This is a genomic window from Vreelandella sp. L-25, from assembly GCF_056857535.1.
Genome location: NZ_JBSXNH010000063.1, coordinates 1 through 56,504, shown reverse-complemented (window position 1 = coordinate 56,504; position 56,504 = coordinate 1). Strand labels below are relative to the sequence as shown.

At 58.9% G+C, this 56,504-nt stretch carries 56 protein-coding genes and 1 pseudogene (1 of these 57 running past the window's edge); 20 read left to right on the top strand and 37 right to left on the bottom strand.

Going from position 1 to position 56,504, the window contains the following annotated elements; all coding sequences use genetic code 11:
* The 5 genes in view from dapC to AC13CN_RS08490 are tightly spaced (at most 57 nt apart) and all read left to right on the top strand, a layout consistent with a single transcriptional unit that may run on beyond the window.
* On the top strand, positions 1-1,165 hold the 3' portion of the coding sequence (dapC, locus tag AC13CN_RS08510) for a succinyldiaminopimelate transaminase (protein ID WP_253561251.1). Its footprint begins 32 nt before the window's first position; 1,165 of the gene's 1,197 nt are visible here — the last part of the coding sequence; its start codon lies off the left edge, out of view; the stop codon is at positions 1,163-1,165.
* 36 nt (positions 1,166-1,201) lie between these two features.
* Entirely contained in the window at positions 1,202-1,546 is a 345-nt protein-coding gene (locus AC13CN_RS08505; RefSeq protein ID WP_044629728.1) for a Spx/MgsR family RNA polymerase-binding regulatory protein, read from the top strand.
* Between the two features lie 57 nt (positions 1,547-1,603).
* Complete coding sequence (dapD, locus tag AC13CN_RS08500; protein WP_044629729.1) at positions 1,604-2,629, top strand: 2,3,4,5-tetrahydropyridine-2,6-dicarboxylate N-succinyltransferase; 1,026 nt, start codon at positions 1,604-1,606, stop codon at positions 2,627-2,629.
* A complete protein-coding gene (gene dapE / locus AC13CN_RS08495) occupies positions 2,616-3,788 on the top strand; it encodes a succinyl-diaminopimelate desuccinylase (protein ID WP_253557138.1) in 1,173 nt (390 codons plus the stop codon). The genes dapD and dapE overlap by 14 nt, the downstream gene beginning before the upstream one ends.
* Positions 3,785-4,174, top strand: a complete 390-nt coding sequence (locus AC13CN_RS08490) for a hypothetical protein (RefSeq protein WP_044629731.1) — start codon at positions 3,785-3,787, stop codon at positions 4,172-4,174. Before dapE ends, AC13CN_RS08490 begins: the two co-directional genes overlap by 4 nt.
* A 70-nt stretch (positions 4,175-4,244) precedes the next feature.
* On the opposite strand, the gene AC13CN_RS08485 is transcribed toward AC13CN_RS08490, so the two are convergent.
* Positions 4,245-4,778 carry a cold-shock protein gene (locus AC13CN_RS08485; protein ID WP_273682104.1) on the bottom strand — a complete coding sequence of 178 codons (534 nt, stop codon included), beginning with the start codon at positions 4,776-4,778 and terminating at the stop codon, positions 4,245-4,247.
* Between the two features lie 110 nt (positions 4,779-4,888).
* On the opposite strand from AC13CN_RS08485, the gene AC13CN_RS08480 reads away from it, so the two are divergent.
* A complete protein-coding gene (locus AC13CN_RS08480; protein ID WP_044629733.1) occupies positions 4,889-5,137 on the top strand; it encodes a SlyX family protein in 249 nt (82 codons plus the stop codon).
* 41 nt (positions 5,138-5,178) lie between these two features.
* Here the strand turns inward: AC13CN_RS08480 and AC13CN_RS08475 are convergent.
* From AC13CN_RS08475 to radC, 6 genes and pseudogenes are all read right to left on the bottom strand, one after another.
* Positions 5,179-5,298, bottom strand: a pseudogene (locus AC13CN_RS08475) (alanine dehydrogenase); the annotation flags it as partial.
* Positions 5,299-5,307: 9 nt separating this feature from the next.
* Positions 5,308-6,498 carry a class I SAM-dependent rRNA methyltransferase gene (locus AC13CN_RS08470; RefSeq protein WP_253557140.1) on the bottom strand — a complete coding sequence of 397 codons (1,191 nt, stop codon included), beginning with the start codon at positions 6,496-6,498 and terminating at the stop codon, positions 5,308-5,310.
* 78 nt (positions 6,499-6,576) lie between these two features.
* A complete protein-coding gene (gene mutM / locus AC13CN_RS08465; RefSeq protein WP_054640805.1) occupies positions 6,577-7,404 on the bottom strand; it encodes a bifunctional DNA-formamidopyrimidine glycosylase/DNA-(apurinic or apyrimidinic site) lyase in 828 nt (275 codons plus the stop codon).
* Between the two features lie 138 nt (positions 7,405-7,542).
* Positions 7,543-7,698 carry a 50S ribosomal protein L33 gene (gene rpmG / locus AC13CN_RS08460; RefSeq protein ID WP_009098622.1) on the bottom strand — a complete coding sequence of 52 codons (156 nt, stop codon included), beginning with the start codon at positions 7,696-7,698 and terminating at the stop codon, positions 7,543-7,545.
* A gap of 38 nt (positions 7,699-7,736) precedes the next feature.
* Complete coding sequence (gene rpmB, locus AC13CN_RS08455; protein WP_038481085.1) at positions 7,737-7,973, bottom strand: 50S ribosomal protein L28; 237 nt, start codon at positions 7,971-7,973, stop codon at positions 7,737-7,739.
* Between the two features lie 273 nt (positions 7,974-8,246).
* Positions 8,247-8,921, bottom strand: coding sequence for a RadC family protein (gene radC, locus AC13CN_RS08450; RefSeq protein WP_044629736.1), 675 nt, complete (start codon positions 8,919-8,921; stop codon positions 8,247-8,249).
* Between the two features lie 149 nt (positions 8,922-9,070).
* On the opposite strand from radC, the gene coaBC reads away from it, so the two are divergent.
* The 5 genes from coaBC to slmA all read left to right on the top strand — a co-directional run bounded on the left by coaBC (position 9,071) and on the right by slmA (position 13,870).
* Entirely contained in the window at positions 9,071-10,339 is a 1,269-nt protein-coding gene (coaBC, locus tag AC13CN_RS08445) for a bifunctional phosphopantothenoylcysteine decarboxylase/phosphopantothenate--cysteine ligase CoaBC (RefSeq protein WP_074211061.1), read from the top strand.
* Positions 10,340-10,341: 2 nt separating this feature from the next.
* Positions 10,342-10,803, top strand: a complete 462-nt coding sequence (dut, locus tag AC13CN_RS08440) for a dUTP diphosphatase (RefSeq protein WP_044629738.1) — start codon at positions 10,342-10,344, stop codon at positions 10,801-10,803.
* A gap of 47 nt (positions 10,804-10,850) precedes the next feature.
* Positions 10,851-12,239 (top strand): phosphomannomutase/phosphoglucomutase, encoded by a 1,389-nt coding sequence (locus AC13CN_RS08435; protein ID WP_089674658.1) that lies wholly within the window; start codon positions 10,851-10,853, stop codon positions 12,237-12,239.
* A gap of 101 nt (positions 12,240-12,340) precedes the next feature.
* Positions 12,341-13,240, top strand: a complete 900-nt coding sequence (gene argB, locus AC13CN_RS08430; protein WP_054644931.1) for an acetylglutamate kinase — start codon at positions 12,341-12,343, stop codon at positions 13,238-13,240.
* 21 nt (positions 13,241-13,261) lie between these two features.
* A complete protein-coding gene (slmA, locus tag AC13CN_RS08425) occupies positions 13,262-13,870 on the top strand; it encodes a nucleoid occlusion factor SlmA (RefSeq protein ID WP_054644930.1) in 609 nt (202 codons plus the stop codon).
* 93 nt (positions 13,871-13,963) lie between these two features.
* Here slmA and rpoH read toward each other — a convergent pair whose 3' ends face one another.
* The 4 genes from rpoH to ftsY form a co-directional block, all read right to left on the bottom strand.
* A complete protein-coding gene (gene rpoH / locus AC13CN_RS08420) occupies positions 13,964-14,833 on the bottom strand; it encodes an RNA polymerase sigma factor RpoH (RefSeq protein WP_062374879.1) in 870 nt (289 codons plus the stop codon).
* Positions 14,834-15,075: 242 nt separating this feature from the next.
* Entirely contained in the window at positions 15,076-16,122 is a 1,047-nt protein-coding gene (gene ftsX, locus AC13CN_RS08415; RefSeq protein WP_062374880.1) for a permease-like cell division protein FtsX, read from the bottom strand.
* Positions 16,119-16,787: a cell division ATP-binding protein FtsE gene (ftsE, locus tag AC13CN_RS08410; RefSeq protein WP_058579699.1), complete on the bottom strand. Its 669-nt coding sequence runs from the start codon at positions 16,785-16,787 to the stop codon at positions 16,119-16,121. The genes ftsX and ftsE overlap by 4 nt, the downstream gene beginning before the upstream one ends.
* Positions 16,784-18,151, bottom strand: a complete 1,368-nt coding sequence (gene ftsY / locus AC13CN_RS08405) for a signal recognition particle-docking protein FtsY (protein ID WP_289094543.1) — start codon at positions 18,149-18,151, stop codon at positions 16,784-16,786. Before ftsY ends, ftsE begins: the two co-directional genes overlap by 4 nt.
* Positions 18,152-18,277: 126 nt before the next feature.
* On the opposite strand from ftsY, the gene rsmD reads away from it, so the two are divergent.
* Together rsmD and AC13CN_RS08395 are read left to right on the top strand one after the other, a co-directional pair.
* Entirely contained in the window at positions 18,278-18,862 is a 585-nt protein-coding gene (gene rsmD, locus AC13CN_RS08400; protein ID WP_253027644.1) for a 16S rRNA (guanine(966)-N(2))-methyltransferase RsmD, read from the top strand.
* 116 nt (positions 18,863-18,978) lie between these two features.
* Complete coding sequence (locus AC13CN_RS08395; RefSeq protein WP_074211065.1) at positions 18,979-19,173, top strand: cell division protein ZapB; 195 nt, start codon at positions 18,979-18,981, stop codon at positions 19,171-19,173.
* Here AC13CN_RS08395 and rimI read toward each other — a convergent pair.
* The 8 genes from rimI to AC13CN_RS08355 all read right to left on the bottom strand — a co-directional run bounded on the left by rimI (position 19,170) and on the right by AC13CN_RS08355 (position 26,987).
* A complete protein-coding gene (rimI, locus tag AC13CN_RS08390) occupies positions 19,170-19,616 on the bottom strand; it encodes a ribosomal protein S18-alanine N-acetyltransferase (RefSeq protein ID WP_483053119.1) in 447 nt (148 codons plus the stop codon). The two genes, AC13CN_RS08395 and rimI, sit on opposite strands and share 4 nt — an antisense overlap.
* A complete protein-coding gene (locus AC13CN_RS08385) occupies positions 19,613-20,416 on the bottom strand; it encodes a hypothetical protein (protein WP_062374886.1) in 804 nt (267 codons plus the stop codon). The genes rimI and AC13CN_RS08385 overlap by 4 nt, the downstream gene beginning before the upstream one ends.
* Positions 20,413-20,721, bottom strand: coding sequence for a BolA family protein (locus tag AC13CN_RS08380; protein WP_054640807.1), 309 nt, complete (start codon positions 20,719-20,721; stop codon positions 20,413-20,415). Before AC13CN_RS08380 ends, AC13CN_RS08385 begins: the two co-directional genes overlap by 4 nt.
* A 40-nt stretch (positions 20,722-20,761) precedes the next feature.
* Positions 20,762-22,165 carry an MFS transporter gene (locus AC13CN_RS08375; RefSeq protein ID WP_058579704.1) on the bottom strand — a complete coding sequence of 468 codons (1,404 nt, stop codon included), beginning with the start codon at positions 22,163-22,165 and terminating at the stop codon, positions 20,762-20,764.
* Between the two features lie 88 nt (positions 22,166-22,253).
* Complete coding sequence (locus tag AC13CN_RS08370) at positions 22,254-22,640, bottom strand: hypothetical protein (RefSeq protein ID WP_062359457.1); 387 nt, start codon at positions 22,638-22,640, stop codon at positions 22,254-22,256.
* 89 nt (positions 22,641-22,729) lie between these two features.
* On the bottom strand, positions 22,730-24,241 hold the full coding sequence (lysS, locus tag AC13CN_RS08365; protein WP_062359464.1) for a lysine--tRNA ligase: 1,512 nt from the start codon (positions 24,239-24,241) through the stop codon (positions 22,730-22,732).
* 34 nt (positions 24,242-24,275) lie between these two features.
* Positions 24,276-25,374, bottom strand: a protein-coding gene (gene prfB, locus AC13CN_RS08360) for a peptide chain release factor 2 (RefSeq protein ID WP_128082421.1) whose coding sequence is annotated in 2 segments (ribosomal slippage) — positions 24,276-25,298 and positions 25,300-25,374 — 1,098 coding nt in all. Because the reading frame shifts where the segments join, the coding sequence is not laid out codon by codon here.
* A 260-nt stretch (positions 25,375-25,634) separates the two neighbouring features.
* Positions 25,635-26,987: an OmpP1/FadL family transporter gene (locus AC13CN_RS08355; protein WP_062374891.1), complete on the bottom strand. Its 1,353-nt coding sequence runs from the start codon at positions 26,985-26,987 to the stop codon at positions 25,635-25,637.
* 264 nt (positions 26,988-27,251) lie between these two features.
* On the opposite strand from AC13CN_RS08355, the gene AC13CN_RS08350 reads away from it, so the two are divergent.
* Both AC13CN_RS08350 and AC13CN_RS08345 read left to right on the top strand, forming a co-directional pair.
* Positions 27,252-27,701, top strand: coding sequence for a MerR family transcriptional regulator (locus tag AC13CN_RS08350; protein ID WP_390623727.1), 450 nt, complete (start codon positions 27,252-27,254; stop codon positions 27,699-27,701).
* Positions 27,674-30,187, top strand: coding sequence for a heavy metal translocating P-type ATPase (locus AC13CN_RS08345; RefSeq protein ID WP_062374893.1), 2,514 nt, complete (start codon positions 27,674-27,676; stop codon positions 30,185-30,187). The genes AC13CN_RS08350 and AC13CN_RS08345 overlap by 28 nt, the downstream gene beginning before the upstream one ends.
* 88 nt (positions 30,188-30,275) lie before the next feature.
* Here the strand turns inward: AC13CN_RS08345 and AC13CN_RS08340 are convergent, their stop codons facing one another.
* The 11 genes from AC13CN_RS08340 to ffh form a co-directional block, all read right to left on the bottom strand.
* Complete coding sequence (locus AC13CN_RS08340; protein ID WP_062359474.1) at positions 30,276-30,893, bottom strand: YitT family protein; 618 nt, start codon at positions 30,891-30,893, stop codon at positions 30,276-30,278.
* 70 nt (positions 30,894-30,963) lie between these two features.
* A complete protein-coding gene (locus AC13CN_RS08335) occupies positions 30,964-32,760 on the bottom strand; it encodes a single-stranded-DNA-specific exonuclease RecJ (RefSeq protein ID WP_062374895.1) in 1,797 nt (598 codons plus the stop codon).
* 6 nt (positions 32,761-32,766) lie between these two features.
* Positions 32,767-34,155, bottom strand: coding sequence for a threonine synthase (gene thrC / locus AC13CN_RS08330; protein WP_058579709.1), 1,389 nt, complete (start codon positions 34,153-34,155; stop codon positions 32,767-32,769).
* Between the two features lie 3 nt (positions 34,156-34,158).
* Positions 34,159-35,475, bottom strand: a complete 1,317-nt coding sequence (locus AC13CN_RS08325) for a homoserine dehydrogenase (protein WP_044629618.1) — start codon at positions 35,473-35,475, stop codon at positions 34,159-34,161.
* Between the two features lie 85 nt (positions 35,476-35,560).
* Positions 35,561-36,352 (bottom strand): DsbC family protein, encoded by a 792-nt coding sequence (locus AC13CN_RS08320; RefSeq protein ID WP_044629619.1) that lies wholly within the window; start codon positions 36,350-36,352, stop codon positions 35,561-35,563.
* The gene (gene xerD / locus AC13CN_RS08315) at positions 36,327-37,208 is read right to left on the bottom strand and encodes a site-specific tyrosine recombinase XerD (protein ID WP_062374897.1); all 882 of its coding nucleotides are present in this window, start codon (positions 37,206-37,208) and stop codon (positions 36,327-36,329) included. Before xerD ends, AC13CN_RS08320 begins: the two co-directional genes overlap by 26 nt.
* Positions 37,209-37,313: 105 nt before the next feature.
* Complete coding sequence (rplS, locus tag AC13CN_RS08310) at positions 37,314-37,670, bottom strand: 50S ribosomal protein L19 (RefSeq protein ID WP_054640811.1); 357 nt, start codon at positions 37,668-37,670, stop codon at positions 37,314-37,316.
* A 152-nt stretch (positions 37,671-37,822) separates the two neighbouring features.
* Positions 37,823-38,599: a tRNA (guanosine(37)-N1)-methyltransferase TrmD gene (gene trmD / locus AC13CN_RS08305; RefSeq protein ID WP_058579728.1), complete on the bottom strand. Its 777-nt coding sequence runs from the start codon at positions 38,597-38,599 to the stop codon at positions 37,823-37,825.
* A gap of 89 nt (positions 38,600-38,688) precedes the next feature.
* Positions 38,689-39,234, bottom strand: a complete 546-nt coding sequence (rimM, locus tag AC13CN_RS08300) for a ribosome maturation factor RimM (RefSeq protein WP_062359481.1) — start codon at positions 39,232-39,234, stop codon at positions 38,689-38,691.
* A 58-nt stretch (positions 39,235-39,292) separates the two neighbouring features.
* The gene (rpsP, locus tag AC13CN_RS08295; protein ID WP_009098555.1) at positions 39,293-39,541 is read right to left on the bottom strand and encodes a 30S ribosomal protein S16; all 249 of its coding nucleotides are present in this window, start codon (positions 39,539-39,541) and stop codon (positions 39,293-39,295) included.
* A gap of 294 nt (positions 39,542-39,835) precedes the next feature.
* A complete protein-coding gene (ffh, locus tag AC13CN_RS08290; RefSeq protein ID WP_054640812.1) occupies positions 39,836-41,248 on the bottom strand; it encodes a signal recognition particle protein in 1,413 nt (470 codons plus the stop codon).
* Positions 41,249-41,520: 272 nt separating this feature from the next.
* Between ffh and AC13CN_RS08285 the strand changes: the two genes are divergently transcribed.
* Complete coding sequence (locus tag AC13CN_RS08285; RefSeq protein WP_054644946.1) at positions 41,521-42,318, top strand: cytochrome C assembly family protein; 798 nt, start codon at positions 41,521-41,523, stop codon at positions 42,316-42,318.
* 104 nt (positions 42,319-42,422) lie between these two features.
* Entirely contained in the window at positions 42,423-43,697 is a 1,275-nt protein-coding gene (locus AC13CN_RS08280) for an HlyC/CorC family transporter (RefSeq protein WP_062359483.1), read from the top strand.
* Here the strand turns inward: AC13CN_RS08280 and AC13CN_RS08275 are convergent.
* Together AC13CN_RS08275 and AC13CN_RS08270 are read right to left on the bottom strand one after the other, a co-directional pair.
* Complete coding sequence (locus AC13CN_RS08275) at positions 43,694-44,374, bottom strand: 1-acyl-sn-glycerol-3-phosphate acyltransferase (RefSeq protein ID WP_483053118.1); 681 nt, start codon at positions 44,372-44,374, stop codon at positions 43,694-43,696. The two genes, AC13CN_RS08280 and AC13CN_RS08275, sit on opposite strands and share 4 nt — an antisense overlap.
* Positions 44,371-44,985, bottom strand: coding sequence for a TetR/AcrR family transcriptional regulator (locus tag AC13CN_RS08270; RefSeq protein WP_475317055.1), 615 nt, complete (start codon positions 44,983-44,985; stop codon positions 44,371-44,373). The genes AC13CN_RS08275 and AC13CN_RS08270 overlap by 4 nt, the downstream gene beginning before the upstream one ends.
* Positions 44,986-45,173: 188 nt before the next feature.
* On the opposite strand from AC13CN_RS08270, the gene AC13CN_RS08265 reads away from it, so the two are divergent.
* Both AC13CN_RS08265 and AC13CN_RS08260 read left to right on the top strand, forming a co-directional pair.
* Entirely contained in the window at positions 45,174-45,860 is a 687-nt protein-coding gene (locus AC13CN_RS08265) for an SOS response-associated peptidase (RefSeq protein ID WP_044629627.1), read from the top strand.
* Positions 45,860-48,700, top strand: coding sequence for an insulinase family protein (locus tag AC13CN_RS08260; RefSeq protein ID WP_172515357.1), 2,841 nt, complete (start codon positions 45,860-45,862; stop codon positions 48,698-48,700). Before AC13CN_RS08265 ends, AC13CN_RS08260 begins: the two co-directional genes overlap by 1 nt.
* A gap of 13 nt (positions 48,701-48,713) precedes the next feature.
* Here the strand turns inward: AC13CN_RS08260 and sbcB are convergent, their stop codons facing one another.
* From sbcB to minC, 4 genes are all read right to left on the bottom strand, one after another.
* Positions 48,714-50,207: an exodeoxyribonuclease I gene (gene sbcB / locus AC13CN_RS08255; protein ID WP_172515356.1), complete on the bottom strand. Its 1,494-nt coding sequence runs from the start codon at positions 50,205-50,207 to the stop codon at positions 48,714-48,716.
* Positions 50,208-50,335: 128 nt separating this feature from the next.
* Entirely contained in the window at positions 50,336-50,587 is a 252-nt protein-coding gene (gene minE / locus AC13CN_RS08250) for a cell division topological specificity factor MinE (protein ID WP_016915987.1), read from the bottom strand.
* Positions 50,584-51,402 (bottom strand): septum site-determining protein MinD, encoded by an 819-nt coding sequence (gene minD / locus AC13CN_RS08245; RefSeq protein ID WP_062359492.1) that lies wholly within the window; start codon positions 51,400-51,402, stop codon positions 50,584-50,586. Before minD ends, minE begins: the two co-directional genes overlap by 4 nt.
* Positions 51,403-51,558: 156 nt before the next feature.
* Positions 51,559-52,296 carry a septum site-determining protein MinC gene (gene minC, locus AC13CN_RS08240; protein WP_172515355.1) on the bottom strand — a complete coding sequence of 246 codons (738 nt, stop codon included), beginning with the start codon at positions 52,294-52,296 and terminating at the stop codon, positions 51,559-51,561.
* A gap of 181 nt (positions 52,297-52,477) precedes the next feature.
* Here minC and AC13CN_RS08235 point away from each other — a divergent pair, with 181 nt between their 5' ends.
* Positions 52,478-55,285 carry a DUF349 domain-containing protein gene (locus AC13CN_RS08235; RefSeq protein WP_172515354.1) on the top strand — a complete coding sequence of 936 codons (2,808 nt, stop codon included), beginning with the start codon at positions 52,478-52,480 and terminating at the stop codon, positions 55,283-55,285.
* Between the two features lie 105 nt (positions 55,286-55,390).
* Here the strand turns inward: AC13CN_RS08235 and phbB are convergent, their stop codons facing one another.
* On the bottom strand, positions 55,391-56,137 hold the full coding sequence (gene phbB, locus AC13CN_RS08230) for an acetoacetyl-CoA reductase (RefSeq protein ID WP_062359496.1): 747 nt from the start codon (positions 56,135-56,137) through the stop codon (positions 55,391-55,393).
* Positions 56,138-56,504: the final 367 nt, after the last annotated feature.

Here is a 56,504-nt window from a genome sequence, read left to right as displayed (position 1 = left end):
TCCGTTTGAAAAGCTGGCCGCCCTCAAAGCGAGCCTAACGCCCCCGGCGGGACTGGCGCATATTCCGCTGACGATTGGCGAACCCCAGCACGCCCCCTACCAAGGCGCGCTGGAGGCACTCATCGCCCACCAGTTAGAGATGGCCCGCTACCCGGCCACCAACGGCCTTCCCGCCCTACGCGACGCGATTGCGACCTGGGCCACCCAACGCTTCCAACTGGCGGGGCTGGATGCCGAGCACCAAGTACTGCCGGTGAACGGCACTCGCGAAGCCATCTTCGCCTTCGTGCAGGCGGCGCTGGACCGCACCCGCCCCGCAAAAGTGGCCGTACCCAACCCCTTCTACCAGATTTACGAAGGCGCCACGCTGCTGGCAGGCGGCGAGCCGCTCTACCTGGACTGCACCGCCGAGAACGGCTTCCGCCCCGATTTTTCAGCGGTCAGCGCCGACACCTGGCGCGATGTGCAGATCGTGTTTATCTGCTCGCCGGGCAACCCGACCGGCGCCGTCACGCCACTGGCCGAGTTCAAACAGCTCATTGCCCTGGCCGACGAGCACGACTTTATCATCGCCTCTGATGAGTGCTACTCCGAGCTTTACCTAGACGAGAACACGCCACCGCCAGGGCTTTTGCAGGCCTGCGCCGAGCTTGGCCGCGATGACTACCGCCGCTGCGTGGTCTTCCACTCGCTCTCCAAGCGCTCCAACCTACCAGGGCTGCGCTCGGGTTTCGTGGCAGGTGATGCCGACCTACTCGCCCCGTTCAAGCGCTACCGCACCTATCACGGCTGCGCCATGTCGCTGCCACTACAGCACGCCTCCATTGCCGCTTGGCAAGACGAAGTCCACGTGCGCGCCAACCGCGACGCCTACCGCGAAAAATTCAGCGCGGTGACGGATGTGCTTGCCCCGGTGATGGATTTTCCCACTCCGGAAGCGAGCTTCTACCTCTGGCCTGCGGTGCCGGGTGGCGACGATATCGCCTTTACCCAGCGGCTATTCAGCGAACAGCACGTGAGCGTACTGCCCGGCAGCTTGATGGGTCGCCCAGGGCAAAACGGCCTTAACCCCGGCGCGGGTCGGCTACGCTTAGCGTTAGTGGCGGAGCTTGAGCCGACCTTAGAAGCGGCCAAGCGCCTTCGCCAACTGGTCGAGCGCGGCTAACGCGCCGCGCCGCTTAAGACGACGAAAGGAGGCTCTATGCTAACGCTCTACATGATTCATAACTGCGACACCTGCCGTAAAGCGCGTAAAGCGCTGGACGACAAAGCGCTGATGTATAAAACCCACGACCTGCGTAAAGATGGCCTTTCTGCGGCGCTGCTTGAGCACATCTTGAATCGCGTACCGTTGGTTGAGGTGATCAACAAACGCAGCAAAACCTGGCGGGATCTTTCTGACGAAGAGAAAGATTACGATGCCAACTCGGCGCGCCAGCTGCTGCTCCAGCACCCCACGCTGCTCAAGCGGCCGCTGCTGGAACTCGACGACGGCACCATCATGATCGGCTACCGTGACGGCGACTATGACACGCTAAGCGGCTAACCCTGACTCGACTTCTCTCACTCATTTTCTCTCACTAACCTCTAAGGAATACGCGTTATGCTGAGCTTCGCGCTTGGAATCGGCACCCAAAACACCCAGGGCGACTGGCTGGAAATCTACTACCCGGCCCCGCTGCTCAACCCGGACGCGAGCCTGGTCGCCGCTGCCAAAGAGGCCCTGGATGCACCGGCGGGCAATGCCCCGGTGAGCTTCTTACCGGAAGACTGCACCCGCTTGGCCAAGGCGCTGGAAGCGGCAGGCCACTCCGAGCAGGCCGCTCTGGCCGAGTCGCTGGCCACTAGCCAGCGCCCGCTGGTGGCGATGTTCCTGGAGAGCGACCAGCCGCCGCAAACCGCCCCTGAGGTGTACCTGAAGCTGCACCTGCTGTCGCATCGCTTAGTGAAGCCTCACGGCCTGGACCTGACCGGCATGTTCGGCCTGCTGCGCAACATCGCCTGGACCAACGAAGGCGCAATCGATATCGAAGAGCTGCCCACGCGCCGTCTGAAGGCGCGCTTAGCGGGCCGCACGCTGTCCGTCGACTGCGTGGACAAATTCCCCAAAATGACCGACTACGTGGTGCCCACCGGCATCCGCATCGGCGACACCGCGCGCGTGCGCCTGGGCGCTTACCTGGGTGAAGGCACCACGGTCATGCATGAAGGGTTTGTTAACTTCAACGCAGGCACCGAAGGCCCCGGCATGATCGAAGGGCGCATTTCCGCAGGCGTTATGGTCGGCAAAGGCTCTGATCTGGGCGGCGGCTGCTCCACCATGGGCACACTCTCGGGTGGCGGCAACATCATCATCAAAGTGGGCGAAGGCTGCCTAATTGGCGCCAATGCCGGTATCGGTATTCCGCTGGGCGACCGTTGCACCGTGGAAGCCGGCCTCTACATCACCGCAGGCTCTAAAGTGACGCTGCTGGATGACCAAGGCCAGGAAGTGAACACCGTTGCCGCCCGCGAGCTGGCGGGCCAAGACGACCTGCTGCTGCGCCGTAACTCACAAAATGGCCGCATCGAGTGCCTGACCAATAAAAGCGCCATAGCGCTGAACGAGGCGCTGCATGCCCATAACTGAGCCTGCCTCACTGTCGCCTACGCTGAAGCTGGCCTTTGAGCTGCTTCGCCGGGCGTCGGTGACCCCCGACGATGAAGGCTGCCAGGACCTGATGATCGAGCGCTTAACGGCGCTCGGTTTCCATATCGAGCAGCTACCGTTTGGCGATGTGAAGAATTTTTGGGCGGTTCGTGGTCACCACGGCCCGGTGCTGGCGTTTGCGGGGCACACCGACGTGGTGCCCAGCGGGCCACACACTAACTGGGAATTTCCGCCTTTCGAGCCCTGCATCGACGACCAAGGCATGCTCTGCGGGCGCGGCGCGGCTGATATGAAGGGCAGCCTTGCCGCCATGCTCACCGCGGTGGAACGCTTTGTAGCGCGCTACCCTGACCATGATGGCCGCATTGCGTTTTTGATTACCTCCGATGAGGAAGGCCCGGCCATCGACGGCACCCGTGCGGTGGTAGAACATCTTCGCGAGCGCAATGACCGCCTGGATTACTGCATCGTTGGCGAGCCCTCCTCTACTGCTCGCCTAGGCGATGTGATCAAAAACGGTCGTCGTGGCTCTTTGGGCGGTGTGCTGCATATTAAGGGCATTCAAGGCCATGTGGCCTACCCTCACTTAGCGCGCAACCCGATCCACCAAGCGATGCCCGCCCTGGATGCGCTCGTCAACGAGCACTGGGATGCTGGCAACGACTTCTTCCCTGCAACCAGCTTTCAGATATCTAATCTGCGTGCCGGTACAGGGGCCACCAATGTGATTCCTGGCGAGGTAGAGGTGGTGTTCAACTTCCGCTACTCCACGGAAGTCACCCATGACGAGCTGCGCTCACGCACCGAGGCAATTCTGGATCAGCACGGTCTTGAGTATCACATCGACTGGACGCTGAATGGCGAACCGTTCCTGACGGCCGAAGGTGAGCTAGTGGAGGCGGCGATTCGTGGCGTGGAAGCCGTGACTGGCGAACGCCCAGCGCTTTCTACCAGCGGCGGCACCTCGGATGGCCGTTTTATTGCCACTCTGGGCGCGCAGGTGGTAGAGCTTGGCCCGCTGAACGACACCATTCACAAGGTGAACGAGCGCGTGCGCGCTAGCGATTTGGATGCGCTGAGCCGCATCTACGAAGCAACCCTTCAAGCGCTACTGACCACCGACGAGGTAAGCGTATGATGGAGCGGTTTCCGGATATCGAAGTGTATCTGGCGCGGGTTACGCTGGATGACATTAACGCCTGGCTGGCTGACGTGCTGAGTGCACCGCCCCTTAGCCCAGCAGGAAAAGGCAAGTGGAAAACCCGTGGCCAGTATCAGGGCGATAGCGTACCGGTGCTGCTGGTGGATAACGCCGCGGATGGTTTTGCCAGCCTCTGGTTCGATAGCGGACACACTCCGTGGCACACCGACCAGGAGTGCGCCCAGCACGCCGCTGAAGCACTGCAGGTGGAAGTACGCTGTTCGCTGGGGGGCTGGCACCCTGGCGACGACCCAGACCGCTTTTGGCAGGTGCTGCCCGGCGGCCAGGAAAAAGCCATCGAATGGCCGGACTCAGGCCGTTAAATGCAAAAACCCCCGTAAGCGCGGGGGTTTTCTCTTTCAGCACTAATTTATCACTACAGCGCCTGGGCGCTTACTCAATAATGCTGACGTCATCGGCCTGCAGGCCGCGATCATTTTTAATCACGTGATAGCGAACAATCTGGCCTTCGGCCAGCATACGCGGGCCACGGCCACGAATGGCACGGAAGTGAACAAACACATCTTCTCCGTTATCGCGAGTAATAAAGCCGTAGCCTTTGTTGGTGTTAAACCACTTTACTTCCCCCTCTTCACGGCCATCGTTGGGGTCGATGATATCTTCCTCTTCATCATCTTCCACCGTAGGAGCAGGTGCTTGGGGCTGGCGCGGCGCAGGCTTAACCCGAGCCACATCTGCCTTCACAACCATTGGTGGCGCCAGGGCAGCTGCCGCTAACGTGCCGATAAACAACATAATAAAGCAGCCAAAGGCTACCGCGGCATATACGCTAAAAGCAGCTTCGGCTAACCACTGCTCAGCCAGAGGTGCATTGGTTAAATGAACAATCCCTGCCAGAAGAAGCGGCGTGGGGGCGGCGAGTAAGACACTGATAAAGAAACAGCGAAAAACAACTTTTGGGTTCATAGATAGAAAAAGCTCTCTTGTTGTATGGGTAACAGACGAAGGACAATACTCGAACTACCAGGCCCATTCCTAACAGTACCGAGCATACTACACAAGGTGACGATGTTATCATGACAAACGAATTATCGCCTGCTGAGCTCGCTCAACGTCTTGAATCGTTGGAGAGTCGGCTGGCCTATCAGGAGCACTGGCTGGACACTCTGGATCAAGCGGTCGCCCAGCAGGAGCGCCGCTTGGAAAAACTGGAGCAGCTAAGCGCCTTGATGCGCGAACGGCTACGCGAGCAGCATCAGGCGCTCCAGGCGGGCGACTCCCAAGGCAGTTTTCGTCCAGAAGACGATATCCCACCCCACTATTAAGCCACGACTCGCGGCTTCTTGCCCGCCCAAAAGCAGTGGGATTACCTCACCATGCTGGCCGGGGCAACGCTTTCTAGCCCAAATGCATCAGCAACGGCACGATAGGTCACCTTGCCGTTGTGAACGTTAAGGCCGGGCAGGAAGTGCGCATCATCGGCTAATGGCCGTGCTTAGTCGCGGAACACGCGCACGCCTAGCGCCTTCAAGTACGACGTCTCCGGTATGGCCGGGTGTACCGGGTGATCAGGTCCTTGGTGGCCCTGGAAGATCACCTGACCTTGGCGGTCCTGGTGGCGCACTGCACCGCGCACCACATCGACCAAACGATCAGGGGCAAGGTGCATGGAGCAAGATGCCGACAGCAGCAGGCCATCTCGGCCCAGCAAACGCATCGCTTCACGGTTAAGACGCGAGTAGGCGCGCTCACCGTTAGGGATATCCTTACGCTTTTTAATAAACGCAGGCGGATCGAGAATCACCACATCGAACTGCTCGCCATCTGCCTTTAGCGCCGCCAGGGCTTCAAAAGCATCGCCTTCACCAATCGCCACCTGCTCTTGAACGCCATTCAGCTCGGCGTTGCGCGCCACTTGCTCCAGCGCAGCGCCGGACGCATCCACGCAGAGCACTTCTGATGCACCGCTGGCCGCCGCCTGAACGCCCCAGCCACCCACGTAGCTGAATACGTCCAGCACGCGCTTACCGGCCACTTGGCTGTTGAGCCAAGCACGGTTCACACGGTGATCATAGAACCAGCCGGTTTTCTGGCCGTTTAGCACCGGCACTGCAAAGGTGACACCATTTTCGACCAGCAGCACTTCGTCAGGCAGCGTACCTTTGACGACTTCCACGTGGGCTTCCAGGCCCTCCTGGCGGCGGCCACCGGTGTCGTTACGGAAGACGATAGCACTCGGCTTAACCACTTTCTCCAGGGCGTCAACGATATCTTCCGCCAGTGCCTGCATACCGGCGGTGTTGAGCTGCACTACCAGCACATCGCCGAAACGATCAATCACCAAGCCAGGCAACAGGTCGCCCTCGCCATGAATCAGGCGATAAAACGGCTGATCAAACAGGCGCTGGCGCAGCGCTAGGGCCTGATTAAAGCGATGCACGAACAGCGAGCGGTCCAGGCGCATTTCAGGGTCGCGAGACATGATGCGGCCGCAGATCAGCGAGTGCGGGTTCACGTAGGCAACGCCCAGGGTTTTACCGTTGGACGCCTCTACCAGCGCAGGCTCGCCCGCCGCAAAGTTTTTCAGCGGCGTCTCTTTGATATCGACTTCGTTGGAGTAGATCCACAGATGGCCAGCTTTTAAGCGGCGATCGGCGTTTTTATTCAAGCGCAGGCGTTGGGTCACAACAATCTCCAAAAGAGCAAGCTTATAGTGCACTTAGGCACTGTAAGCATAAAAACAATTAACCGCCCAAGGCGGCGATTAACGCTGGCAGCCGGGGCAAAACACACTGGCACGTTGACCCAGGGTAATGCGCTTCAGCTCGCTGCCACAGCGCAGGCAAGGCTGCCCGTGGCGTCCGTAAACATTCAGCCGCTGGGCGAAGTAACCAGGCTCGCCTTGGCCGCTGACAAAATCGCGCAGCGTGGTGCCACCTTGGGTAATGGCCGCCGCCAACACCTCTTTGACGGCCGCCGCTAGCGCGTCGTAGCGCGCTTGGGAAATTCGCCCCGCCGCACGGCGCGGGTCGATGCCTGCCATAAACAGCGCTTCGGCGGCATAAATATTGCCCGCACCCACCACCACACGGTTGTCCATCAAAAAGGGCTTTACTGCCACCCGCTTATTACGCGACAGACGGTAGAGCCACTGGCCGTTGAAGGCATCGCTAAGCGGTTCAGGGCCAAGGTGAGCAAGGCGGGTATCGCGGCTGCCGTCGCCCTGCTGCCAGTCGACAAACCCAAACCGACGCGGGTCATGGTAGCGCAGCACGTAGCCGCTAGCGGTCACCACATCCACATGGTCGTGCTTTTTCGGCAAATCCCCCAGGCGGGCAATACGCAGGCTGCCCGACATGCCTAAGTGCCACAGCAGCGTGGCACTGCCATCAGCGGTGGCTAGCGGAATCTGCAGGTATTTAGCTCGTCGGGCCAACTCGCCCACTCGTGCGCCGATTAAGCGTTCGGCCAAGTCGTCCGGCACTGGTACCCGCAGGCGCGGCTGGCGCACCCGCACTTCGGTAATTTCTTGCCCCTCTATATAGGGGGCGATGCCACGTCGCGTGGTTTCAACTTCAGGCAGTTCGGGCATGATGAAAGCCTATGATGACAGCACAGTGACAGCGATTAACGGCCAAGGCGCTAACGACAGACATGCAAAAACCCGGCTTTAGGCCGGGTTTTTCAACAGGCGCTCGCCTGCGGTGAAAGCCGATCATCGTAATCGCGATTACTTGATCTTGGCTTCCTTGTAGATAACGTGCTTACGGACCACCGGGTCGTATTTCTTGAATTCGAACTTATCCGGGGTGTTCCGCTTGTTCTTATCAGTGGTGTAGAAGTGGCCTGTACCGGCACTAGACACCAGCTTGATCTTATCGCGCATGGTTTAACTCTCCCAAAAGTGCTTAGCAAAAAGCTGGCTTAGATAGCGTCGCCGCGTTTGCGGATATCGGCCAGAACCGTCTCGATACCTTTCTTGTCGATGATGCGCATGCCTTTAGAGGAAACGCGCAGCTTGACGAAGCGGTTTTCAGACTCAACCCAAAAACGATGGGTGTGCAGGTTCGGCAAGAAACGACGACGTGTCTTACGCTGGGAGTGAGAAACGTTATTACCAGTTACCGGACGCTTGCCGGTAACCTGACATACTTTGGACATGAGAGCCTCCAACCGCTTGGCGAGTTGTTCAAAACTGTCGGGCAAACCGGAGCAGGGAGGGAGTCGACGCAGTTAACCGCCTAGCTGTACCCAAATCCGTTATTCAACCCAAGTTCAAAGGTGGCACTTTATACCAGAGCACCTAGCTACCAGCAAGCGAAACCGCCCAAAAAGCCCAAAAAAGCGCTTTTTTGGACAATTTACTTAGAAAAAGGGCAAAGACCGAAGGGTCGAGCACACGTCTTCTGCTGCTGATGCTGCTGAAAATTACCGCTATAGCCAGCCACGCTCGGCAAATGACACCACTTCTCCGTCCCCCACCACAAAATGATCGAGTACCCGCACGTCAAAGAGTGCAAGAGCATCTTTTAAGCGTTCAGTGATACGTCGATCAGCATCGCTGGGCTCAGCCACACCCGATGGGTGATTGTGGGCCAGGATGACAGCACCAGCGTGTAACTCAAGCGCACGCTTGGCAACTTCGCGGGGGTAAACGGATGCGCTGTCTAGGGTACCGCGAAACAGGGATTCATAGCGAATAATTCGATGCTGTGTATCCAAAAAAAGTACGGCGAACTCTTCATGCCCCAAGTGACGCAGCTGTGAGCTCAAATAGTGGCGCACCAACGCAGGCGACGTTAGGGCATTGCCACGAGCCAGTTGGCTGGCCAAATGCCGTCGAGAGAGCTCTAGGGTGGCCTGCAACTGGGCAAATTTAGCACTTCCCAGACCACGGGCGGAGCAGAACTGGGTTTGGTCCGCCTCAAGCAACTGCCTTAACCCCCCAAAGTTCGCCAGCAAATCCCGCGCCAAGTCTACCGCCGAGCGCCCCTGCACGCCTACTCGCAGAAAAATCGCTAACAGCTCGGCATCCGAAAGCGCCTGCGCGCCCATATTCAACAGCTTTTCCCGTGGCCGCTCACCTTCGGGCCAATGATTAATCCCCATCCACGCCTCCCTAATGGTTCTTTTAACGCACTGCCATGACCACCAGCCTCACTATACCTCGCATTATGGCGAATCTGCCGAGCATGCCAAAATAATCAGCCAAATGGTATGGTAAGCCCCTTGTTGATCGTCACACTGGACTGCCCACCATGGCCCCACTTTCGCACTCCCCCTTATCGTCGCTAGCGGGTAAGCGCCTGCTGCTGGGCGTTAGCGCTGGCATCGCGGCCTACAAAAGCGCCCTTATCGTGCGGCTGCTAAAACAGGCTGGCTGCGAGGTTCGTGTAGTGATGACCGAGGGAGCCCAGGCGTTTATAACGCCACTCACGCTTCAGGCACTTTCGGGCGAGCCGGTGCGTACCTCGCTACTCGACCCTGAAGCGGAAGCTGGCATGGGGCATATCGAGCTGGCCCGCTGGGCGGATGCCATCGTCATCGCCCCGGCCACCGCCGACTTGATCGCGCGGCTGGTCCATGGCATGGCGGATGACTTACTGACCACTCTATGCCTTGCTTCTGAAGCACCGCGCCTCATCGCCCCTGCGATGAATCAGGCCATGTGGCGCCACCCAACCACTCAGCGCAATGTGAAACAGCTGGCCACCGATGGCTGGCAGCTGATTGGCCCGGCGGCGGGCGATCAGGCCTGCGGCGACGTCGGCCCAGGGCGCATGAGCGAGCCTGATGAAATTCTGGAGGCCGTGAGCCGCCATTTTGCACCGCCCATTACCCCTTCGGCCAGCGCCCCCCATGTCGTGATTACCGCTGGCCCCACGCGGGAGGCACTAGACCCTGTCCGCTACCTGTCGAATCACAGCTCGGGGAAGATGGGCTATGCCCTGGCGGCCGAGGCGGCCGCGCAAGGCGCACGAGTAACGCTAATCAGCGGCCCGGTGAATTTGCCTACTCCCCAAGGAGTCGAGCGGCTCAACGTCGAAACCGCCGTACAAATGCATACAGCAGCGCTTGAGCTAGCGCCCCAGGCGGCGCTGTTTATCGGCTGCGCAGCGGTGGCCGACTACCGCGCCGCCAACGCGGCCGAGCACAAGCTGAAAAAAACCGACGACCAGGACACCCTAACGCTCACGCTGGTGAAAAATCCCGACATCATTGCCGATGTGGCGGCGCTACCGGACGGCCAGCGCCCCTTTGTCGTGGGCTTTGCCGCCGAGACCCAAGACATCGAGCGTTACGCCCAGGATAAGCTCGCCCGCAAAGGGCTCGATATGATCGTCGCCAACGATGTTTCCCAACAGGGGCTGGGATTTGGCAGCGACGACAACGCGGCGCTCCTGCTATGGCGAACATCCGACGGTAGTGACCGACTCGTTGCACCGCCACAGCCTAAAACGCAGCTGGCCGCGCTGATCGTTCGGCACGCCCTCACCCACCTCTCTTTGACCTCTTCTGGAGCCTAACCATGAGCAGTTCCCGCCCTCGCCTGCAGTGCAATGTGTTGGATGAGCGCCTGCACGACTATCTCCCCACCTATGCCACGACAGGCTCTGCGGGCATGGACTTACGCGCCCTGCTGGATGAGCCGCTCACCCTTGCCCCCGGCGAATGTCAGCTCGTCCGCACCGGCCTTGCCATCTATATTGAAGATCCGGGTTTAGCGGGAATGATTCTGCCGCGCTCTGGCCTAGGCCATAAACACGGCATCGTGCTGGGTAACCTAGTTGGGCTCATCGACTCCGACTACCAGGGCGAGCTAATGATCTCGGTATGGAATCGCGGCCAGGACAGCTTCACGATTGCGCCCTTCGAGCGGCTCGCCCAGTACGTTCTGGTCCCCGTGGTGCAAGCTGAACTCGATATCGTCGATAGCTTTAACGACTCTACTCGCGGCAGCGGCGGTTTCGGCAGCACCGGCCGCCAGTAACCCCGTTCGCCAGCCCACTCCCTTTCAGCGTTTTTCAAGGATCGATGATGACCGTACCCGCTTCGATATTTCGTGCTTACGATATTCGCGGCATCGTGGATGACACGTTAAGCGAAGCCACCACCGAGCTGATTGGCCGCGCCGTCGGCTCTGAAGCCGCCGTTCGTGGCGAGCAGACGGTGATTGTGGCGCGAGATGGCCGCACCTCTGGGCCGCGCCTGCAAGCAGCGCTCATTCGCGGCCTTCAGGCCGCCGGGCGGGACGTTATCGATATCGGCATGGTGCCCACGCCGGTGCTCTACTTCGCCACCCACACGCTGCCGGAGAGCCGTTCAGGGGTGATGCTCACCGGCAGCCACAACCCACCGGACTACAATGGCTTTAAAATCGTCCTGGCGGGCGACACCTTATCGGGCGACGCGATTACTGCGCTCTTTGGGCGTATCCAGGCGGGCAATTTCACCCAGGGCCAGGGCAGCGTGAGCAGCCAAGATCTGCGCGCCAGCTACCTGGAACGCATCTTGAGTGATGTGAAGGTAACACGCCCGCTCAGCGCCGTGGTGGATTGCGGCAACGGTGTGGCCGGAGAGCTTGGCCCGCAGCTTATTCAGCGGCTTGGGGTCACCACCACACCACTGTTTGACGAGATCGATGGCCGCTTCCCCAACCATCACCCCGACCCCGGCAAGCCGGAAAACCTGCAGGATCTGATCCATCACGTCCAGCAGAGCGGTGCCGACATCGGCCTTGCCTTCGACGGCGACGGTGACCGCCTGGGCGTCGTCACGCCCCGTGGGCGTATGATTTACCCTGACCACCTGTTGATGCACTTTGCCACCGATATGCTGTCGCGCAACCCTGGTGCCAAGGTGGTCTTCGATATCAAGTGCACCGGCAACTTGGCCAAGGTGGTTAGCGAGGCTGGGGGTGAACCCGAGATGTGGCGCACCGGCCACTCACTGATCAAAGCGCGTATGAAAGAGACCGACGCGCTGCTGGGCGGCGAAATGAGCGGACATATCTTCTTTAAAGAGCGCTGGTACGGCTTTGATGACGGCCTCTACTCAGCCGCACGGCTGCTGGAGATTCTTGCCCAATTCCCCGGCGACGCGGACACTTTCTTTGACCAATTCCCCCAAGATGTCAGTACGCCAGAAATTAACGTCAGCGTTGCCGATGAAGAAAAATTTGCCATTATCGAGACACTTGCCAGAGAGGGCGACTTCGGCGAAGGTATCAAAACCACGCTGGATGGCATTCGCGTTGATTACACCGACGGCTGGGGATTATGTCGCGCCTCTAATACGACGCCCGCCCTGGTACTGCGTTTCGAGGGAAAAGATAGCGCAGCGCTCGCTCGAATCCGCGAGCGCTTTGAAAAAGCGCTACATGGCATCGCGCCTACACTGACCATACCGGCCACCACAACGACATGATCGCGCCCTTAGAACGCGCGACGTGTTAAAAAATGCTGTCATCCAGGCGCGTAAGCGCCTAGCAACGCAACAGACATTAAAAAGAGCAAAGGGACAACGTCATGAGTTCAGCTAGCCGCGACCCCCAGGTCGTTGTGGAGGTGCTGTCAGAAGCGCTTCCCTATATTCAGCAATTTTCCGGTAAAACTGTCGTCGTGAAATATGGCGGCAATGCCATGACCGAAGACACGCTGATCGACTCATTTGCTCGCAACATCGTGCTGATGAAGGAAGTTGGCATTAATCCGGTGGTGGTTCACGGCGGCGGCCCGCAAATTGGCAGCCTGCTGGAGAAGCTCAATATCGAATCCCGCTTCGTGAATGGCATGCGAGTCACTGACTCGCAAACCATGGATGTCGTGGAGATGGTACTGGGCGGCTTGGTGAACAAGAGCATCGTCAACCTGATCAATCAAAGCGGCGGCAAGGCGATTGGCCTGACTGGCAAAGATGGCGCCCAGATTCGCGCCCGGCAGCTGAAGGTGGAGCACCAGAGCCCGGAGATGACCGCGCCGGAAATCATCGATATCGGCCATGTCGGCGAAGTGGAATCGATCTCCACTGACCTGATCGAGATGCTGGCCGCCCGGGACTTTATTCCGGTCATCGCTCCCATCGGCGTGGATGACAAAGGTAACAGCTACAACATCAATGCCGATCTGGTAGCAGGCAAGCTGGCCGAAGCGCTGAACGCCGAGAAGCTGATGCTGCTGACCAACGTGGCGGGCTTGATGAACAGCGAAGGTAAGGTATTGACCGGGCTCACGACCGTTCAGGTAGACGGCTTGATTGCCGACGGCACCATCTATGGCGGGATGCTCCCCAAGATCCGCTGTGCACTGGACGCGGTGAAAGGTGGTGTGAACAGCGCCCACATCATCGATGGTCGCGTGCCCCATGCCGTACTGCTGGAAATCTTTACCAACGCCGGGGTAGGCACCCTGATCACTGACGCAGGCTAATCGCGACGGAGGGCAAGAGTCATGAGTGACGATCGCAAACCTCGCCGCCGCGAGCAAATTCTGCAGGCGTTAGCCATCATGCTGGAAGAGGACAGCGGCAAGCGGATCACCACGGCCGCACTGGCGCGCCAAGTGGGCGTTTCCGAAGCGGCGCTGTATCGCCACTTCCCCAGCAAGGCGCGCATGTTTGAGGGACTGATCGACTTCATCGAAGAGAGCATTTTCGCACGCATTACCCGCATTCTGGATGACATCCCCGACGCCACGACCCGCTGCGGGACAATTCTCTCGCTCCTGCTCGGATTTGCCGAGAAGAACCCCGGGCTTGCCAGGGTGCTAGGGGGCGATGTGCTCACCGGTGAAACCGCACGGCTGCGCCAGCGGGTACACCAGCTCTTCGAGCGCCTGGAAACCCAACTCAAGCAGGTGCTGCGGGAAGCCGAGCTGCGCGAAGGGTGGCGCACCAGCATCACCGCCTCAGCAGCGGCCAACCTGCTCATCGCCCAGGCCGAAGGGCGTATTTCGCAATACGTCCGCAGCGACTTCAAGCGGCTGCCTACCGAGTATTGGGAGGATCAGTGGACGCTACTCTCGGGCCAGCTATTTAGAAACGCTTCCCAACCCGCATAATGAGGCGCGTGCTCTCAGCACATGCACAAAGCAAATGAAAACGCCCCGCCGTAACGATACCGGCGGGGCGTTTTCCTGCGTGAGGCGTGAGTGTTACGCAGCGATGGCCGCGTCGCCCATTTTTTGGCGCAGCTTCTTCATGGCGTTCTTCTCAAGCTGGCGGATACGCTCGGCACTAACGCCGTATACATCGGCCAAGTCGTGCAGCGTGGCTTTATCATCGGTGAGCCAACGACGCTGCAGAATGTCCCGGGAGCGCTCATCCAGCTCTTTCAGCGCCAGCTGCAAGCGGCGAGTGGAGTCCTCTTCAAAGTCGCTATCCTCTAGCTGGGCCGCCGGATCGGCGGAGGCATCGTCAAGGAAGTAGGCAGGCGCTTGGTAAGCACTCTCCTCATCGTCGCTGGGCGAGGCATCATAACCTGCATCAAACGCCGAGAGGCGACCTTCCATATCGCGCACGACTTCGGGCTTCACATCAAGGTCTTTAGCGATGGCATCGACTTCATCGTTGTTCAGCCATGCCAAACGCTTTTTCGCGCTACGCAGGTTGAAGAACAGCTTGCGCTGAGCTTTGGTGGTAGCGATTTTAACGATGCGCCAGTTACGCAGCACAAACTCGTGAATCTCTGCCTTGATCCAATGCACGGCAAACGATACCAAGCGTACCCCTTGATTGGGATCGAAGCGCTTGACGGCTTTCATCAAACCGACGTTGCCTTCCTGAATCAAGTCCGCTTGCGGCAGACCGTAACCGGAGTAGCTGCGAGCAATATGCACCACGAAACGAAGGTGCGATAGCACCAGTCGACGTGCCGCCTCAAGATCGCCCTCATCGTAAAGGCGGAACGCCAGCTCGCGCTCCTCTTCGACGCTCAGCACCGCGATGCCATTCACCGCTTGAATGTAGCCACCCAGGTCATTGCCTGGTGAAAACTGTCCCACCGGTAGAAGACTAGTGCTCATATGCAGATGGCCTCCCTTAAAACCTATCGTGGTTGACGTGCTGGCGTCGCGTGAATGTGCGCAGCCAAACGTCTTGCGTTAACCTTAAGACCTTAGGCGAACCCAGAGGTTCAAACGATCGACGCACAGTTGGCATCGATCACGCCACGGGGGTAGAAATTCCCGTGACTGCCCGCATGGACAATATCGCGAAGTCTATGTACTGCCTATAACGTGAAGATGACAACGCGACAGACGCATGCTCAGCGCGGGCGTATGCTGGAAAGATGGCGCGTGACGGCAAGCCAAGCGCCCAGCCAGCCAAGTAGTATACTGCAGGATAGCAGAATTGTAGAGCCTGTCACATCTAGCTGCGGCAAGGTGAAGCTGGCACCGTAGCTGGCCGCCAGCGCCGCTACCGGCAGTGAGAGCCAGTGATTACCCAAGGCCAATAGACCCAGCGCCAAAAGCCCGCCGCCAGCGCCATACCAGGCTCCACTGTACAAGAACGGGCGACGTACGAAGGCGTGCGTTGCGCCGATCAGCATGACCACTTCGATTTCACGGCGTCGACTCTCCACCGCCAAGCGAATGGTATTACCGACGACCAGCAGTACACCGAAACCAAACAGCACCCCCAGCGCCAGCGCCACGCGGCGTCCCAACGCCGCCAGATGGCGCAGCCGCTCGACCCAGGCCAAATCGACGCGTACTTCATCGATGCCAGTTACCCCCTCGAGCCGCTCGGCCAGTTCAGCCATCGCAGCGGGCTCTACATCTTGAGGGGAAATGACGATACTCGTGGGGAGCGGATTATCGTCAAGCCCTGCCAGGGTATCGTCGATGCCCAACGACTGCTGGAAATCCGCCATGCCCTGCTCTGGGCTGATCATACGCGTCTGCGCCACGCCGCCGTCAGCACTCACCGCCTCTTCGATCCGAGCCGCCTGCGCTGCATCAATCCCCATATCGAGATAAACGGTGAGCGACGCGCTTTCATCCAGCTCGGCATCCAGCAGCTTGGCGCTGTCCAACGTCAGCCATAGAGCAGCGGGAAGTACCAAGGCAATGGCAATGGCCAGCATGGTCAGCAGGTTTCCCAACGGGTAGCGCACCAGTCGAAAAAGGCTATCCAGCGCCATGGCCCGGTGGTGACGCCCCCAGGCACGCAGGCGACTGCTAAAACGTGTTTGCTGAGCGCGCGCCCCACTGCGAGGGGCTGTTTCCGAGGCAGGTGCGGCGGGCTTGGGTGTTTGGCGCTTACCCCGAGGGGCGGCGCCGCTTTGGCGAGCATTGGCTGAGCGCTTCATGCAGCCCCCTCATCGGCGACTAAACGACCGTCCTGCAGACGCAGAATCCGATGACGCAAGCGCGCAATCAGCGCCAAATCGTGGCTAGCGATCATGACCGTAGTGCCGATGCGGTTGAAGTCCTCGAACAGCCCCATGATATCGGCAGAGAGCTGTGGGTCTAGGTTACCGGTGGGCTCATCGGCAAGCAGCAGCGCGGGCTTATTAACCACGGCGCGGGCGATGCCCACCCGCTGCTGCTCACCGCCGGAAAGCTCGATGGGCAGGGCTTTTTCGCGGTGCAACAGGCCGACTTTATCCAGTGCTGCCCGCACCCGCCTCGCCGCCTCTCGGGGCTCTACACCCTGAATTTCTAGCGGCAGCGAAACGTTATGGAACACGCTGCGATCAAATAGCAGCTGGTGGTCCTGAAATACTACGCCAATCTGGCGACGATAAAACGGCACCTGGCTGGCGTGGAGCTGAGCAATGTCATGCCCGGCTACCACTACTCGCCCACGGCTGGGCTTTTCTAGGCGCATAATCAGCCGCAGTAGCGAGCTTTTTCCCGCCCCAGAGTGGCCAGTCAGAAACACCATTTCGCCTCTCGCCACGCGAAAGTTCAGGTGCGCCAGCGCGTCAAAGCGCCCTCCATAGCGCTTCCCCACATGCTCAAAAGCAATCATGCGCGACCATCATCCCCTTGGCGGTCAAACAGCGCGTTGACGAAGTCGTTAGCGTTGAAGGGGCGCAAGTCGTCCAGGCCCTCACCCACCCCGATAAAGCGAATCGGCGTTTCTAGCTGTTTCGCCAGGGCAAAGATAATCCCGCCTTTGGCGGTGCCATCCAGCTTGGTTAAAGTAATGCCGCTAATCGGCACCGCCTCATTAAAAGTGGTGGCCTGGGAAATTGCGTTCTGCCCCGTGCCTGCATCCAGCACGAGCATGACCTCATGGGGCGCCGTGTCATCGAGCTTCTGCATCACACGGTGCACCTTTTTCAGCTCTTCCATCAGGTGGCTCTTGTTGTGCAGCCGCCCGGCGGTATCGGCGATCAGCACATCTACGCCGCGAGACTTGGCGGCCGCCACTGCGTCGTAAATCACCGAGGCGCTGTCAGCCCCGGTGTGCTGAGCAATCACCGGTACACTGTTGCGTTCGCCCCACACTTTAAGCTGTTCCACCGCCGCCGCACGGAAGGTATCCCCGGCTGCCAGCATGACGCTCTTGCCTTCGCGCTGGAAACGCTGGGTGAGCTTGCCGATGGTGGTGGTTTTACCCACGCCGTTGACCCCCACCACCAGAATAACGAAGGGGCCGTCGCTCTCTTTCTCGAAGCTGAGCGGCGCAGACACGGGTGCCAGCAGCGCGGCCAGCTCCTCCTGTAGGCCGCGATAGAGCGCTTCGGGATTATTCAGCTCTTTGCGGGAAACCCGTGCCTCAAGGCGCTCGATGATTTCGCTCGTCGCTTCGATGCCCACATCGGCCATGAGCAGCTGAGTTTCCAGATCCTCCAGCAGCTCGTCATCGATATGCTTTTTGCCAAGGAACAGGTCGGCCAAGCCGTCAGTAAGATTAGCGCGGGTTTTCCCCAGGCCAGATTTGATGCGCGCAAACCAGCCTTTCTTCTCGCCTTTTTCGGATACCGGCTTCTCTTGAAGCGCAGGCTTCGCGGCTGGCTCTGGCTCTGGCTCTGGCTCTGGCTCTGGCTCTGGCTCTGGCTCTGGCTCTGGCTCTGGCTCTGGCTCTGGCACAGTGTCCATGATTGGCGCGGGGGTGACTTCCTCGTCAACGCCCGTTGGCTGAACGTCCTCTTTGCTCACCGGCTCAGGCGACTGCTCCTGAGCGAGCACCTCAGTGGGTTCGTTTTCGCGCTCCGGCGCGGGCTTGGGCGGCTCTTCTGCCAGCGATTCGGAAGGTGCTGATACATCAGCAGCAGGCTCCTTATCAGGCGCGCCTTCGGGCTCGTCTAGCAGCGCTGGCTGCTCTTGGGCGTCTTGAGGCTCCTGCTGGGAGTCGTGCTTTTTCTTACGTTTGAAAAAACCGAACATAGGTGTCATCCGACTAAATAGGTGAACATTGCGATTATCCTACCACCGCAGACCAAGACTTTGGATAAGTAGCCCGCTACAATCCGCGTTATGAAACGACAACGCTCCTCTCGCTCATCATCTCGCATGTCGACTCCCCGCCGCGGAACTGCCAAACCGCCGGGGAAACTGCGCATTATCGGCGGCGATTTTCGCCGCCGCATGCTGCCTGTGCTCGACCATCCGGGCCTGCGCCCTACGCCGGATCGCGTACGTGAAACGCTGTTTAACTGGCTGGGCCAAGCGCTGCATGGCAAGCAGGTGCTGGACCTATTTGCCGGTACCGGCGCGCTTGGCATCGAGTCGCTCTCTCGGGGGGCTGCGCAGGTCACCTTTGTCGAGCGCGATACACACGTTGCCGCGCTGATTCGCGACAATCTTGCCACCCTCGGTGCAACGCAGGGGCAGGTAGTGACTGCTGATGCCCAGGCGTTTCTTGAAAAGCCTAGCCAACCTGCTGATCTGGTGTTTCTCGACCCGCCGTTCTACCAAGGGTTAGCCGCGTCTTGCTGTGCCGCGCTGGAAGCGGGCGGATGGCTGGCAAGCGATGCGATGATCTACCTGGAAACCGAACAGAGCCTAACGCCAGCGGTACCGGCTAACTGGCATTTACACCGTGAAACTCAGGCAGGTGAGAGTATTGCCAGGCTCTATCAACGCGTGCCCTCGTAAAGCGCTTGCCGCCAACTGACAGCAGCGTTACGCTCGCTCGATTGAGTCACACATTGATGGCCCATTTTATTTCATGACGATAGGCAACCGCCTGTCGTCCGTTACTGGAGGTAGGCATGAGCCTTGAGCTTTTTAATCAGTTAGAACAGAAAATCACCGACACTGTTGAGGCGTTGGAGATGATGAAGCTGGAAAACGAAGAGCTGCGTAACGAAAATGCGCAGTTAAAACAAGAGCGCGAAGAGTGGGAGCGCCGTTTGCAGGGTGTGCTCAGCAAGTTCGACGGTATGGATGACAGCAGCGCGTCTTAAGCCAACGGCCGCGACATTAATAGTGCATCCTCACGCCCGGTCGTGCCCTTTACGGCCGGGTAGTAGCCCTTTCGACAACCATCTTCGCCAAACCCCGCCTGCTGATACAGCGCAATCGCCCGCTGATTTCCAGCACGCACTTCCAACAGCAGCCGCTCAGCTTGCCACTGCTTCGCCACCGCGACCACTTTGTTAAGCAGCCGCTGGCCTATGCCTTGCCCTTGGCAATCGGGTAGTACACCAATCGCCTGTAGCTCAGCGTCAAACGGCAACTTCGCCACCAACGCATAACCCATTAGCACGTCGTCCTGCCAATAGCCCACTACCCAGGCCTGCTCATCAGCCAGCGCTTCATCTAACTGCTGGGGGCTTGCCCCGCTGTGCGCGGCGGCTTCTAAGGTATGTAGCGGCACTCGATGCGCAGCGTTTAACCGGCAGATCACTCGGCACTCCACTGCTGCCCTAAGGCCACCAAACGCGGCCATAGCGCGCGTTTAGCACTGGCCTGCTGAGTGAGCACGGCCAGCGACGGGCCTTGCCACACAGGAAGTGCGAGCGTTTGGCTCTGCCCGTCGGTAAGCGCCATGACTCGAGCAAGGTCAGTAGCCGTCTCCTCTGCGCCCCACCAGAGCACTTGCTCTAACTGCCAGCCTTGTCGGCTCGCGGCCCCAGCAACAAACGCTGCCACACCCTCCTGAGCTTCCTCAAGCGGCTCTTCCGGCGCAAAGGCTGTGGCCATGGGCGGCCATTTGAAGTGGGTCACTGTTGGCAGTTCGCCGCGTAACACACCAGCCGCCCGCAGCATATTGGCAAGCAACTGCTGTTCAACCGGAGACATTTCCCCTTCACATACGCTAAGCCAGCGTCCTCCCACACAAGCACAGGAGAGACTAAAGCTCAGCGGCTTGGCGGGTTGCGCAGGCGGCACTCTGGGTTCTGGTACCGGGCTCGCCTCCGGGGTGGGTGCCGCGGCAGGCGAATGACCTAAGAGCGCCTTGACCGCCGAGGGCGATGCCACTGGGGAAGTGTTGCCTTGCTCGGCAGCGGCAGGCTGGCTACGTGTTCGCGGTGCTGGTGCATCATCCAGCAGCGCATGCAACCGCTCCCGTGGTGGTGTTTTGGTCGGTGTTTCTTCCCACTCGCAGGCTTCCGTCGGGCGGGCGTTGGGCAGCTGGTAGCGGCATGCCCAAGCGGTAATACCCATAGCATCCAGGTAGTGCCGACGAACAACCTCCGGGGTCACTGGCCGCCGCCACGGCAGTTGGGGGAGTTCGGGCGCTCGCTGCCCCGTGCCTGCCACTCTTTGGGTGTGTAGAGGTGCAGCGCCAGGGCGTGCACCGGGCCAGAGAGCTCATCCGCCAACAGGGCATAAATTTGTTGGTGGCGCTTGACCGGCATCATGCCATCGAAGCTATCGCTTACCAGCGTCACTTTAAAGTGAGTTTCAGAGTTGGCCGGCACGTTATGCATATGGCTTTCGTTTTCGACCTGCAGCACGTCAGGGGTTAAGGCCGCCAACTTCTGCTCAATTTGTGTCTGTATCGCCATGGGACTCTCCTTCAGTCAGCAACTGGCTTATTGTACGCCCTTACTTTCCAACAGACGATGCCCGCCGCTCATCCAGCGCCCGCTGGGCGAGCGATACCCGCGACAGGCTCGCCAGCAGTGCCAGCACGGTAGTGCCCGCACCTAGCCAGAGCGTGACCTGAATTGGCGAGCCCAGTGCCAGCGCCGCTCCTACCAGTGCGACACCAAACGACTGCCCCACCGTGCGTGTGGTGCTCATCACCCCTGAAACGTTGGCACTGCGCTCCGGCGGTAGGCTGCCCATCATTTCGCGGTTATTCGGCGGCTGGAAAAGTCCAAACCCAATACCACACAGCGCCGTGCGCCACAGGCTGCCCGCCACGCCGGTGCTCTCATCCACCAGCGCCAGCGCGACTAGGCCAATAATCAGTAGCATCAGCCCGGTACTAGATAGCAGGCTGGGATTAACTCGATCCGCCAACCGCCCCGCCAACGGCCCCACTAGCATGATCGCCAGGGGCCACGGCGTGAATAGCCAAGCGGTTTCTAGTGGCGAAAAGCCCATCTGCTCCTGGTAGAAAAACGATAGCGCCACAAAAGTGAGTCCCTGGCCGATAAAAGCCAGGCCAGATGCCGAGACCGCCAGCGTAAAGCGCTTCTCGGCAAACACACTCAGCGGCAGCAGCGGGTAAGGCGCGCGGCGCTGGCGATGAATAAACAGCGCGCAGGCCCCTACCGCTAACAGTGCCCAGCCGCCGCTTTGCCAGAGTGGTGCAGCGTGACCAACGGCGTCCATAGCGACAAAGAAGCTCGCCAGCATCAACATCGAGTAGAGTGCCCCCAGCGTATCAAAACTACCCTGGCGAGGCGTATCCCGCGGCAACGCCCGGCTGGCTAGCCAGAGCGAGCACACCCCGAGGGGCACGTTGAGCGCAAACAACCACGGCCAATCCACAAACGAGAGAATAACCCCGCTGAGCGTGGGGCCTGCGGCATAACCACCCGCTACCACTAGAGCACTTAGACCGAGCGCGCTGCCTAACAAGCGGGATGGAAAAATAGCCCGATAGAGGGACGGCCCAATAGAAAGGGTCGCAGCTGCCCCAAGGCCTTGGAAGGCGCGAAACACTAGCAATGTTTCTAAATTACGCGACAGTGCCGCCCCTAGTGCTGCTACCACAAACGTCCCAAGGCCAAACAAGTAGAGCCGCCTGCGAGTAATGAGCTCGCTGATGCCCGCAAATACCAGTAAGAACGCAGCACACACGACCTGGAACAGGTTAGTAATCCATACTGCCCTGGAGGCCGGCACATTCAGATCGGCAGCAATGGTGGGCAGGGCCAGGTTGATCATGGTGGTATCGACCACCGCCATCAACGTACCGGTGACCAGCGCCAGCACGGCGAGCAGGCGCTCAGGCCCCGGCAGCCCATCATCGCCAGGGCGAGTTTCAAGCAGTCGCATGGTAATGAATTCCTAAACAGACCCCTTACAAACGGCGAAACCGGCCGAAGCCGGTTTCACTGTGCGCTTACGCTAAAATAGTAGCACGCTAATCTTGTTCGTTGTCGAGCAGCAGCGCGTCGTCAACATCCGAGATTTCCAGGGCGGTTTCGTCGTCCAGGTCAATGGCTAAGTAGCTGTGCTCAACGCGCAGGAAGTCCTGAAACAGCGACCAATCTAATTTTTCTGGCCACTGGCGCTCATCCTCTTCCCAGGCGCGTAGCTCGGTCTCCAGGATTTCTACGTGACGCTCGCGGACAAACGTCTCTAACGCCTCAGGGGTATCCATCTCGGGGATCAGGTATACCGTACTTTCACGTTCGACGTCGTCCAGGGTCAGGTCGTCGTCTCCCATGGTGGGTTCGAGCGCATTGATCCAGTCCACGAAGGTCTGGGTCGGCCTGACGCTCAGGGCAGAGCGATTTAGCAGTTTCATGGGATTCTCCTCGCCGTCGAAACGTTGACCATTATGGGCGCTAAATCGCGCCCTTACCAACTTTTCGTCCGCTACCGCCTGATTGAGCGTTAATCCACCTCGGGGCGCATGGCCGGGAATAGCAGCACATCCCGAATGGAGGGGCTGTCGGTGAACAGCATCACCAAGCGGTCAATGCCAATGCCCTCGCCCGCCGTGGGCGGCAGGCCGTACTCCAGCGCGCGCACGTAGTCGGCGTCATAGTACATGGCTTCCAGATCACCGGCGTCTTTCTCGGCGGCCTGTTCACGGAAACGCTCTGCCTGGTCTTCGGCGTCGTTCAGCTCCGAGAAGCCATTGGCGATCTCGCGTCCACCGACGAAGAACTCAAAGCGGTCGGTCACGAAGGGGTTGGCATCGTTACGACGCGCCAGCGGGCTAACTTCTGCCGGGTATTCAGTGATGAACGTGGGCTGGTCCAGTTTGTGTTCCGCCACTTCTTCAAAGATCTCGGTTTGAACTTTACCCAGGCCCCAGCTCTCTTTGACCTTGATGCCCAGTTTTTCCGCCGCAGCGCGGGCAGCATCTAGGGTATCTAGGTCGGCATCGGTGATGCCGTCGCCGTGATCCAGAATCGCTTGGCGCAGGGTGAGACGCTTGAAGGGCTGACCAAAATCGTAGCTGGCCCCCTGGTAAGTAATCGTGGTGGTGCCCAGCACTTCCTGAGCCGCCGTGCGCAGCATGGCTTCGGTCATGTCCAGCAGGTCGCGGTAATCCGCGTAGGCCCAGTAGAACTCCATCATGGTGAACTCAGGGTTGTGCCGAGTGGACAGCCCTTCGTTACGGAAATTGCGGTTGATCTCGAACACTTTCTCGAAACCACCCACCACCAGACGCTTCAGGTAAAGCTCCGGCGCAATACGCAGGTACATATCGATATCCAGCGCATTGTGGTGAGTAATAAACGGACGCGCCGCCGCGCCGCCGGGGATCGGCTGCAGCATCGGCGTTTCCACTTCCATGAAGCCACGGGCTTCGAAGAAACGGCGCATGGAGCTGATCACCGCCGCGCGGGTCTCGAACACCTTACGCGACTGCGGGTTCATGATCAGATCGACGTAGCGCTGGCGGTAGCGCGCTTCTTGATCGGTCAGGCCGTGGAACTTATCCGGCAGCGGGCGCAAGCTCTTGGTCAGCAGCTGCGCCTCGACCATCATCACGTACAAGTCGCCTTTACCCGACTTATGCACCGGGCCACGGGCGGCGACGATATCGCCGATATCCCAGCCTTTGATGTCTTCCAGCACGTCTTCCGGCAGCCCCTTTTTATCCACGTAGAGCTGGATCTGGCCCGCCACGTCCTGAATCACGATGAAAGGACCGCGTTTGCGCATCACGCGACCGGCCACCGACGCCTGATGATCCAGCGCTTCCAGCTCGGCTTTGTCTTTCTCGCCCAGCAGGTTGTGCAGCTCAACGGTGAGGCTGTCGCGGCGGAAATCGTTCGGGAAAGCGCTCTTGCCCTGCTCGGCCGCTCGCTCACGGCGGGCCGCCAGCTTGGCACGGCGCTCGGCGATCAGGTGATTTTCGTTATCGAGAGAAGACGCGTCTTGGTTAGCCATCGGGCACCCTATTTCTGTTCAAACGCTAAAAAGATTACAAACCCTGCTTCAGGCTGGCGACGATAAACTGATCTAAATCCCCGTCGAGCACCTTGTCGCAGTTGCTGGACTGAACGCCGGTACGCAGGTCTTTAATGCGCTGATCATCCAGTACGTAAGAGCGAATTTGGCTGCCCCAACCGATATCGGCTTTGGAGTCTTCCGCTTCCTGCTTGGCCGCATTGCGCTTTTGCATCTCAAACTCCCACAGCTTCGCCTTCAACTGCTTCATGGCGAAATCGCGGTTGGCGTGCTGGCTGCGCTGATTCTGGCATGCCACCACAATTCCGGTGGGTTCGTGGGTAATCCGTACCGCGGAGTCGGTGGTGTTGACGTGCTGACCACCCGCACCGCTGGAACGATAGGTATCGACACGCAGATCCGATGGATTGATCTCGACCTCGAAGCTGTCGTCGATTTCTGGCGACACAAAGACGGAGGCAAACGAGGTGTGGCGACGGCCGCCAGAGTCAAACGGGCTCTTGCGCACCAGACGATGGACGCCGGTTTCGGTACGCAGCCAGCCAAAGGCATGGTCACCCTGAATATGCAGCGACGCCGACTTGATGCCCGCGACTTCCCCGGCAGAGATTTCGATGATCTCGGTCTTGAAGCCGTGGCTTTCGGCCCAACGCAGGTACATGCGCAGCAGAATGTTGGCCCAATCCTGAGCTTCGGTGCCCCCGGAGCCCGATTGAATATCCAGGTAGGCGTTGTTCTCGTCCATTTCTCCCGAGAACATGCGGCGAAACTCGAGCTTCTCCAGAGCGTCCTGTAAGCCGTCGAGCTCTTTGCGTACTTCCTCGACGGTGCCCTCGTCCTCTTCCATCTCGGCGAGTTCCAACAGGTCGCGGCTATCCGCTAGCCCCTGATCCAGCTCATCGATGGTCGCCACAATGGCTTCCAGGGAGGCACGCTCTTTGCCCAGCTTTTGAGCGTAGTCTGGATCGTTCCAGACGTTGGGGTCTTCGAGTTCGCGGGATACTTCTTCTAGCCGATCTTTACGCTCGGCATAGTCAAAGATACCCCCTAAGAACGTCTGTCCGCTCAGACAGGTCCTTGATCTGGTTATGAATCGGGTTGGTTTCCAGCATGGATCGCCCTAGCCTTGGTCAGTAAATAGCGGGGTCTCATGCGCGCTAAAACGCGGCTTAAAAGAGACAGGCGCCGCTGAGGTGACTCACCGCTTGGCGTTTAACACCTTCGCGAGCCAGCCCAGCGGCGGAATTCTGGCACGCATTGTAGCGAAACCCAGCGCATACCGCACCCACCCAGCCCTTCGTTGCTCACGTAAAAAACCCGGCCGAAGCCGGGTCAGTAGGTCGAAAACCGATCAGTAAGCGCGAGCAGCCGATCAGAACCGATAGGTCAGCTGAGCACCAAAGCCATGAGCTTGGTTTTTGTAGTCGGCAGAGTAAGTGGCACCGCCGACGGGCACACCACCGGTTTGAGCACTGGCAAGCAAGTCTTGACGATCTTGCTCAACAAAGGTGCTGCGCTCGGTGAGATAGGAGTAGGCGAAGTCCAGCGTCAGATCGGGGGTCGGGCTCCAGCCAGCACCGACAGAGAAGATACGACGCTCATCAGAGGGAATACGTACGCTGCGGTCTTGGTCGTTGGTAGGCGTGAAATCTAACGTTACGCCAGCGCGCAGCGCTAACGTCGGCGTTAACTGATACTCACCACCAGAGGCAAAGGCCCAGGCATTTGAGTAGTTTTGCTGCTCGTTGGTAATTTCGTTACCTTGGCTACCAATGATTGAGATCTCTTCAAACTGGCTCCAACGCACCCATGATGCGCCGAACATCAGCTTCAGGCGGTCGGTCATTTGTTGAGTTAGCGAGAAGTTAACCGTTTCAGGCGTGGTCAAATCCAAGCTAGCGGTATCGGCACGCACTACATTGCCGAGCGGATCTGTGGCCTGGAAGGTGCCTTCCAATTCGTAATCAACCGCTGAACGATAGGTTAGACCAAGGGTCGTTTCTGGCACCGGCTGATAAATGACGCCTAGGTTATACCCCCAACCGTCGTCGTCACCTTCGACCCGTGAGTCCACATCACCCGCCGCGTTAAATGCTGCGCTGGACGGCAGTTGACGACGCAGCTCACCTTCCACTTGATTGTAAGTAATACCAATACCCGCCGACCACTGCTCATTAAAGCGGTAAGACACTGTTGGCTGCGCACTCACCACACGTAACTCGGTGTAATCACCAAAATAACGGCCCTGGAACGTATCCTCGTACTCGGTTTTAGAACCGAACGGTGCGTAAACGCCAAACCCAAACGCCAGTTGTTCATTGACTGGGTGAGCATAGAACGCAAAGGGCACCAGCGTACCCGGCACCATATCGCCATCGTTCGTTCCAGGAATCGCACCGATAGGCACCTGAGTACCGACGGGGGCACCGCCTTGAGCAACACCGGCATCTAATGTGCGGTTCGCCGAGACATTACTAATATCCGTATCGACGCTTAGGAAAGTACCACCCGCTGTAATCTGGGCGCGGTCGAGGAACGACATACCCGCCGGGTTACCGAACACGATGGTGGCGTCGTTGACGTTTGAGCTACGTCCCGCATGGCCGTACCCCTGCCCACTGACGCTCTGCTCGTTGATTTGATATCCGCCTGCGTTGGCTTGGCTAGCAAAAGCAACTGCTGCTACCGCGGCCACTAGGGTTAGTTTTTTGAAGTTATTATGCATTGTGGGCCTCTCTCCCGATGATCCGGCGGACTGTGCCATCCACCCGCGTTGTTCCTACACCTCAGTTTTCGCCCAATGTAGGGTTTGGTTCAAGGGCAAACGAGCGTTTTATTTTGTTTTTTACTTATACATTAGTCGCACGACCGTTTTAAATCAGTGTTTTAGTCATTTTGACTGATGCTGACGCGCACGCTTGACCTATGGGTTACCCATAGGTTTTACACTATTTTAAATAACATTAGATGGCGGCCTGGGAGAAAAACAGTGCTGAACGACTTAAAAGTGAGCGAACTTGCCAAACGTGGCAACGTGACTGCTGAGACCGTTCGCCACTACACGCGCGAAGGACTGCTCTCGCCCACACGCCACCCTGATAATGGCTATCAACTTTTTTCAGCCACCGACCTTGAGCGGCTGCACTTTATTCAGCGGGCGCGAAAGCTGGGCTTTAGCGTGGCGGAAATCCGCGACATTCTGGCCCATGCCGACCAAGGCGACTCCCCCTGCCCGCTAGTGCGCGATCTGCTTGCCCACCGGCTGCCGCAAATACGCGCGCGGATTGCCGAGCTAGAGGCACTTGCCGAGCGTATGGAGCAGGCACTGGAGAGCTGGCGCGACATGCCCGACGGCACCCCCGACGGCCATAGCCTGTGCCGCTTAATCGAAAGTTTTCCTGAGGAGGCCCCATGCAGCACGACACCGAGCAAACCGTGATGCTGATACGCACCGTGCCGGGTATGAACTGCCAGGGCTGCGTTAAGCGCATGCGTGAGGCGATTCAAGCCCAGGACCCGGCCGCCCAAGTGGAAGGGTTTCCTGCAGAAAAGCGTCTGGAAGTGACCAGCTCCCTTGACGATCAAGCGCTGGATAGTGCGCTCAACGAAGCGGGCTACCCACCCAGCGACGACGCGAGTGACGCACCACACCCCGACGCACCTGAACCCGCTGAATCGCAGAGCGCTCCCGTGGATGCGCCCCAACTGCGCCTGCTGATTAGCGGTATGACCTGTGCGGGCTGCGTGAAAAGCGTTGAGAAGGCGCTGGCCAACACGCCTGGAGTGAACAGCGCCTCGGTGAATTTCGGCACGCACACTGCCCAAGTTACAGGCAGTGCAACGCCTGATGCGCTAATGGCCTCCGTTGCTGAGGCAGGCTATCGCGCCGAACCGATTGTGGATATACGTGAAGCCGAGCGCACTCGCGAGGCGCAAGAGGCCGTTACCTACCGCCAGCGCCTCAAGGGCAGCGTGCTGTCGCTCTCCCTCGCCATTCCACTGATGCTGAGCATGTTCGTCTATCACCCACACCCCATGGGCGCCGGCCGCTTGTATTGGCTGGTGATTGGCCTGCTGACGCTGGCTATTTTGGCCTTTCCTGGGCGGCACTTTTTCACCAACGCCTGGAAACAACTCAAGCACCACCAAGCCAACATGGACACCCTGGTGGCCATGGGTACCGGCACCGCCTGGCTCTACTCCATGATGGTGGTGCTCTTTGCCCCCTGGTTGCCTGAGGTGGCTCACGGCATCTATTTTGAAGCCTCTGCCATGGTGATCGGCCTGATTTTGTTGGGCAATGCACTGGAGCTCAAAGCCCGCGGTCGCACCAGCAGCGCCCTTAAACGGCTGCTCGACCTGCAGGAGAAAACCGCCCGGGTGATACGCGACGGCGTTGAACAAGAAATCGCGGTGGACGATGTAGCGCTGGATGACCATATTCGCGTGCGCCCCGGTGAGCGGCTGCCGGTGGATGGCGTAGTGCTCGACGGCCAGAGCTATATCGATGAATCCATGCTTACCGGCGAACCGGTGCCCGTGCATAAAACAGCGGACGATGACGTAAGCGCGGGCACGGTGAACGGTAACGGTAGCTTGGTGTACCGCGCCACGCGCATCGGCCGCGATACCCGTTTGGGGCGCATTACCGAGCAGGTGGCCAGCGCACAAAACTCCCGCCCGCCGATTGGTGAGCTGGCCGATAAAATATCAGGCGTATTTGTACCCACCGTGATGATTATTGCGGTGCTAACGGCCCTTGCCTGGTACAACCTCGGACCCGCTCCGGTGGCTATTCATATGCTGGTTACTGCTACTACCGTGCTAATTATCGCCTGCCCCTGCGCGCTGGGCTTGGCCACCCCGATCTCTACCATGATTGGCGTGGGCAAAGCCGCCGAGCATGGCGTGCTGGTGCGTAGCGGCGAAGCGCTGCAAACCGCGAGCCGCCTGACCACACTGGTCGTCGATAAAACGGGAACACTGACCGAAGGCAAACCTCGTGTGACCGAGGCAACGGTGCTGCACGATGATAGCGCCCAAGTGCTGGCCTGGGTGGCCGCCCTAGAGAGCCGCTCGGAGCACCCCCTTGCCAAAGCGCTGACGGCCTACGCCGAAGAGCACGACGCCCGTCCTGATACGCTGGCTAGCTTTGATAGCGTGACCGGCGGCGGTGTTAAAGGCACCAGCCAAGCCAATGACACGCTGCTGCTAGGCAATGCGCGCTTATTGGAAGCGTCTGGCGTCGACCTTTCCCCAGCAGACGAGAGCATTCGCCAGTTGGAAGCCAAGGCGCGCTCGCTGGTTTATTTAGCGGTGAATGGCAAGCTGGCCGCCCTCTTCGGCGTTAGCGACCCGCTGCGCAAAGATGCCGCTGCCGCCGTGAAGCGCTTGCAGAACGATGGGTTAATCGTTGTGATGCTGACTGGCGATAACGAGCATACCGCCGCTGCGGTGGCCCGCGAGGTAGGCATTAGCGAGTTCAAGGCAGGCATGACGCCTGACGACAAGCATGCAGAAATTGAGCGCCGCCAAGCGGCGGGCGAAGTGGTCGGCATGGTGGGCGACGGTATTAACGACGCCCCCGCGCTGGCCCGCGCCAACGTGGGTTTTGCCATTGGCCAGGGTACCGATATCGCCATGGAGAGCGCCGGTATTACGCTGATGCGCGGCTCACTACACGGCGTGGCCACGGCGATTGAACTGAGCCGTGCCACGCTCTCTAACATCAAGCAGAACCTGATCGGCGCGTTTGGCTATAACGTGCTGTGCATCCCGATTGCCGCTGGCGTGCTCTACCCCGTAACCGGCATGTTGCTGTCACCGATCATTGCCGGCGTGGCCATGTCGCTCTCCTCCATCACCGTGGTCAGCAACGCCAACCGCCTACGGTTATGGAAGCCCACCCAGCAGGAGGCCGTATGAGTTTACTGATCAACCTTGCGGGTATTGCCATCATTGGCTTGATCGTCTGGTGGTTTTGGCTTAACTAGCTGATTTTACGTCATCACGGCTAGCTAACCCCGATATAACGCCCTGGCTTGTGGTTCAGGGCGATAATCAAGTTGAGCATCAGCGCCCCCAACACCGAGTAGCCTACACGGTCTAGCGGTAGCTGGGTGAGTGCCACCAGCAGGATCACGGCGTCGATGCCGAGCTGCACATAGCCTGCCCGCAGGCCATGTTTATCCTGCAGGTAGAGGGCAAGAATGTTGATACCGCCGAGGCTGGTGCGGTGGCGAAACAGCATCAGCATGCCAATCCCCATCAATGCGCCGCCCATCAGTGCCGCGTAGAGCGACGGCACGTTGGCAAATTCGACCCACCCCTGAGTAAGCTCGGAGAACAGCGAGACCAAGCCAATGGCGACAAAGGTGCGCAGCGTAAAGCTCCACCCCATGCGTTTGATCGCCAGATAGTAAAACGGCAGGTTGATGGCAAAAAACCACACGCCAAATCCCCACCCGGTCAGGTAATTGAGCAGTAGCGCCATCCCTGCGGTACTGCCGGTGAGCAGCACCGCGTGGGTGTAAAACGTCACCCCTAGCGCCACAAACAGCGTGCCCAACAGCATCGCCATGATGTCTTCGTAGGGCTTGTGAGGGTCTTTAGGCAGGTCTTCCATGCGCATGAGTGCGTCCTTTTTAGGATTATTAGAGCGGCCGCTTAAGCGGCCAAGGACGCGAGGATAGCGGAGAGTATTAAACGGGGCTAGCGTGCTCCACCATGAGCTGCAATGACTCGCGACCGCGCCAGCGGTTGCGATTGAGCTTGTAAGCGCAGTGCAGCGTATCGCCCACGCTAAACGAGGGCAACTCCCCCGGTGTGAGCGCGCGAAACCAAATCGCTTTGCTGGTGACGGCCCCCATGGAGAGCTCCATCATCAGGTGCGAACCTTCTGCACCCACCGGGCGCAGCGCTTCCACAATAAAGCGCCCTTCAAATAACGGCGGGTCGAACTCCCGCCCGTAGGGGCCTAACGTCTCGATTTCCACCAGCGTCGCCAGCGAGAGTTGGGCGGTCGAGAGCTCGCCATCGGTCCACAGACGCGGGTAGAGCGGTGTATCGCCCAGCTGCTCACCGACCGCCTGCAAAAACGCGGCTTTGAAGGTGTCGAGCTGCTCCCGTGGCACGCCCACGCCTGCAGCGCCACTGTGGCCCCCAAAGCGCGGCAGCGCCTCTGGGGCAAGCTCAAAGGTGCGCTGTAGTGCGTCCCGTAAATGCAGCCCGTCAATAGAGCGGCCGGAGCCGGTAAGCATATTGGGTGCCGCCGCCCGCGTAAGCACCACGGCTGGGCGTCCGTAGGCCTGCACCAGCCTTGAAGCGACGATGCCCTGCACGCCGGGGTGGCCATCTTCCAGCAGCACCACGACGGCAGGCTCGTTGGCTTCCAAAGCAGGTGCGGCGAGCGCCCACGCCTCCTCGGCCATGTCCGCCTCAATCGCCTTGCGGGACTGGTTATCCTGGTCCAGCACCTCAAGCTGCCGGTTCGCGACGCCGTCGCTCTCGGCCAGCATGAAGTGCAGCGCCGCGTAGGGGTCGTCCAATCGCGAGCGAGCGTTGATTCTCGGCCCCATCTGAAACGCCAGTGTTTCGGCATTGAAGGGCACGCTGTCGGCCCCTAAGCGCGCGGCCATGGCTCGCCAGCAGGCGGCGTCCATGCGGTTGATTAGCGTCAGGCCATGGCTGACCACCGCTCGATTGGCGGGGCTTCCGCCTAGCGAGACGCAGTCCGCCACGGTGCCTAACGCCACGTAGGAGAGCCACGGTGAGAGCTTCGGCGTGGCCTCAGGCAATACGCCCCACTCTACCAGTACGCCGCGGGCGAGCGACATCAGCAGCCACGCCACCATGCAGCCCGCAATGGTTTTATCCGGGTAGTGGCAGTCGCTGCGGGTCGGGTTCACGCAGGCATACGCCGAGGGCGGTGGGCCTTCCAGGGGCAGCGCATGGTGGTCGCTGACCACCACATCGATACCGGCTGCTTTCAGCCGCGCAATGCGCGGCTCGTCAGAACTGCCGCAGTCGGCGGTAATCACCAGCGTGGGCAGCGGTTTTAAGCTCAGCGTTCGCTCCACCAGCGGCAGGCTGATGCCGTAGCCGTCGTGAATGCGGTGACCAATTAAGCTGTGTAGCTTGTGCTCGGGCACGCCAAATAGCTCGACCAGCGTACGCCGAATGACCACGTGAGAGGTGATGCCGTCCACATCGTAGTCGGTCAGAATGCCTATGGACTCGCCCTCGGCGACCGCCTGGGCAATCCGCTCCGCCGCTCGGCGACCATCGGCAAGTTTTTCAGGATGCACGAGATAGCGCAGGCTGGGCGACACCAGCGGCGCAAGCTCCCCGGTATAGCCGGGCAGCCGCGACGCCAAAAGCCTTGCCTGAAGCTCGCTCAGCCCTTCGGATTGCGCACGCAAATAAACAGCCTCGTCCAGGGGACGAGGCTCTAGGCGGGGCTGGTTACTCTGCTGAGAAAGGGGTGACACTTGGGTCATATCACCTCAGCGACGGTTGTCAGCGACGAACTGCTGGACCGCGCTCAATTCTGCGGGCAACACCGTATAGCGCTCTTCGCGCTCCAGCAGGTCGTCCATGTGGGTCGGCAGCGGTACGCCCTGGAAGCCCGCTTTCACCACTGCCTCGGCGAACTTCGCCGGGTGGGCGGTGGCCAGGGTGATCATCGGCGTGGAGGTGTCTACACGTGCCCGCTCGGCCGCTCGGTAGCCGGTCGCCGTATGCGGATCGAGAATCTCACCGGTACGATGATGCGCTTCCCGAATCACTTCCAGAATCGTCTCGTCATCGACGCTGTAGCTGGCGAACTTCTCGCGCAGCTTGGCCAGCGGCGCATCGGCAAGCGCAGTAGGCTCTTGCTGGAAGCGTTCCAGCAGAGCTGCCACGGCGGCACCATCACGGTCGTAGGCATCGAACAGCAGGCGCTCGAAATTGGACGACACGACGATATCCATAGAGGGTGCCAGCGTGGCTGCGAGCTCTTTCTTGGAGAAGTCGTTAGCCGCCAACGTGCGGTGCAGGATGTCGTTGGCATTGGTGGCAATGATGAACTGCTTCACCGGCAGGCCCATCTTGTAGGCCATGTAGCCCGCAAAGACGTTGCCGAAGTTAGCCGAGGGCACGCAGAAGCTCACTTCCCGCTGGGGCGCACCCAAGGCCACGCCTGCGGCCACGTAGTAGACGATCTGGGCCATGATGCGCGCCCAGTTGATCGAATTCACTGCCACAAGCCGCGTGCCGTTCAAGAAGCCTTGATTGGCAAAGCTGGCCTTGACCATCGCCTGGGCATCGTCGAAGTTGCCTTCAATGGCGATGTTAAAGACGTTGTCGGCGAGCACCGAGGTCATCTGGCGACGCTGCACTTCGGAGACGCGGTTGTGGGGGTGCAGTATGAAAATATCGAGGTTGTCGCAGTGGCGGCAGCCTTCGATGGCCGCAGAGCCTGTGTCACCAGAGGTGGCGCCCATGATCACCGCGCGTTCACCACGCTTTTTCAGGAAGTGATCCAGCAGTCGCCCCAACAGTTGCAGCGCCACGTCTTTAAACGCCAGCGTCGGGCCGTGGAACTGCTCTAACAGGAAGTGGCTGGCATCCAGCTGCTTTAACGGCACCACCGCGTCGTGGTTGAACGTGGCGTACGCCTCGGTCACCAAACGGCGGAAGGTCTCGTCGTCGATCTCACCATTGACGAACGGTTTCATCACCCGAAAGGCGATCTCGGCGTAGGAGAGCCCGGCCATGTCGGCCAGCTCTTCTTTGGAGAACTCAGGCAGCGTTTCCGGGACGTAGAGGCCGCCGTCGCTGGCCATACCGGTAAGCACCACCTCTTCGAAAGAGAGCGCGGGGGCTTGCCCACGCGTGCTGATATAGCGCATCGGTTACTCTCCTTCGTCCAGGCTTTCTACGCGAATACGCGTGACGGGGCCTGCAATATCCGCCATGGCTTCGATCTCGCGGATCGCTTCGTTCATCTGCTTCTCTTTGGTGCGATGCGTCAGCAGAATGATCGGTACCAGCTCGCCTTCGGTGGCCTCTTTCTGAATCAGCGCTTCAATGGAGATGCCCTGCTCGGCCAGAATGGTCGCTACACGGGCCAGCACACCGGGGCGGTCTACCGCCAGCAGGCGCAGGTAGTAAGCCGTGGTGATCTCTTCCATCGGCATAATCGGCAGCTGGCTCACGTCTTCGTCGATGCCGCTAAACGCCAGGTAAGGCACGCGGTAGTGGTGGTCGGTGGCGATGTCGCGGGCCACGTCCAGCAGATCCGCCACCACGGCAGACGCCGTTGGCTCAGCACCCGCACCCGCGCCGTAATACAGCGTGGGGCCAACCGCGTCGCCCATGACCGCAATGGCGTTTTTCACACCATGCACATTGGCCAGCAGGCGCTCTTTGGGAATCAACGTGGGGTGAACACGCAGCTCAAGGCCTTGATCGGTACGCTTGGAGATCCCCAGATGCTTGATGACGTAACCGAGGTTGTCGGCCTGCTCCACGTCTTCGGCAGTAATGCGGGAGATCCCTTCGGTGAAAGCTTTTTCAAACTGCAACGGCACGCCGTAGGCAATCGAGGCCAGGATGGTCAGCTTGTGGGCGGCATCGATGCCTTCCACATCGAACGTCGGGTCGGCTTCGGCATAGCCAAGCGCCTGGGCCTCGGCCAATACGTCTTCAAAGGCACGGCCTTCGTCGCGCATGTGAGTCAGAATGAAGTTACCGGTGCCGTTGATAATGCCCGCGACCCACTCGATACGGTTAGCACCCAGGCCTTCACGCAGCGATTTGATGACGGGAATCCCCCCCGCGACGGCGGCTTCAAAGGCAACGATCACGCCCTTTTCATGGGCCGCACGGAAAATCTCGTTACCGTGAACGGCGATCAGCGCCTTGTTGGCGGTGACCACGTGCTTGCCGTTGGCAATCGCGGTGAGCACCAGCTCGCGGGCAATATCGTATCCGCCAATCAGCTCGACCAGCACATCTACGTTGGGGTTGTTCGCCACCTCGAAGACATCGGATGTCGCGTTAATGCCGGTAATATCGCAGTCGGGATGAATACTGCGGTGGGCAACCTGCTCAATCACAATCGGGCGGCCTGCGCGGCGGCTAATATCATCCGCGTTGCGCGTTAATACGTTGAAGGTGCCGCCACCCACAGTGCCTAACCCACAAATGCCTACTCTTACCGGTTTCAAAATACTTCCCCTTTCGTGTTGGGCACCCGCGGGTGCCGCTTCTTAAATCAGTGTCTCAGCGTGTCCGTTCGTCACTTATGTGACGTTATTCATCTTCCAAGCCTAACATGGCAACGAGCCGCTCGGGGGGTACAAATCCAGGCACCATTTGCCCATCGGGCAGGATAATAGCTGGCGTGCCTTGCACCCCTAGCGCTTGCCCCAAGGCGTACTGATCTGCCACCGGGTTATCGCAGCTGGCTTCTGCGGCAATCGTCTGGCCCTCTTTAGCCTGATTCATCGCTTCACTGCGGTTATCAGAGCACCAGACTTGCTGGAGGGTGTTAGCGGCGCCACTGCCCATACCAGCTCGTGGAAAAGCGAGATAGTGTACCGCAATCCCACGTTCGTTGAGCTCGGGCACGGTCTCATGGAGGCGCTCGCAATAGGGGCAGGTGGGGTCGGTAAACACCACCACCGTGGCCTTGGGCTCCTCGACGCCCCTAAACACGACGCGCTCGCTCTCGGGAATCGCTGCCAGCGCCGCTGCTCGCTCTTGGTTGCGGGACTGCTCGGTCAGATTCACTAGTCCATTATCCGCATTTTGGTAGAGGTCCCCTACCAAAAAGTGGCTACCGTCGGCATTGGAGTAAAACGACTCACCGCTCTCCAGACGAACATGATAGATCCCTTCCATCGGCGTGGCGCTCACCTGCTCTACCGGCATCGGCTGGCCGTTCACCTGTAAATTTTCAGCCAAGCGCTCGGCAACATCATCGGCGTAGGCAAAAGCAGGCAGTAAACTGCCCGCCAGCACCAGCCAGGGGGCACAGGATTTCGCAGCTGAGGGCATACGTTGGCGCATTCTTTGATTAACCTCGTGGATGGTGGTCAGCATGCAGTTGCTCCAGGCGCGCCTGGGCAACGTGAGTATAAATTTGTGTGGTGGATAGGTCGCTATGACCTAACAGCAGCTGTACGACCCGTAAATTAGCCCCATGATTCAATAAATGAGTCGCGAATGCGTGGCGCAACGTGTGAGGCGACAGCGGCCGCGATATTCCTGCCGTGATGGCGTGGGCTTTAATACGGTGCCAAAATGTCTGCCGCGTCATTGAGTTATCGCCTCGCCCGGGGAACAGCGCTGGGCGCGTTGGGTCCTGCATCAACGCTGGCCGCGCCGTTTTTAAGTACTGCGCTAGCCACTCGGCGGCCTCCTCCCCCATGGGCACTAGGCGGTCTTTATCCCCTTTGCCGCGCACGCGCACCACCCCCTGGCGCAAGTTGACTGCATCGCCGGTCAGGCCAACAAGCTCAGACACCCGCAGCCCACAGGCGTAAAGCAGCTCCAGCATGGTGCGATCACGCACACCCAGCGGCGTGCCCACATCCGGGGCCAGCAGCAGGCGCTCGACCTCGTCTTCTTCCAACGTATCGGGCAGGCTGGGGCGCACTTTGGGGAGCGACACGTTGGCCAGCGGGTCGCTGTCGATATGACCATACAGTCGTGCCCAGCGATAAAAACTGCGCAGTGACGAAAGCATTCTGGCATTGCTGCGCAGTTGATAGCCCTGCTCGCGGCGCTGCTCCATCCAAGCGCCAAACCGCGCGGGGGACGCCGTGAGCAACGTTTCATCATCGCGTTCAAGCTGCTGCTGCCAAGCGGCTAAATCGCGACGATAGGCCGCTAGCGTATGGTCGCTGGCTCCCTGCTCTAACCACAGAGCATCCAGATAAGCATCAATCACGCTCATAGGCTAACGGTCTCCCTGCAAGGCGACAAACAAAAACCCCGCCCCGCAAAGCGGTGACGGGGTTTTCCGTATCCGAGCGCCGTGCGCCCGTGAAAAAAGTGGCGATTAAGCCAGTTTTTCCTTGATACGCGCCGACTTACCGCTGCGCTCACGCAGGTAGTACAGTTTGGCTTGACGAACGTCACCACGACGCTTGACTTCGATAGAGTCAACCAGCGGGCTGTAGGTCTGGAAGGTACGCTCAACGCCAACACCGTGGGAGATTTTGCGTACGGTGAAAGCGGAGTTCAGGCCGCGGTTACGCTTACCGATGACCACACCTTCAAACGCCTGCAGACGCTCACGAGTACCTTCTTTTACTTTAACCTGAACGACGATGGTGTCGCCCGGTGCAAAAGCAGGAATCTCTTTGCTCATTTGCTCGGCTTCGATCGCCTGGATCACCTTGTTCTTGCTGCTCATCTTCATACTCCTAAATAACGTAATGGCTTGCCACGCAGTCGTGGAAGGGGCAAACCGTGATCCCGGCGCTCGAAGCGAGCTACGCGGGAGTCGTTATGGGTGACGCAGGTACGTAAGCTTACTACTGTATCCGTCCTGCACCGCCGCTCTGCCTACTCCGCTTTACCCAACGTAGCGGACAGAGCGTGTTCCTCGATAAACTCGTCTAGCAGCACTTGCTGCTCGGCGTTAAGGGTTCGCCCTGCTAACAGATCAGGACGACGCTGCCAGGTACGCCCCAGCGACTGCTTTAACCGCCAGCGCTTGATGGCTGCATGATTTCCGCTTAGCAGCACCTCAGGCACTTGGCGCCCGTCGATGACTTCAGGACGGGTATAGTGCGGGCAGTCTAACAAGCCGTCATTAAACGAGTCTTCGATAGCGGAATCCTGGTGGCCCAGCACGCCGGGTACCAACCTTGCCGCTGCGTCGATCAGCACCATCGCGGGCAGCTCACCGCCACTCAGCACATAGTCGCCAATCGACCATTCTTCATCGATGTCACTCTCCACCACGCGCTCATCAATGCCTTCATAGCGCCCGGCAACCACTACAAGAGGGCCTGCCGAGGCGAGCACTTGAACGCCCTGCTGATCTAACCGGCGCCCTTGGGGCGATAGGTAGATCACCGTCGGCGTGAGACCGGTTGCCTGCTCGGCACGTTGGCGAGCATCAAAGATAGCCGCCCGGAGGGTGTCTACCTTCATTAGCATACCGGGGCCGCCGCCATAGGGGCGATCGTCCACGCTGCGGTGGCGGTCGGTGGCATAATCCCGCGGATTCCAAAACTCTAGGGCAATGCGCTGTTTCTCTACCGCCCGACCGATCACGCCCTGCTGGGTAATCGCATCGAACATCTCAGGAAACAGCGATACCACACCAATCCACATCGCTGGTGCGTCTGTTTGGCTGCCTGCAGACTCCTCTGCTGCCACCGTTGCATCCGTCGCCGTAAGTTCGTTCAAAGCGTCTTGGCTCATCAAAACTCAGGGTCCCAGTCAACCACCATACGGCCGTCTTCCAGGCTGATCTCAACGATCACATCATCGGGCAGGAAGGGTAACAGCCGCTCGCGCTTATCGATTGCGTCGTTATCACCGCGTACCACCATGACATCGTTCGCGCCGGTTTCAAACAGGTAGCTGACCTGCCCTAACCGCTCGCCTGACTGAGTGAAGACAGTAAGGCCCTCAAGCTCATGCCAGTAATACTCATCGTCGGAAAGCTCGGGCAGTGACTCTTTCGGCATCAGGATATCCGCTTGCGCCAGCGCTTCGGCTGCCGTTCGGTCATCCACACCTTTTAACTGCACCACCAACCCTTTACCTTGCCGACTCCCCTGAACCACGGTCATACGCGTGAGGGTTTCCCCTTGGCGCACCCACCACTCAGGGTACTCTAGAATGCTGTCCATGGGGTTGGTATAGGAGTACACCTTCAGCCAACCTTTAATCCCGTGAGGGCTAGTTAGCTTACCAAGCACCACATGTGTGTCGTCAGTATGGCTAGTGTTAAAACGCGTCATTGACGACCACTCCAGCTACAACAGCATCTATTGCTATGACTTGCGACGGGCAACAGGCTTAGGCCTGCTTGCGCGCTTCTTTAACCAGCTCAGCAACACGACCAGACAGCTGGGCGCCTTGGCTCTGCCAGTGAGTAACGCGATCCAGATCAACACGCAGACGCTCTTCTTGACCACGGGCAACCGGATTGAAGAAGCCGATACGCTCGATGAAACGGCCATCACGGGCGTTGCGAGAATCGGTAACAGTCAGGTGATAAAAGGGACGCTTTTTGGCGCCACCACGTGCCAAACGAATGGTAACCATACGATAACTATCCTTCGGTTGAGGTTACGAGAGTGGGGCATAGCGCAAACCGCTATCAGAACACTCGTCATACTGTTTTCTTGGCGCACCACCTGCTTATATAAGCCAAGGCGACACACCATCAGGACCTTCACTGGCAAGTATTGGCGCCGTGCTAACGCACATTTTGCCAACACCCACGCATGAAGAGGCCGCATTCTACGCAAATGCGCTCGGCTTGGAAAGCCTGACAGCCAGAAAACTCACAGGTCGTCAACCTTACCAAGCGCATCAGAACGCGACGACAGGTACCATTTAGCGCCAGGGTAAGCCGCCAGGACCACCCATGCCGCCCATACCACCGGGGCCACCCGGGCCGCCGCCGCCACCCATCATGCCCGACATACCGCGCATCATTTTCTGCATGCCACCTTTCTTGCCCGCTTTCTTCATCATCTTCTGCATCTGCTTGTGCTGCTTTAGCAGGCGGTTCAAGTCAGGCACCTGCAGGCCCGCCCCCGCTGCTATGCGGCGTTTGCGCGAACCGTTAATGATGTCGGGCTTGCGGCGCTCTTTGGGCGTCATGGAGTTGATCAGCGCTTCTAGCTTGCCTAGCTCCTTCTCAGGGCCGGGGCCTTGCGCCAGTTCGGCCATTTGGCCCATGCCCGGCAGTTTGCCGAGCAGGCCGCCCATGCCGCCCATTTTCTTGAGCTGCTGAAGCTGGTCACGGAAGTCCTCAAGATCAAAGCCATCGCCCTTCTTCACCTTACTGGCAAGCTTGGCGGCCTTGTCTTTATCCACCGTGCGCTCGGCTTCTTCGATCAGCGACAGCATGTCGCCCATACCAAGAATTCGAGACGCGACCCGGTCGGGGTGGAAAGGCTCTAGCGCATCGACCTTTTCACCAACCCCCATAAACTTGATCGGCTTACCCGTGACATGACGGACAGACAGTGCAGCACCACCCCTTGCATCACCATCAGCCTTGGTCAGGATCACACCGGTCAAGGGCAGCGCTTCATTGAACGCCTTGGCGGTATTTACCGCATCCTGGCCAGTCATGGCATCGACAACAAACAGCGTTTCTTGGGGAGAAACCGCCTTATGCAGTGCCTGAATTTCCGCCATCATCGCTTCATCGATGGCAAGGCGGCCTGCAGTATCGACTAGCACTACGTCGTGGAACTGAATTTTAGCGTGCTTGATGGCCGCGTTGGCGATGTCGACCGGCTTCTGATCAGAGCGGGAGGGAAAGAAGTCGACCTGAACCTCTTTCGCCAGGGTTTCAAGCTGGTCGATGGCCGCCGGACGGTAGACGTCTGCCGAGACCACCAGCACTTTTTTCTTTTCGCGCTCGCGCAGGTAGCGGGCCAGCTTGGCGACGGAGGTGGTTTTACCCGCCCCCTGCAAACCGGCCATCAGCACGACAGCGGGAGAGCCTTTTAGGCCAAGGCCTTCATTGGCCTCGCCCATAATCGCTTCCAGCTCTTGCTGGACGATTTTGACGAACTGCTGGCCCGGCGAGAGGCTTTTCGACACCTCTTGGCCGACCGCACGCTCGCGCACCCGCTCAATAAAGGCTTTAACTACCGGTAGCGCTACGTCTGCCTCAAGCAGCGCTTTGCGTACTTCACGTAGGGTATCTTTGATATTGTCGTCGGTTAGCCGTGCTTGGCCTTTGATCGACTTCAGCGTCTGGGAAAGACGCTCGCTCAGATTCTGAAACATGGGGCCTCTGCCTCCGTCGCTGTCGCCGGGCGTATTCACCGGACGAATGTGGCCGAGATTATACGCGCTCGCGGCCTGAGTCTCCATGGGCGTCAGCGTTGGCGCTCGATGGCTGTGCGACGCCGCCTTGATTGGTTATAGTAGGCGGGCCGATCTAGATGACCGGAAAATACATTGAGGCGTCCTGACTGGGAGGTATTGCCACTCGGATACAGGCGCTGTTCTGACCCTGTTCTTCTCAACAACGCGCTGCAAGGCGCATGGATAGCATCATGCAGGCGCTCCCGTTCGCCACGATCGCTTTTATACTCTATGTCGCCGCTGCCATTTGGCAGGGCATGACGCTGTTTCGCCGGGTGCCTCCCCGCCAGGGCATGGTACGTCTGCTAGGCGCGCTGGGCCTACTGTTGCATATTCCCGTGGTCGTGCAGTTGGTGGGGGAATCACCGGGGCTGCTGCCCGGCTTTACCACCAGTGCCACGTTATTGATGGCGGTGGCGGTGAATGTGGTGCTGGTGGCCAGCCTATTCAAGCCAGTGCTTAATGCGGGCATCGCGCTGTTTCCACTTGCTGGCATTGCCCTGGTTGTGGCCACTTGGCTGCCTAGCCAGGGCAGCCATAGCGGCTTAACACCGGGTATTTTGCTGCATGCCGTGAGCTCTGCTCTGGCGTTTGCCGTGCTCGCCATTGCCGCCGTGCAAGCGGTGCTGGTGGGATTGCAAAACCAGGCGCTGCGTCACCACCATATTCGCGGAATCGTCCAGTCGCTGCCACCGCTGACCACCATGGAGCGGGTGCTGTTTGAACTGGTCTGGGCAGGCATTGTGCTGCTGACACTCTCAATTATCAGCGGCTTAATCTTCCTCGATAACCTGTTTGCTCAGCACTTGGTTCATAAAACTGTTCTCTCACTGGGCGCCTGGATCATTTTCACCACGCTACTGGTGGGCCGCTACCGTTTTGGCTGGCGCGGCATGCGTGCCGTGCGCTGGACCCTCGGTGGCTGTGCCCTTCTGCTGCTGGCCTACTTTGGTAGTAAATTCGTGCTGGAAATTCTGCTTAACCGCTAAGTCTGCGGGCTTAGTGGTGATCTCGCGTCAGTAAACGCACGCTTGACACGCCACTGCCATGCTTCTACAAATCGAGCTTAATACGCCATAAAGGAACTTTCGACTTGAGCGACGACTTCCCTCTGGGGTTACTGTTCGGCCTGCTAGCCTTACTCATCCTGCTGTCTGCCTTCTTCTCTAGTTCTGAAACGGGCATGATGTCGATCAACCGCTATCGACTTAGCCACCAAGCCAACAGCGGCGACCGTAGCGCCAAGCGCGTGATGCGCTTGCTCACCCGCCCTGATCGACTCATTGGCGTTATTCTGATTGGCAATAACTTCGTCAATAACTTGGCAGCCTCCATTGCCACGATTATTGCCATCCACTTTTTTGGCGATGTGTCCGGCCCGGCTATTTCCACCGCGTTGCTCACCATCACTATTCTGATTTTCGCGGAAGTTACACCCAAAACCTACGCGGCCATCAAGCCTGAGCGCATTGCTTACCCCACCTCCTACGCCCTGGAGCCGCTGCTAAAGCTACTCTACCCCTTGGTATGGCTGGTCAATGTGATGTCGAACGGTCTGCTAAGGCTGATTGGCGTGAAAAGCGTGGATAGTGGCGGCGATAGCCTAACTCGTGACGAGCTGCGCACTGTGGTGCATGAAGCGGGCACCCTGATCCCTTACCGCCACCGGGCCATGCTGCTGTCGATTCTGGATCTTGAAAACGTGACGGTGAACGACATCATGGTGCCCCGCCACGAAGTGTTGGGCATCGACCTGGACGACTCGCTGGAAGATATTCTGACCCAGATCCGCACCAGCCAGCACACACGCCTGCCGGTCTATAAGGGCGATATCAACAACATTATTGGCATGCTGCACCTGCGCAACGCGGCGCGCTTTTTATCCCGCAGCGAAGTCACTAAAGCGGCGATTGTTCAAGAGGCACGCGAGCCCTACTTCATTCCCGAATCCACACCGCTGCATACCCAGCTGCTGAATTTTCAAAAGCAGAAGCGGCGGATCGGCATCGTGGTGGATGAGTACGGCGATGTAGAGGGGCTGGTGACACTTGAGGATATTCTCGAAGAGATCGTCGGCGAGTTCACCACCGACGTTTCTGAAGATGACGAGATTCACCAGCAGGATGATGGTAGCCATGTCATTGAAGGCACGGCTAACATTCGTGAGATCAATAAGATGCTGGGGTGGCAGTTGCCCACCGATGGCCCGAAGACGCTAAACGGACTCATCCTTGAGCACTTGGAGGCCTTCCCAGAAGGCCCAGCCTGCCTGCAGATCGGCAACACGCGGATGGAGATTCTGGAAATCCGCGATAACCTGATTACCTCGGCGCGCTGCTGGCAAAAGCTGCGCTTGCCCCGCCGCTAATCCTGCTGTCGCGGCTGGCAACGGGCGATCTCGCTATCGCCCGCAGCCTTCAATGCCCTAACCCGCTGCTCCAAGAAGCGCCTTAACGCCACACCCTCGACTTCATGCACTAAAATGGGCGGGCCAAAGTGCAGGCTCACTGGCGCTCTAAACCGCGAAGGCCACTTCTTTAGTGCTTTGCCGCCGTAGTGGGAGGTCCACGACCCCCAGAGCCCCGCCAAGCCTGCCGGAATTACTGGCACGTTGTCTCGGGCGAGAATGGTTTCGAGCCCACGGCGAAAGGTATGAATGTCGCCATCTGGGGTTAAGCGCCCTTCCGGAAACACCATCACGATATCGCCCTCACGCAGCGCCTTGCTCACTTCATCCAGGGTGCGCCGCAGCGCTCCCGGGCTATGGCGTTCCGATTCGATCGGAATCGCTCCGACCAGTTGAAACCACCACTTCAGCCAGCGGGATTCGAAGATGGGCTGATCCATCACAAACCGTAGCGACCTAGGGCTTCCACCGCCCAGCACCAACGCGTCCATAAAGCTAACGTGGTTACAGACGACCAACGCAGCGCCCCGTTTGGGTACGTGCCCTTGGCCATGCACCGACAGCCGGTAGCAAACGCGCATGGCCACGTAGATCACGCGGCGCAGCAAGCAGCGGGTGGTTTTGATTCCCCATGTCACGTCACCGCCTCCCGGTGTCGCAACCCGGCCAGCACGGTGCTCATGAGTTGATCCAATAGTTCATCGACTTTGAGTTGCTGCCCTTGCCAGTAGCCTAGCCGCTCGTTCAAGCCAAGCTGCACCAAGCCGTGAACGCTGCCCCACAAGGTACGGCCAAGGCAGCGTGCTTCCAGGTCATCCAGCGCAGGTTGATACTGCTTTAACGATGTCTCCACCTGGGTAAACAGGGCTTCAATCAGGTCGCTCTGGCGCTGGTCCAACTCCCCTTCCTGGGCGAGCGGGTAGTCAAACAGCAGCTGCCAACGGTAGCAGTCTTGCTCCGCAAACCGCCAATAGGCGTGTGCCAGGGAACGCAGCCACGGCTCCGGGGCATCCTCAGCCAGGCTGGTAATGGTATGCTGCAAACGCGCGAGGGTTTCGACGTTGACATGCTGCAATAAATTATTAAAGCTGCCGTATAGTTTTAGCAGCGTACTGGGCGCACAGCCCACCTCTCTGGCCAGGGCACGTAGTGATAAACCATGGACTGGCTGCTTAGCCAACCACTCATCACAAGCGTGCATGACCTGCGCATGGAGGGCATCGGGCGCATGCTGTCTAGGACGGGCCATGGCGATCTCTTCAGGTCAACGGCAAACAGGGAAGAAGCCTCATCGCGCTTTAGCGTGAGCAAGGTATACGATAGGATACCTTACATCGAACACTGTTTTCGACACTAAAACGCGACATTTAACGTATTGCTACTCCCCCTCGCCACTTTGTACCAGCGCCGCAGGCATCGCGCATTAAGGAGATCGGCATGACGGGACGCCTACACGTACAGCGCCTATCGCTCGCCCGCCTTGCGCCAGACCTGAAGAGCACCGAGCCACTCATTGAGTCGCCCAATCTAGCCCCGCGTCAACCTGTGTCGGCCTTCCGCCTTGAGCAGGGGCGCTTAACACATACGCCACTGTTTTGGGGGCTGACGCCGCCGTGGCTCAAAGTGCTCGACCACGCCCCCCACTGCGCGCGAGCGGAAACACTGAGCAAGCGGGCCATGTTTCACGAGGCCTTTAGCGCCCGGCGCTGCGTAATTCCGGTCAGCGGCTTTTACGTCTGGAAGCCCCAGGCCCGCAGCAAACAGCCGTTTCTGGTCACCCAGGTGAATCGCGCGCCGCTGCTGCTAGGCGCGCTATGGTGCCGTTATCACACCACGTTAACTACGTTTGCCGACTCAACAGCGCTGATCAGTGTGCCCGCCAACGCTTGCTTATCGTCGCTCACCGACCGTCTACCGGTGATCATTCCACCGGAAGCGCTGACGCAATGGTTAGACCCCAGCACTGATTTATCGTCGCTAACACCACTATTGATACCGGCACCGCTGGAACTGTTGGGCGCTTTTCCGGTATCAAAGCATGTTAATAACCCTGCCTACCAGTCACCCTCTTGCGCGCACCCCACAGGGCCGATGCTGCGCTGGACCGTGTCACAGGAGCCGTAATGTTGCGACCTACTTACGCTATTCCGCCCCGCCTCAAGGCGCGGCGTGCCGTTCTCGGCCTGACCATCAGCCTGCTCTGGATAGCCGCCCCCAGCGCATGGGCGGAAGAGAGCCCGGTGGCAGATGTGACCATCCCCAAGGTGAGCCCGTTTGATGACCGCGACTACCGCGTTTTAACGCTCGAAAACGGCCTGCAGGCGCTATTAGTGAGCGACCCGGAGGCTGATAAAGCCGCCGCCTCCATGAACGTGCGGGTCGGCAGCGCCCAGGACCCAGACGACCTGCAGGGGCTGGCGCACTTTTTGGAACATATGCTGTTCTTGGGCACCGAACCCTACCCGCAATCGGATGCCTACCAGCAATATATTTCCGACAACGCAGGCTCTCATAACGCCTTCACGGCCCAGCAGGACACCAACTACTTTTTCGATATTGAGCCTTCAGCACTGCCCGGCGCACTAGACCGCTTTAGCGAGTTTTTCCTCTCTCCGCTGTTTAATGCTGACCACTTGGAGAGCGAGCGCAATATCGTTCACTCCGAGTACATGGCGCGTATTCGCGATGAATCACGCCGCGAGAACGATGTGCTAAACCAGTTACTCAACCCTGACAATCCCACTACAGGGTTTGCGGTGGGCAGCCGAGACACGCTAGCCGACCCAGAAGGCGAGGCAACGCTGCGCGAGCGAGTGATCGACTTCTACCACCGCTACTACGATGCCAACGTGATGAACTTGGCGGTGGTAGCTCCCCAACCGCTGGACGAGCTGGAAGCCCTAGTGGTGGAGCGGTTTGCCGATATTCCCGATCATGATTTGAGCGCCCCCACCATTGATGCACCGCTGATCGACCCCGACACGCTGCCGCGCTACGTAGAGCGACAATCGCTGCAGGATCGTCGCCAACTGCGTTTCTATTTCCCGATTCCCGACCCTACCGACGAGTATCGCACCAAGCCAACTCAGCTCATTGCGCATTTACTGGGCGATGAGGGTGACGGTAGCCTGCTGGCCGTGCTGCGTGAGGCGGGCCTAGCCGACGGGCTCTCAGCGGGTGTGGGCCGCGGTGATGGCAATGAAGCACTATTTACCGTCTCCATTAGCCTGACGCCCGCAGGTGCCGAACGCCTTGACGACATCGAAGCCACGCTGTTTGCCGCGATCGAGCAGATTCGCGCCGACGGGCTGGCCGAGTGGCGCTACGACGAGCAGAAAAGCCTTAGCGAGCAGGCATTTCGCTTTCAGCAGCACGGCGCCCCCCAGCAAGAGGCCACCCGCCTAGCCATGAGCCTTTCGCGCTACCCGGTCGAGGACGTGCAGTACGCCGCGTACCGGATGGACGGCATGGACAGTGAACGCCAGCAGCGCTACTTGGACGCACTGACTCAGGACAACATGCTACGTTTTTACTCTGCACCGGATGTCGAAAGCGACACCGTATCGCCGTGGTTTAACACCCAGTGGAAAGAGCAGCCGCCGACCGCCATCGGCCAGGCGCTGAGCGGCTTAGCCTTGCCAGAACCTAACCCCTTTATTGCCAGCGACCTCACCCTTCAGGGGGGCCAGGATGAGCAGCCTACTGCCTTGATTGAGACGCCTACGTTTACCGCTTGGCACATGCAGGACAGCCGTTTTAATACGCCCAGCGTCGAGTGGCGGGTGAGCTTGCAGCACCCCAGCGCCAGCTACTCGGCGGAAGAAGCGGTACTCACGCGCTTGCTGGCAGGCTGGCTGAACGACAGCCTTAATGAGTCGCTCTACCCCGCTTGGATCGCTGGGCAGTCATTTAGTGCTTACGCCCACGCGCGCGGTATGACGCTGTCGTTTTCCGGCTGGCGCGATGGCCAAACTCCGCTGATCGAGCAAGCCCTTGAACAGCTTCAGCAGGCGGATATCTCTACCGGTGCGTTTGAGCGGGTGCGCTATCAGCTACAGCGGGAGTGGCGTAACGCCCCTCAAGCATCGCTCACCGGCCAGGCAAGCCGCGCACTAGGTGAAGCACTACTGACGCCGCAGTGGTCCACTGCTGAACTACTGGAAGCGAGCCAGCGGCTAGAGAAGCGCCATTTGGAGAATTTCCGTCGGCGCTTCTTGGATGATTTGTACATCGACGCCATGGCGGTGGGCAACCTGAACGCCGAGCAGGCGCAGGAACAGGCTAACCTGATTCGCGGTGCGCTTACGCCACGTTTGACACGCGACGACATTCCTCCGCTGACACCGCTAGAAGTCAGTAGTGAGTCGGAAATACTGCATCCTCACAGCACTCGCGAAGAGTCGCTGGTGCTACGCTATCTGCAGGGGCGCGATACCAGCGTTGAGGAGCAGGCGCGCTTGAGCGTGCTAGCCCAGTGGCTAGACACGCCGTTCTACCAGCAGTTACGCACTGAAGAGCAACTAGGTTATATCGTCAATGCGGGCTATTCACCGATGCTGGAAGCCCCGGGCATTAGTCTGATCGTACAGTCGCCGGATGTGGATAGCAGCACCATTGCCGAGCGCATGGATGCTTTTATGGAAGCCGCAGAAGCGCGTCTTAACACACTAAGCAATGGCGAACTGGCTGCCCACCGTCAAGCGGTTCACGACCGCCTGAACCAACGGGACACTAGCCTGCCAAGCATGACCAACCGCTATTGGCAGGCCACCGCGCTCGATGAGGTGCGCTTTGACCGCCGCGAGCAGTTAGCAGCCCTTGCTTTGGACGTAAGCGTTGAGGAGCTCCAATCGCTATGGCCAGAACTTCTATCACGCCAGCTGGATATTCGCTTCAATCCCGGCGACTCGCCCAGCGACATCGCGACCTACCGTGAAGCGCGCACGCCGTTCGACGCGCGCTAACCCCACCGCCAGCTCAGGCATCAAATGCCTGGGCTGGCATCATGGCCTCAACAAACATCACCAACTCTTCGAGTATCTGGCGCTCTCGGTCTGTTAGCGCTTGCTGATTATAACGCTCGATTTCCCGGGCAAATGCTTTAAGCGTAAAACCCGATAGCGCGGGATCGTTCATGCGCATCCAGCGAAACGCCTCCCACTGCTCGCGCTCTTCACCCTCCAGGGTGTCGGGGTAGCTGCGGGCGCGAAAGCGAAACAGCATCTCTTCCAGGCGTGGGTCTTGAAAGGCGAAGCGCTGCCCCACTAAGTCCCAGGGGTCCATGGCCAGCACTCGCTCCATCTGCTGACGGTCAGCGGCAGAGAAAAAACTGCCGGAGTAGAGCATTAAGTCAGGGTCTTGAGGCGACTCTTCGTAGCCGCCACTGAACACCTCGGCCACCTTCTGCGCTAAACCGCTAGCCTCACGTAGGGTTTTCCAGTGCCCTCGGCAGGCGGCAATATCGATGCCTAGACGCGCGACAATCGCGCCGTACTCACCTTTCTGCTCGCCCTCAACATCTTTCAACACCTTGGCTGGAAAGATTACCGGGCAGCGGTTGATATGAATGACTTTGAGCGGAATGCGCGCCTCCCCTTCAGAGAGATCCTGCTGGCTGACGAACACCCGCTCACGAATCTGCTCGGCGCTGAGCGCCAGTAAATCGCCGGGGTCGACGCTTAAATCGTAAACGATCACCCCGTTGGGGTTCGTGGGGTGCTCCGCCAGCGGCATCACCAGCGCGCTACAGCCTCGGCTGGCAGGATAGCGGCGGGAAATATGCAGCAGCGGCTTGGCACTGGGCAGGTCCAGCTGCTTGGCCACCGCGCGCTTGCCGCGCAGGCCAAGCAGGTAATCGAACAGTTTAGGGTTACGCGCTTTCAACAGCCGCGCCAGCGCGATGGTGGCGCGCACATCTGACACCGCGTCGTGGGCGCCCTCATGGGCAATGCCATTCGCAGCGGTGAGGTGCTCCAGTTTAAAGCTGGGAGCGCCATCTTCCCGCAGCGGCCACTCAATACCCTCTGGGCGCAGCGCATAGAACGCCCGCACCACGTCGATTAAATCCCATCGGGAGTTGCCGTTTTGCCACTCGCGGGCATAGGGATCAAGCAGGTTGCGATAAAACAGATGGCGGGAGACTTCATCATCAAAACGCAGGCTGTTGTAGCCTGCCACGCAGGTGCCGGGCTCGCTCATGGCGCTCTGCACCTGACGGGCGAACTCGGCTTCGGGAAGCCCACGACGCTGCGCTTTTTGAGGCGTGATGCCGGTAATCAGGCAAGCGGAGGGGTGCGGCAAATAATCATCGGCGGGCTTACAGTACAGCTCGATAGGGTCGCCGATTTCGTTGAGGTCGGCATCGGTGCGTAATGCAGCAAACTGAGCGGGCCGATCGCGACGCGGATCGGCACCAAAGGTCTCATAATCGTGCCAGAGAAAACTGGCAGGGGCGGCATTCGGTGGCGCCATGGATGCAAACTCCCTTGAGCGTGACAGCCCACCCATGCGCCGAGGCATCATTCGCTGGATGGGAACAAAAGCCCAAGCCTAGCACACCCGCGACGCTTCCCGCCGCCCCTCTAAGCGCTCCTTAACGTTTAGCTTTTAGGCAGCGTGACGTTAAGCTCAAGCACCGAACAGTTATCTTCGCTATCCAGCGAAATTTGAATGGCGTCGTCATCCACATGCACATAACGACGGATCACTTCGAGCAGTTCGCGCTCAAGCAGCGGCATGTAGTCAGGCTGACCACGTTGGCTACGCTGATGCGCCACGATGATTTGTAATCGTTCTTTGGCCACCGAGGCGGATTTCTTGCGCTCACGCTTCAAGAACTCCAACAGTTTCATCGACGACTACCCCCAAACATCCTGCTCAGTAGACTTTTACGCTGCATTTCATGGAAGCGCAGCGGCATCTCCTCACCTAGCAGGCGCGAAACGGTATCAGTGTAGGCTTGGCCCGCGTCACTTGAAGCATCGTGAGTGACCGGAACACCCTGGTTAGACGCACGCAACACCGCTTCTGATTCGGGGATCAGGCCGAGCAGATCAATTGCCAGAATCTCACGGATATCGTCCAGGGTCAGCATATCGCCTGACGTCACGCGGGCTGGGTTATAGCGGGTAATCAGCAGGTGCTCTTTCACCGGATCTAAGCTCTGCTCAGCACGCTGGGTTTTCGAGCCTAGCAGCCCCAGAATACGATCAGAGTCACGCACGGAAGAGACTTCCGGGTTAGTCACGACAATCGCCTCGTCGGCGTAGTACATAGCCAGCTGCGCGCCACGCTCAATCCCCGCGGGCGAATCGCATAAAATATAGTCAAAATCACCTTTAAGCTGTTCAAGAACTTTCTCGACGCCCTCTTGGGTTAAGGCGTCTTTATCCCGGGTTTGCGAGGCGGGGAGAATAAACAGATTTTCGACACGTTTATCACGGATCAGCGCCTGGTTTAGCCCGGCCTCTCCTTGAATCACATTGACGAGGTCGTACACCACCCGGCGTTCGCAGCCCATAATCAAATCTAGGTTGCGCAGGCCTACGTCGAAATCAATGACGACCGTCTTTTTGCCACGTAGCGCAAGCCCCGTCGAAATCGCTGCGGCGCTAGTGGTTTTACCGACCCCCCCTTTACCTGAGGTCACAACAATAATTTTGGCCAAGAGTCACTTCCTTCTTGAAGTCGTTCATTGCGAGCACGATTACGTTGCGCTACGCGCATAACGGGAACATCAATGTCATCAAAACAGCACACTGTAACGGATAGCGGCCGTGGCGTCGCTAGGCATGAAGCATTAACCGCCTCTCAGCCAAGCGGCTTACCCCAACGGCTTAATTTCCAGCTGCTCTTTTATGAAATGGACTTCTGCAGCGCGCCCTAAAAGCTGCGAGTCGATATCTTCCAGCCGCTTATAGTTACCCGCTACAGATAAAAGCTCTGCTTCCAGTTCGCGGCAGTAAATGCCCGCCTGGGTATTGCCATGAATACCCGCCAGCGCGCGCCCGCGCAGGGCACCATAAACATGAATACTGCCAGCGGCGAGCACTTCAGCACCGGCATTAACCGCACCGATTACAATCAGGTCGCTACCTGCAGCGCTGACCTGCTGGCCGGAACGCACTGTCCCCCGGTAAAGCCGAGTGGTTACGGAAACGGCAGTAGCGGGTTTAATGTCATCACCTTCTGGCTCGTTCAACGGAGCGACAGTTTCCAACGCTCGTGCGCGCCCCTCTTCAACTGGCGCGAACCAGCCGAGCCCCAGCGCCCATGCCGATTGGCGAATCGGCTCAGCACCACCACGTACGGCCACGGGTAACAGCTTGTGGTCGCGGCATACGGCGCAAATCCGCTCTAACGCAAGGTGGGGCTCATCGAGTTTTTCCACGCTAAGCACAACGGGTGTATGCTGAAAGAAAGCGGGAGATTGCGACAGTTTGCCAGCAAGCTGCCGCCGGATACGCTCCGGGTCAGCGCTCGTTAACTCCATGACGGTCATCGGCAGCATGCCGCCCTTGAAGGTAAAGGCTACGTCGGCGCTGTTGGCGTTGAGGCTCATGGCCGAACTCCATGTCATGTTCAGGTAAGATAAGGGTAGCGCAATCTCGCGCTTTGCGTTGTGAATCGCTGGAAAACCCACAGCGCTACGACAAAGCTAAGCGACAGCGACGAGGACTGCAACCGCCTGCTCATCGATGTCTTATTTTTTTCACGTTACGCACCTCTTAGCAGGATGATCCATGCACGGACTGTTACGACGCCTGTTCGCTCCTCGGTGGCAACACCCCGATCCCGAGGTGCGCCGCAAGGCACTCCATCAGCTTGACCCTCAGCAAACAGAGCAGCGGAAGGCCCTACACACTCTCGCCAACGATAGCGACAGCACTATTCAGTTAGCGGCGCTGCTCGCGCTTGACGATCTCAATGGCCTGCTTGTCGCCTATGAGCAGCACAGCCAGGACGAAGCATGGTTCAACGCCGTTTGCCAGCGGCTCACCGGGGCTGAGGGCCATGTAGACTTGCAGCAACGCCAAGCTCACGTGGAGAGCCTGACCGATCAACGACTGCTGAATACGATTGCCATGCAGGGCGATAACCTAGGGCTACGTCTCACCGCACTAAAGCAGCTGACGAGTGAAGAAGACTGGGTGCAGCAGGCGTGCCATAACAGCGTCGCGGCGGTACGTCATCAAGCAGCAGAGCGGGTCAACGACGAAGAGAACCTAAAGAGGCTGCTGAAAGAGGCGCGCCGTGACCGCCAGGTGGTTCGCTTCGCTAAAGAGAAGCTCACCCAGCTGCGTAACGATGCTGAATGGCTTGCAGAACAGCAGGCCCAACGGGAGCACCTGCTCACCCAGTTAGAGCAGCATGCCCGCGCCCCCTGGGAACCGCTTTACGGTGGCCGCTTCCGCCATTTAGAAAGAGAGTGGCAACACCTCAGTCATCCGCCCAGCGTTAGCCAGGAGCAGCGCTTTCATCAAGCGGTGCTGAGCTGCCGCAAAACGCTCCACGACCATGAAACTCAAGAGCAGGCCCACCAGCAAAGCCTTGCCCGCCGCGCTGAAGCAGAAAACACCCGCGATCAGCTGCTAGAAGGGCTAGAAGAGACGCTAGAGGGGCTCACCCACGCCAACGAGCTGACCGCTCAGGACATTGACAGCCTACGCGCTCAGCGCCAGCTCTTGGGCCAGCGCTGGCAGTCGCTCTCGGACCTTCACCCGCCGAATGAGGCCACCCAGCAGCGCTACAGCCAAGCGCTCAAGCAGTATGAGCAGAGCATGGAAGCCTGGCAGCGTTGGCAAACAGTGAGCCTTGCAGTAGAGCAAGCCTTGGCCAACAGCGATCACGACGGGCTAGCAGAGCACGTCGCCCAGTGCCGCTGGCCAGCGACGCTGACGGCCCCATCGTTGCTCGCTCAGGCGCAAAAGCAGCTTGCCACACAACATGCTCCGCCCCAGCAGCCAGACCTCTCCCTTAATGCGCTTAGCGCTGAGCTGGATAACTTTGAACACCTGTTAGAGCGTGGAGCATTTAAAAGTGCCAGCCGTTTACATCAGCGTTTAAAGCCCGCCATTGAAGCGCTGACAAGCGGCGATGCCAAACCGCTAAAAAGCCGCTTAAAGCACCTGGGTGCGCGGCTTGCCGAACTGCGCGACTGGCGCGGCTTTGTAGCAGGCCCTAAACGTGAGCAGCTCTGCGCCAGCATTGAGGCATTGGCAGACGATCCGCATATGGCGGAGTCTGCGCTTGACCGGCACCACCGCCAACTGGTGAAAGAGTGGAAAGCACTCGGCGATGCGGCGGCCAACAGAGAGCAATCGGCCCGCTTTCGGGCGGCCTCTGACCGGATCCATGAGCGCCTAGCGCCCTGGCGTGCACAGCTTGACCAGGAACGAGAGGCCAACCTGCACGGCCGCGAAGCGCTGTGCGAGCAGCTGGAAACACTGCTTGCTCAACCCGCTGAAGATGCCGACCCCGATATGCTGCGGGAGATTCGTGATAAAGCGCGCCACCAATGGCGCCACTACTCTCCGGTGCCCCGGGAGCGCTCCGAGGCTATTGGCCGCCGTTTTGGGGCAATCCGTCACCGCCTGCAGGCGCTCATTGACCAGCGTGCTGAGCAGATCGCCGCACAAAAGCGTGAGCTGATTGAGCAAGTGCAAGCACTGCAAAACGATAGTGAACAGCCACTGGCAACGCGCATTACGCGCACCAAGCAGCTACAGCAGCAATGGCGCTCGTTAGGCCGCGCGCCCAAAGGGGAGGAGCAAGCACTATGGAAGACCTTCCGCAGCGCCTGCGACCAGCTGTTTGCTCAGCGCGACGCGCATAAGCACGAACAAGCCAACCGCCAGCAGCAAACGCTTGACCAACTGCAGGCCATTATTGATGAAATGGATGGCTGGCAACCTACCCAGGCAGATGAATCGGAGCGGCTAGATACCTACCTTGCCAGTATCAGCCAGCTAGAGCCTATGCCCCGCAATCGCCGTAGCGAAGGGATGCAGCGCCGCCTCAGTGGCATTGTGCGAGCCAAACGAGAGCGTTTAAGCCGCCTAGAAATTGTTGGCCAGGTGCAGCAGTGGCATGCGTTACTACCGCTAGTGAATGCGCACTTACATGCTGACCAGCAAGCGCTCAATGGTGAGGGCGCACAGGCCGTGGAGGCTACCAGCGAGATATCCATTGAGCTAACAGAGGCCTTCAACGAAGCACACCAGCAGCGCAATCACGCTCGCCTCTCTACCCCACTGCCACTTTCAAGTGAGCAACAGAGTGCGTTAGAAGAGCAGTTGGCACGCCTAAGAGTCCATCTTTCATTGCTCGCCTTAGGCAGCGTCAAACAGCGTGATGAACCACTGCGACTCGCCATTCAAGTTGAGCGCTTAAACAGCGGCATTCATACTGAGCGCAGTAAAGCGGATGAGCTGGACGAGGTACTGGTGGCGCTGTTGGCGCTAGGGCCAATGCCCCACAACTTATGGCTGCAAGAAGTCAATGAGCTGGATAACCTACTGAGCCGTTTGGCCCGCCCGCCCCAGCCATAACTCGCTTACACATAGCGCTAGCACACAAAGCAAACGGGAGGCGCATCGCCCCCCGTTTTTTGCTTTCTTTCTTGTGAAAAGATCGCTGGTGCTTAATGGTAGGGCTTAGCCCATAAACTGGCCGCCGTTAATATCAATGTTGGCACCTGTGATAAAGCCGGACTCTTTGTCGGCCAGGAACGTCACCAAACGACCAATCTCTTCTGGGGTGCCGTAGCGTTTTACCGGAATCGTCTCACGAATCGCTTCACGAACCTGCTCCGGAATTTTCATAATCATGTCGGTGGCGATATAGCCGGGGGAGACGGTATTCACGGTAATACCCTTCGTGGCCGTTTCCTGCGCCAACGACATGGTTAACCCGTGCATTCCCGCTTTGGCCGCTGCGTAGTTCACCTGACCAAACTGGCCTTTACGACCGTTGATGGATGAGATGTTAATAATGCGCCCATAGCCATTCTCCAGCATTCCCTCAATGACGCTACGGCAAGTATTGAAGACGCTATTAAGGTTAGTATCAATCACTTGATACCACTGCTCATAGGACATCTTTTTCATGGTGCCATCGCGGGTAATGCCTGCGCAGTTGACCAGCACGCTGATCGGCCCATGTTTTTCATGGATTTCGCGGGCACCTTCGAGACAGGCGTTATGGTCGGACAAATCAACACCCGATAATGCGATATTGTTATAGCCGTCGGCTTGCTGGGTTTCCAGCCAGATTTTGGCTTTGTCGGGGTTATGGTACCCCGCCACCACCAGATAACCCGCATCTGCCAACGAACGACAAATTGCCGTTCCGATTCCACCAGTTCCACCAGTTACCCAGGCGACGGGGGCTTGATTGGCCATTGACTACCTCCCTGATAAGACAAATGGCTTGGACTTTAATCACTGTTATGGCGTCGCAAGCCACTCTGAATAAGCGCATTCGCGCTTCTTTCACTCACAGCACGCCGCTTGTTCTATTGGGCGACACACCGACAGTAAGCTTTTTGTTATGCTGATTGAAAGCATAGCTTTACTCCCTCAATGTTGCAGCACGATGAAGATGACTGCCAGCAAGAAAGCGATTTATATGACTAGCGTCTCCCCACTTTTCCACAGGTGGTGCTGTAACTGCCTGAATAGCGTTGAAAATTTCAGTGCTATCAACGAGATCGGGGGCTTTCCCGCCGGTATCATGTTGTTACCCCTAACACCATGAACCAAAAGGAAA

Coding starts and splice junctions, on each gene's coding strand:
- AC13CN_RS08505 (WP_044629728.1), top strand. CDS start 1,202: ATGCTAACGCTCTACATGATTCATAACTGCGACACCTGCCGTAAAGCG.
- dapD (WP_044629729.1), top strand. CDS start 1,604: ATGCTGAGCTTCGCGCTTGGAATCGGCACCCAAAACACCCAGGGCGAC.
- dapE (WP_253557138.1), top strand. CDS start 2,616: ATGCCCATAACTGAGCCTGCCTCACTGTCGCCTACGCTGAAGCTGGCC.
- AC13CN_RS08490 (WP_044629731.1), top strand. CDS start 3,785: ATGATGGAGCGGTTTCCGGATATCGAAGTGTATCTGGCGCGGGTTACG.
- AC13CN_RS08485 (WP_273682104.1), bottom strand. CDS start 4,778: ATGAACCCAAAAGTTGTTTTTCGCTGTTTCTTTATCAGTGTCTTACTC.
- AC13CN_RS08480 (WP_044629733.1), top strand. CDS start 4,889: ATGACAAACGAATTATCGCCTGCTGAGCTCGCTCAACGTCTTGAATCG.
- mutM (WP_054640805.1), bottom strand. CDS start 7,404: ATGCCCGAACTGCCTGAAGTTGAAACCACGCGACGTGGCATCGCCCCC.
- rpmG (WP_009098622.1), bottom strand. CDS start 7,698: ATGCGCGATAAGATCAAGCTGGTGTCTAGTGCCGGTACAGGCCACTTC.
- rpmB (WP_038481085.1), bottom strand. CDS start 7,973: ATGTCCAAAGTATGTCAGGTTACCGGCAAGCGTCCGGTAACTGGTAAT.
- radC (WP_044629736.1), bottom strand. CDS start 8,921: ATGGGGATTAATCATTGGCCCGAAGGTGAGCGGCCACGGGAAAAGCTG.
- coaBC (WP_074211061.1), top strand. CDS start 9,071: ATGGCCCCACTTTCGCACTCCCCCTTATCGTCGCTAGCGGGTAAGCGC.
- dut (WP_044629738.1), top strand. CDS start 10,342: ATGAGCAGTTCCCGCCCTCGCCTGCAGTGCAATGTGTTGGATGAGCGC.
- AC13CN_RS08435 (WP_089674658.1), top strand. CDS start 10,851: ATGACCGTACCCGCTTCGATATTTCGTGCTTACGATATTCGCGGCATC.
- argB (WP_054644931.1), top strand. CDS start 12,341: ATGAGTTCAGCTAGCCGCGACCCCCAGGTCGTTGTGGAGGTGCTGTCA.
- slmA (WP_054644930.1), top strand. CDS start 13,262: ATGAGTGACGATCGCAAACCTCGCCGCCGCGAGCAAATTCTGCAGGCG.
- rpoH (WP_062374879.1), bottom strand. CDS start 14,833: ATGAGCACTAGTCTTCTACCGGTGGGACAGTTTTCACCAGGCAATGAC.
- ftsX (WP_062374880.1), bottom strand. CDS start 16,122: ATGAAGCGCTCAGCCAATGCTCGCCAAAGCGGCGCCGCCCCTCGGGGT.
- ftsE (WP_058579699.1), bottom strand. CDS start 16,787: ATGATTGCTTTTGAGCATGTGGGGAAGCGCTATGGAGGGCGCTTTGAC.
- ftsY (WP_289094543.1), bottom strand. CDS start 18,151: ATGTTCGGTTTTTTCAAACGTAAGAAAAAGCACGACTCCCAGCAGGAG.
- rsmD (WP_253027644.1), top strand. CDS start 18,278: ATGTCGACTCCCCGCCGCGGAACTGCCAAACCGCCGGGGAAACTGCGC.
- AC13CN_RS08395 (WP_074211065.1), top strand. CDS start 18,979: ATGAGCCTTGAGCTTTTTAATCAGTTAGAACAGAAAATCACCGACACT.
- AC13CN_RS08380 (WP_054640807.1), bottom strand. CDS start 20,721: ATGGCGATACAGACACAAATTGAGCAGAAGTTGGCGGCCTTAACCCCT.
- AC13CN_RS08375 (WP_058579704.1), bottom strand. CDS start 22,165: ATGCGACTGCTTGAAACTCGCCCTGGCGATGATGGGCTGCCGGGGCCT.
- AC13CN_RS08370 (WP_062359457.1), bottom strand. CDS start 22,640: ATGAAACTGCTAAATCGCTCTGCCCTGAGCGTCAGGCCGACCCAGACC.
- lysS (WP_062359464.1), bottom strand. CDS start 24,241: ATGGCTAACCAAGACGCGTCTTCTCTCGATAACGAAAATCACCTGATC.
- AC13CN_RS08355 (WP_062374891.1), bottom strand. CDS start 26,987: ATGCATAATAACTTCAAAAAACTAACCCTAGTGGCCGCGGTAGCAGCA.
- AC13CN_RS08345 (WP_062374893.1), top strand. CDS start 27,674: ATGCAGCACGACACCGAGCAAACCGTGATGCTGATACGCACCGTGCCG.
- AC13CN_RS08340 (WP_062359474.1), bottom strand. CDS start 30,893: ATGCGCATGGAAGACCTGCCTAAAGACCCTCACAAGCCCTACGAAGAC.
- AC13CN_RS08335 (WP_062374895.1), bottom strand. CDS start 32,760: ATGACCCAAGTGTCACCCCTTTCTCAGCAGAGTAACCAGCCCCGCCTA.
- thrC (WP_058579709.1), bottom strand. CDS start 34,155: ATGCGCTATATCAGCACGCGTGGGCAAGCCCCCGCGCTCTCTTTCGAA.
- AC13CN_RS08320 (WP_044629619.1), bottom strand. CDS start 36,352: ATGCTGACCACCATCCACGAGGTTAATCAAAGAATGCGCCAACGTATG.
- xerD (WP_062374897.1), bottom strand. CDS start 37,208: ATGAGCGTGATTGATGCTTATCTGGATGCTCTGTGGTTAGAGCAGGGA.
- rplS (WP_054640811.1), bottom strand. CDS start 37,670: ATGAGCAGCAAGAACAAGGTGATCCAGGCGATCGAAGCCGAGCAAATG.
- trmD (WP_058579728.1), bottom strand. CDS start 38,599: ATGTGGATTGGTGTGGTATCGCTGTTTCCTGAGATGTTCGATGCGATT.
- rimM (WP_062359481.1), bottom strand. CDS start 39,234: ATGACGCGTTTTAACACTAGCCATACTGACGACACACATGTGGTGCTT.
- rpsP (WP_009098555.1), bottom strand. CDS start 39,541: ATGGTTACCATTCGTTTGGCACGTGGTGGCGCCAAAAAGCGTCCCTTT.
- ffh (WP_054640812.1), bottom strand. CDS start 41,248: ATGTTTCAGAATCTGAGCGAGCGTCTTTCCCAGACGCTGAAGTCGATC.
- AC13CN_RS08285 (WP_054644946.1), top strand. CDS start 41,521: ATGCAGGCGCTCCCGTTCGCCACGATCGCTTTTATACTCTATGTCGCC.
- AC13CN_RS08270 (WP_475317055.1), bottom strand. CDS start 44,985: ATGGCCCGTCCTAGACAGCATGCGCCCGATGCCCTCCATGCGCAGGTC.
- AC13CN_RS08265 (WP_044629627.1), top strand. CDS start 45,174: ATGACGGGACGCCTACACGTACAGCGCCTATCGCTCGCCCGCCTTGCG.
- AC13CN_RS08260 (WP_172515357.1), top strand. CDS start 45,860: ATGTTGCGACCTACTTACGCTATTCCGCCCCGCCTCAAGGCGCGGCGT.
- sbcB (WP_172515356.1), bottom strand. CDS start 50,207: ATGGCGCCACCGAATGCCGCCCCTGCCAGTTTTCTCTGGCACGATTAT.
- minE (WP_016915987.1), bottom strand. CDS start 50,587: ATGAAACTGTTGGAGTTCTTGAAGCGTGAGCGCAAGAAATCCGCCTCG.
- minC (WP_172515355.1), bottom strand. CDS start 52,296: ATGAGCCTCAACGCCAACAGCGCCGACGTAGCCTTTACCTTCAAGGGC.
- AC13CN_RS08235 (WP_172515354.1), top strand. CDS start 52,478: ATGCACGGACTGTTACGACGCCTGTTCGCTCCTCGGTGGCAACACCCC.
- phbB (WP_062359496.1), bottom strand. CDS start 56,137: ATGGCCAATCAAGCCCCCGTCGCCTGGGTAACTGGTGGAACTGGTGGA.